The sequence below is a fragment of the Curvibacter cyanobacteriorum genome (genome assembly GCF_028649475.1).
Lineage (GTDB): Bacteria > Pseudomonadota > Gammaproteobacteria > Burkholderiales > Burkholderiaceae_C > Curvibacter > Curvibacter cyanobacteriorum.
Genome location: NZ_JAQSIP010000001.1, coordinates 225,580 through 282,433, shown reverse-complemented (window position 1 = coordinate 282,433; position 56,854 = coordinate 225,580). Strand labels below are relative to the sequence as shown.

47 protein-coding genes and 3 tRNA genes (2 of these 50 running past the window's edge) are annotated in these 56,854 nt (G+C 67.4%); 13 read left to right on the top strand and 37 right to left on the bottom strand.

Translation table 11 applies throughout. From position 1 onward, the window contains the following. Both kdsB and adk read left to right on the top strand, forming a co-directional pair. Positions 1–298, top strand: partial view of a 3-deoxy-manno-octulosonate cytidylyltransferase gene (kdsB, locus tag PSQ40_RS01200; protein ID WP_273948104.1) — the end only. Its footprint begins 482 nt before the window's first position; the window shows 298 of its 780 coding nt (coding positions 483–780); the start codon falls outside the window, past its left edge; the stop codon is at positions 296–298. Positions 299–479: 181 nt separating this feature from the next. Beyond that, positions 480–1,136, top strand: a complete 657-nt coding sequence (adk, locus tag PSQ40_RS01195; RefSeq protein ID WP_273948102.1) for an adenylate kinase — start codon at positions 480–482, stop codon at positions 1,134–1,136. Between the two features lie 125 nt (positions 1,137–1,261). Here adk and PSQ40_RS01190 read toward each other — a convergent pair whose 3' ends face one another. Then, positions 1,262–1,504, bottom strand: a complete 243-nt coding sequence (locus tag PSQ40_RS01190) for a TIGR04438 family Trp-rich protein (protein ID WP_273948816.1) — start codon at positions 1,502–1,504, stop codon at positions 1,262–1,264. Positions 1,505–1,608: 104 nt separating this feature from the next. Between PSQ40_RS01190 and PSQ40_RS01185 the strand changes: the two genes are divergently transcribed. Then, the gene (locus tag PSQ40_RS01185) at positions 1,609–1,914 is read left to right on the top strand and encodes a c-type cytochrome (RefSeq protein WP_273948100.1); all 306 of its coding nucleotides are present in this window, start codon (positions 1,609–1,611) and stop codon (positions 1,912–1,914) included. A 207-nt stretch (positions 1,915–2,121) separates the two neighbouring features. Here the strand turns inward: PSQ40_RS01185 and PSQ40_RS01180 are convergent, their stop codons facing one another. From PSQ40_RS01180 to PSQ40_RS01170, 3 genes are all read right to left on the bottom strand, one after another. Then, on the bottom strand, positions 2,122–3,006 hold the full coding sequence (locus PSQ40_RS01180) for a polysaccharide deacetylase family protein (RefSeq protein WP_273948098.1): 885 nt from the start codon (positions 3,004–3,006) through the stop codon (positions 2,122–2,124). After that, positions 3,003–4,298: a hypothetical protein gene (locus PSQ40_RS01175; protein WP_273948096.1), complete on the bottom strand. Its 1,296-nt coding sequence runs from the start codon at positions 4,296–4,298 to the stop codon at positions 3,003–3,005. The genes PSQ40_RS01180 and PSQ40_RS01175 overlap by 4 nt, the downstream gene beginning before the upstream one ends. 217 nt (positions 4,299–4,515) lie before the next feature. Further along, entirely contained in the window at positions 4,516–5,508 is a 993-nt protein-coding gene (locus tag PSQ40_RS01170) for a glycosyltransferase family 4 protein (RefSeq protein ID WP_273948094.1), read from the bottom strand. 268 nt (positions 5,509–5,776) lie between these two features. Between PSQ40_RS01170 and PSQ40_RS01165 the strand changes: the two genes are divergently transcribed. Both PSQ40_RS01165 and PSQ40_RS01160 read left to right on the top strand, forming a co-directional pair. Continuing rightward, on the top strand, positions 5,777–7,018 hold the full coding sequence (locus PSQ40_RS01165) for a hypothetical protein (protein WP_273948092.1): 1,242 nt from the start codon (positions 5,777–5,779) through the stop codon (positions 7,016–7,018). A gap of 48 nt (positions 7,019–7,066) precedes the next feature. Then, positions 7,067–8,560: an O-antigen ligase family protein gene (locus PSQ40_RS01160; protein WP_273948091.1), complete on the top strand. Its 1,494-nt coding sequence runs from the start codon at positions 7,067–7,069 to the stop codon at positions 8,558–8,560. Here PSQ40_RS01160 and PSQ40_RS01155 read toward each other — a convergent pair. The 17 genes from PSQ40_RS01155 to PSQ40_RS01075 form a co-directional block, all read right to left on the bottom strand. Continuing rightward, positions 8,517–9,422 carry a glycosyltransferase family 2 protein gene (locus PSQ40_RS01155; protein ID WP_273948089.1) on the bottom strand — a complete coding sequence of 302 codons (906 nt, stop codon included), beginning with the start codon at positions 9,420–9,422 and terminating at the stop codon, positions 8,517–8,519. The genes PSQ40_RS01160 and PSQ40_RS01155 overlap by 44 nt on opposite strands. Further along, entirely contained in the window at positions 9,415–10,686 is a 1,272-nt protein-coding gene (locus PSQ40_RS01150; protein ID WP_273948087.1) for an MATE family efflux transporter, read from the bottom strand. Before PSQ40_RS01150 ends, PSQ40_RS01155 begins: the two co-directional genes overlap by 8 nt. A gap of 12 nt (positions 10,687–10,698) precedes the next feature. Beyond that, a complete protein-coding gene (locus tag PSQ40_RS01145) occupies positions 10,699–11,676 on the bottom strand; it encodes a polysaccharide biosynthesis tyrosine autokinase (RefSeq protein ID WP_273948085.1) in 978 nt (325 codons plus the stop codon). A gap of 5 nt (positions 11,677–11,681) precedes the next feature. Beyond that, positions 11,682–13,037 carry a Wzz/FepE/Etk N-terminal domain-containing protein gene (locus tag PSQ40_RS01140; protein ID WP_273948083.1) on the bottom strand — a complete coding sequence of 452 codons (1,356 nt, stop codon included), beginning with the start codon at positions 13,035–13,037 and terminating at the stop codon, positions 11,682–11,684. A gap of 25 nt (positions 13,038–13,062) precedes the next feature. Beyond that, a complete protein-coding gene (locus PSQ40_RS01135; RefSeq protein ID WP_273948081.1) occupies positions 13,063–14,169 on the bottom strand; it encodes an SLBB domain-containing protein in 1,107 nt (368 codons plus the stop codon). A 328-nt stretch (positions 14,170–14,497) separates the two neighbouring features. Continuing rightward, complete coding sequence (locus PSQ40_RS01130) at positions 14,498–15,568, bottom strand: GNAT family N-acetyltransferase (RefSeq protein ID WP_273948079.1); 1,071 nt, start codon at positions 15,566–15,568, stop codon at positions 14,498–14,500. 23 nt (positions 15,569–15,591) lie between these two features. Further along, on the bottom strand, positions 15,592–16,293 hold the full coding sequence (locus PSQ40_RS01125; protein WP_273948077.1) for a WecB/TagA/CpsF family glycosyltransferase: 702 nt from the start codon (positions 16,291–16,293) through the stop codon (positions 15,592–15,594). 98 nt (positions 16,294–16,391) lie between these two features. Continuing rightward, positions 16,392–17,906, bottom strand: a complete 1,515-nt coding sequence (locus PSQ40_RS01120; RefSeq protein WP_273948075.1) for a tetratricopeptide repeat protein — start codon at positions 17,904–17,906, stop codon at positions 16,392–16,394. 337 nt (positions 17,907–18,243) lie between these two features. Further along, positions 18,244–18,317: transfer RNA gene (locus PSQ40_RS01115), tRNA-Cys, on the bottom strand. A gap of 49 nt (positions 18,318–18,366) precedes the next feature. Continuing rightward, positions 18,367–18,442, bottom strand: a tRNA-Gly gene (locus PSQ40_RS01110). 107 nt (positions 18,443–18,549) lie between these two features. Continuing rightward, on the bottom strand, positions 18,550–20,982 hold the full coding sequence (lon, locus tag PSQ40_RS01105) for an endopeptidase La (protein ID WP_273948073.1): 2,433 nt from the start codon (positions 20,980–20,982) through the stop codon (positions 18,550–18,552). 126 nt (positions 20,983–21,108) lie between these two features. After that, positions 21,109–22,374, bottom strand: a complete 1,266-nt coding sequence (gene clpX / locus PSQ40_RS01100) for an ATP-dependent Clp protease ATP-binding subunit ClpX (RefSeq protein WP_273948071.1) — start codon at positions 22,372–22,374, stop codon at positions 21,109–21,111. Between the two features lie 97 nt (positions 22,375–22,471). Then, positions 22,472–23,080 (bottom strand): ATP-dependent Clp endopeptidase proteolytic subunit ClpP, encoded by a 609-nt coding sequence (gene clpP, locus PSQ40_RS01095; RefSeq protein WP_273926490.1) that lies wholly within the window; start codon positions 23,078–23,080, stop codon positions 22,472–22,474. A gap of 106 nt (positions 23,081–23,186) precedes the next feature. After that, positions 23,187–24,497, bottom strand: coding sequence for a trigger factor (tig, locus tag PSQ40_RS01090; protein WP_273948069.1), 1,311 nt, complete (start codon positions 24,495–24,497; stop codon positions 23,187–23,189). A 73-nt stretch (positions 24,498–24,570) separates the two neighbouring features. Next, positions 24,571–24,657 (bottom strand) — tRNA-Leu (locus PSQ40_RS01085). A gap of 215 nt (positions 24,658–24,872) precedes the next feature. Then, on the bottom strand, positions 24,873–28,043 hold the full coding sequence (locus PSQ40_RS01080) for an efflux RND transporter permease subunit (protein WP_273948066.1): 3,171 nt from the start codon (positions 28,041–28,043) through the stop codon (positions 24,873–24,875). 8 nt (positions 28,044–28,051) lie between these two features. Further along, on the bottom strand, positions 28,052–29,260 hold the full coding sequence (locus PSQ40_RS01075; protein WP_273948064.1) for an efflux RND transporter periplasmic adaptor subunit: 1,209 nt from the start codon (positions 29,258–29,260) through the stop codon (positions 28,052–28,054). Between the two features lie 138 nt (positions 29,261–29,398). Between PSQ40_RS01075 and hpnC the strand changes: the two genes are divergently transcribed. The 3 genes from hpnC (at position 29,399) to hpnE (ending at position 32,617) form a co-directional block, all read left to right on the top strand. Continuing rightward, on the top strand, positions 29,399–30,319 hold the full coding sequence (gene hpnC / locus PSQ40_RS01070) for a squalene synthase HpnC (protein WP_409338530.1): 921 nt from the start codon (positions 29,399–29,401) through the stop codon (positions 30,317–30,319). Between the two features lie 92 nt (positions 30,320–30,411). After that, positions 30,412–31,251, top strand: a complete 840-nt coding sequence (gene hpnD, locus PSQ40_RS01065; protein WP_273948060.1) for a presqualene diphosphate synthase HpnD — start codon at positions 30,412–30,414, stop codon at positions 31,249–31,251. Further along, entirely contained in the window at positions 31,244–32,617 is a 1,374-nt protein-coding gene (gene hpnE, locus PSQ40_RS01060) for a hydroxysqualene dehydroxylase HpnE (protein ID WP_273948058.1), read from the top strand. Before hpnD ends, hpnE begins: the two co-directional genes overlap by 8 nt. A gap of 114 nt (positions 32,618–32,731) precedes the next feature. Here the strand turns inward: hpnE and PSQ40_RS01055 are convergent, their stop codons facing one another. Continuing rightward, entirely contained in the window at positions 32,732–33,442 is a 711-nt protein-coding gene (locus PSQ40_RS01055) for an HAD-IA family hydrolase (RefSeq protein WP_273948055.1), read from the bottom strand. A gap of 49 nt (positions 33,443–33,491) precedes the next feature. On the opposite strand from PSQ40_RS01055, the gene hemH reads away from it, so the two are divergent. Beyond that, the gene (gene hemH / locus PSQ40_RS01050) at positions 33,492–34,586 is read left to right on the top strand and encodes a ferrochelatase (protein ID WP_273948053.1); all 1,095 of its coding nucleotides are present in this window, start codon (positions 33,492–33,494) and stop codon (positions 34,584–34,586) included. A gap of 145 nt (positions 34,587–34,731) precedes the next feature. Further along, complete coding sequence (locus tag PSQ40_RS01045; protein WP_273948050.1) at positions 34,732–37,164, top strand: Lon protease family protein; 2,433 nt, start codon at positions 34,732–34,734, stop codon at positions 37,162–37,164. 133 nt (positions 37,165–37,297) lie between these two features. Here PSQ40_RS01045 and PSQ40_RS01040 read toward each other — a convergent pair whose 3' ends face one another. The 12 genes from PSQ40_RS01040 to PSQ40_RS00985 form a co-directional block, all read right to left on the bottom strand. Beyond that, positions 37,298–38,173, bottom strand: coding sequence for an alpha/beta fold hydrolase (locus tag PSQ40_RS01040; protein ID WP_273948047.1), 876 nt, complete (start codon positions 38,171–38,173; stop codon positions 37,298–37,300). 67 nt (positions 38,174–38,240) lie between these two features. After that, complete coding sequence (locus PSQ40_RS01035; protein ID WP_273948045.1) at positions 38,241–40,361, bottom strand: D-(-)-3-hydroxybutyrate oligomer hydrolase; 2,121 nt, start codon at positions 40,359–40,361, stop codon at positions 38,241–38,243. Between the two features lie 97 nt (positions 40,362–40,458). Next, the gene (locus PSQ40_RS01030) at positions 40,459–41,541 is read right to left on the bottom strand and encodes a branched-chain amino acid ABC transporter permease (RefSeq protein WP_273948044.1); all 1,083 of its coding nucleotides are present in this window, start codon (positions 41,539–41,541) and stop codon (positions 40,459–40,461) included. A 10-nt stretch (positions 41,542–41,551) separates the two neighbouring features. Beyond that, entirely contained in the window at positions 41,552–42,535 is a 984-nt protein-coding gene (locus PSQ40_RS01025) for a branched-chain amino acid ABC transporter permease (protein ID WP_273948042.1), read from the bottom strand. Beyond that, complete coding sequence (locus PSQ40_RS01020) at positions 42,532–43,275, bottom strand: ABC transporter ATP-binding protein (RefSeq protein WP_273948040.1); 744 nt, start codon at positions 43,273–43,275, stop codon at positions 42,532–42,534. Before PSQ40_RS01020 ends, PSQ40_RS01025 begins: the two co-directional genes overlap by 4 nt. Further along, on the bottom strand, positions 43,272–44,036 hold the full coding sequence (locus PSQ40_RS01015; RefSeq protein WP_273948037.1) for an ABC transporter ATP-binding protein: 765 nt from the start codon (positions 44,034–44,036) through the stop codon (positions 43,272–43,274). Before PSQ40_RS01015 ends, PSQ40_RS01020 begins: the two co-directional genes overlap by 4 nt. A gap of 139 nt (positions 44,037–44,175) precedes the next feature. Then, positions 44,176–45,375: a substrate-binding domain-containing protein gene (locus tag PSQ40_RS01010; RefSeq protein ID WP_273948034.1), complete on the bottom strand. Its 1,200-nt coding sequence runs from the start codon at positions 45,373–45,375 to the stop codon at positions 44,176–44,178. A gap of 226 nt (positions 45,376–45,601) precedes the next feature. After that, the gene (locus PSQ40_RS01005; protein WP_409338539.1) at positions 45,602–47,086 is read right to left on the bottom strand and encodes a sigma-54 interaction domain-containing protein; all 1,485 of its coding nucleotides are present in this window, start codon (positions 47,084–47,086) and stop codon (positions 45,602–45,604) included. A 320-nt stretch (positions 47,087–47,406) separates the two neighbouring features. Beyond that, complete coding sequence (locus PSQ40_RS01000) at positions 47,407–48,909, bottom strand: tripartite tricarboxylate transporter permease (protein ID WP_273948031.1); 1,503 nt, start codon at positions 48,907–48,909, stop codon at positions 47,407–47,409. 22 nt (positions 48,910–48,931) lie between these two features. Then, positions 48,932–49,447 (bottom strand): tripartite tricarboxylate transporter TctB family protein, encoded by a 516-nt coding sequence (locus PSQ40_RS00995; protein ID WP_273948030.1) that lies wholly within the window; start codon positions 49,445–49,447, stop codon positions 48,932–48,934. Positions 49,448–49,659: 212 nt separating this feature from the next. Further along, positions 49,660–50,622 carry a Bug family tripartite tricarboxylate transporter substrate binding protein gene (locus tag PSQ40_RS00990; protein ID WP_273948028.1) on the bottom strand — a complete coding sequence of 321 codons (963 nt, stop codon included), beginning with the start codon at positions 50,620–50,622 and terminating at the stop codon, positions 49,660–49,662. A gap of 122 nt (positions 50,623–50,744) precedes the next feature. Next, positions 50,745–51,809 (bottom strand): porin, encoded by a 1,065-nt coding sequence (locus tag PSQ40_RS00985; protein WP_273948027.1) that lies wholly within the window; start codon positions 51,807–51,809, stop codon positions 50,745–50,747. Between the two features lie 189 nt (positions 51,810–51,998). Between PSQ40_RS00985 and PSQ40_RS00980 the strand changes: the two genes are divergently transcribed. From PSQ40_RS00980 to PSQ40_RS00970, 3 genes are all read left to right on the top strand, one after another. Next, the gene (locus PSQ40_RS00980) at positions 51,999–52,679 is read left to right on the top strand and encodes a response regulator (RefSeq protein WP_273948025.1); all 681 of its coding nucleotides are present in this window, start codon (positions 51,999–52,001) and stop codon (positions 52,677–52,679) included. After that, entirely contained in the window at positions 52,676–54,103 is a 1,428-nt protein-coding gene (locus PSQ40_RS00975; protein WP_273948024.1) for a sensor histidine kinase, read from the top strand. The genes PSQ40_RS00980 and PSQ40_RS00975 overlap by 4 nt, the downstream gene beginning before the upstream one ends. 78 nt (positions 54,104–54,181) lie before the next feature. Next, positions 54,182–54,598: an RNA-binding S4 domain-containing protein gene (locus tag PSQ40_RS00970; protein ID WP_273948023.1), complete on the top strand. Its 417-nt coding sequence runs from the start codon at positions 54,182–54,184 to the stop codon at positions 54,596–54,598. A 186-nt stretch (positions 54,599–54,784) separates the two neighbouring features. Here the strand turns inward: PSQ40_RS00970 and PSQ40_RS00965 are convergent, their stop codons facing one another. From PSQ40_RS00965 to PSQ40_RS00955, 3 genes are all read right to left on the bottom strand, one after another. Beyond that, a complete protein-coding gene (locus tag PSQ40_RS00965; RefSeq protein WP_273948020.1) occupies positions 54,785–55,228 on the bottom strand; it encodes a C40 family peptidase in 444 nt (147 codons plus the stop codon). A gap of 323 nt (positions 55,229–55,551) precedes the next feature. Then, positions 55,552–56,601, bottom strand: coding sequence for a histone deacetylase family protein (locus PSQ40_RS00960; protein WP_273948019.1), 1,050 nt, complete (start codon positions 56,599–56,601; stop codon positions 55,552–55,554). A 150-nt stretch (positions 56,602–56,751) separates the two neighbouring features. Further along, positions 56,752–56,854, bottom strand: partial view of a DMT family transporter gene (locus PSQ40_RS00955; RefSeq protein WP_273948017.1) — the final stretch only. The gene runs 797 nt beyond the window's last position; 103 of the gene's 900 nt are visible here — the last part of the coding sequence; its start codon lies off the right edge, out of view; it ends in the stop codon at positions 56,752–56,754.

Genomic DNA, 56,854 nt, shown 5'->3' with positions numbered 1-56,854 from the left:
CCCCCACTCGCGCGACCAGGCCGGGCAGGCCTGGTGGGCCAGCACCGCAGGTGCCGCCGCGGGCCTGCAGCCGCTGCGCCACATCGGCATCTACGGCTACCGCGTGGGTTTCCTGCGGGCCTTCCCGCGGCTGCCCCAGGCGCCACTCGAGGTGCTCGAGTCCCTGGAGCAAATGCGTGCCGTCTGGCATGGCCACCGCATTGCCGTTCACGTCAGCGCCGAAGCACCAGGCCCCGGCGTGGACACGCCGGAAGACCTCGCCCGCGTGCGCAGCCTGCTGGCCCAGGCGCCCGCCTGAGACCGGTCGCGCTGCGCAGCGCCGCAGTCGTCATCGCTTTGTCACCTGCGTAAGGATGACGCAGGGCTTGCCATGCTATCCTCTGGATCAAATTGAGCACTGCGTCTACCCGGGCCTGCCACGGCCCCTTGCGCGTAGCCAGCGGTGCCGGCTGATTTGACACCATCCTCCGAGGACATCCATGAGACTCATTCTGCTGGGCGCGCCAGGCGCGGGTAAAGGCACGCAAGCCACGTTCATCTGCCAGAAATATGGCATTCCCCAGATCTCCACGGGCGACATGCTGCGCGCTGCGGTGAAGGCCGGCACCCCGCTGGGTCTGCAAGCCAAGGCCGTGATGGAGTCCGGCGGTCTGGTCAGCGACGAGCTGATCATCAACCTGGTCAAGGAACGCATCGCCCAAGCCGACTGCGCCTCGGGCTTCCTGTTCGACGGTTTCCCTCGCACCATTCCCCAAGCCGACGCCATGAAGGCGGCCGGCGTCAAGCTCGACTACGTGCTCGAAATCGATGTGCCCTTTGAAGCCATCATCGAGCGCATGAGCGGCCGCCGCTCGCACCCGGCATCGGGTCGCACCTACCACGTCAAGTTCAACCCGCCCAAGGTCGAAGGCGTGGACGACGTGACCGGCGAGGCCCTGATCCAGCGCGAAGACGACAAGGAAGAAACCGTCAAGAAACGCCTGGAGGTGTACAGCGCCCAAACCCGCCCGCTGGTGGACTACTACGGCAACTGGGCCAAGGCCGATCCGGCCGCGGCCCCCAAGTACCGCGCCATCAGTGGCATCGGCGGCGTCGACGCCATCACGGCCCGTGCCTTCGAGGCCCTGAGCAGCTGATCAGCCGCCCCGCCCCGCTCAAAAGCCGCTTCTCGAAGCGGCTTTTTTGTGCCCAAAGCAGCGACTTCACCCGACGACGGCACCCGCCCCGGCAGGCGGCGGCAGGGCGGCGTCGGACCCTGCGCTCAGCGGCGTTTGCGCACGCCCAGGCCCAGCGCGTCTTTTTGTTTCTCGATGCGGTCCTGCTTGCGCTTTTGCAGCTTCTCCATGGCCCGCCGCTTGGTGTAGCCCGACGAATCCGCCCAGGCCCACCACAGCGCGGCCAGGCCAAACGGGGCCAGCACCACGTACCAACTCCACAGTGCGACTGGCCCCAGTTCCAGGTATTTCAGCGTCAACAACAACAGGCCCAAACCCAAAAAAACCATCACGCGCCCCCATGTCAGGATTACCCTCAGGGCGTCAGCACGCCGTGCCGGAGCCCACTACAATTCCTGCAAGACAATGTAACTCAACCCCACCAGAGACCATGATGAAACGCACCCTCCTGACCCTCGCTCTGACGCTGTCGGCTGCCGCACCCGCCATGGCCGACCTGGCCCTGGCCACCTCCAAGAACTGCATGGCCTGCCATGCCGTGGACAAGAAAGTGGTGGGCCCGTCCTACAAAGAAGTGGCTGCCAAGTACGCCGGTCAAAAAGACGCGGCCGACAAGCTGGCCACCAAGATCATCAAGGGGGGATCGGGCGTGTGGGGTCCGGTGCCCATGCCCGCCAACGCCCAGGTGAATGAAGCCGAAGCCAAGAAGCTGGCGGCCTGGGTGCTGACCCAGAAGTGATCGACGGCGGAGGCGCCTCGGCGCCTCGCGTGTCACCGCCTCGGCCAGCCCCTGTGGGCGCTGGGCGGGGGCGCCTCAAGGAGCCTGACCTGTGTCAACGGGTCGGGCTTTTTTGTGCGCGGGTGACCGCCCTCGATCCTCCCCCGTCTTCACCCCCTCACCGCCCCGGGCGCCCCCGGTGGGCGGGCCCCGGAGGCCCGTCAAGGTTCAGGCCGACGGCGCTGCGCCTCGGGTCCGCAAATGGGCGATCGCCTGCCCGACCGACAGCAACAGGCAACCGGCCTGGCGCGCCAGCCGCAGAGCCTGCGCCAGCTGGGCCGGCGTGCAGCCCCAGGGCCCGGGCTGATCGGACACCGCATGGGTGTAGAGGATCAGCCAGCCGCCCGAGGCCGCCGTGGCCTCGATCTGGGCCTGCAACTCGGCGGCCGACAAGCCACCGTCGTACAGGGCCTGGGCGTGCAGGCCCGTGAGGTCGGCATGCCCCCGGTGGATCCCCGGCCGGGTCAGCCGCACCGACTCAAAGCCTGCGGCGGCCAGGGGCTTGCTCAGCAGACCATAGTCGCCGAGCGGAAACGAAAAATGGCGCGGCGCGGCCACGCCCACGGTGTCGGTGAAAAAGCGCGCATTGCGGGCCCACTCCTCGCGCAGGGCGGCCAGGCTCAGCCCGGTCACCGGCTGGTGCGAAAAGGTGTGGCAGCCCAACTCATGCCCCTGCGCCGCCAGGCGCTGCAGGTCCCGCACGGCGTGGCAACGGTGGCCCTGCTCCCACTGGTCGGTCAGCCCGCCAGCGATGTACCAGGTGCCCAGCGCCCCTTCATGGGCCAGGATGTCGCGCCCTTCACGGCAGGCACTGGCCGGCGCATCGTCAAAACTGAGGCTGACCACCCCGGGACCCGCCCCCCAGGCCAGGGGCCGCCGGGCCACCCGGCGCGCCAACCAGCGGTTGGCTGTGCCCAGCCAGGGCCCCAACCCGGCACGCGGCAGCCGTGCAGGCCCAGGCGCCGTCATCGGCTCGGGCCCTGCGTGCAGGGCGCAGGTCGCCAGGCGCTGGCCCTCGGGGCGGTGCCCGTCCCGTGGCGATGCGGGGCTCATGGCCGGCGCCCCAGGCGCCCACGCTCGGCGGTGCCAGCCAGGCTTTCGTAGGTGTACTCCAAGCCCAGGCGCACCACGTTCTGGGCGATGGCCGCCCCGCCGTTGACGCTGACAAAGCGGTCGCGTGAACCTTCGACGTAGGCGCGCCAGCCGCGCGCCAGGCTGTAGTCCAGGCTGGCCCCCAGGCGGGTGCGCAGGTTGTCGGGCTGGCTGGGCAGACCACCCAGCTGGCCGGGCTGGTTCTGCTGCCGCTCGTGGTTGGCCAGCAGGCGCAGGCGGGTCAGCTCCGTCCAGCGCCACCCCAGGCCCAGGCGCACCCCACTGGCCAGGTAGTACAGCGTGGACGGCGTGGCCGAGTCGTAGACCTGACGGAACCACTCCACATCGACGCGGCTCATCGGCGAGAACTGGTAACCCGCGCTGAGGTTGCCCACCATCAGGCTGAAGTTGTTGGGCCCCAGGTTCTGGTAGCTGCGCTGCAGGTGGCCCAGGCGGCCCCCCAGCCGGGTCAGCGGGCTGTAGACCCAGTCCACCTCGACAAAGCTCAGCTGATCGCGGTAGCGGTCGTCCAGCACCGCGACATCGGCCGGGCTGCGGTTGGGGTAGTCGACGGACAGGCGCCGCTGCCCCACGGTCAGCGTCGAGCCCAGCGGCGACTGGTGGCGCAGGGCCAACTGCACCGCGTTGTCATTGCGGTCCAGGTACTGGTTCTGCGCGGCGTCGTGGCGCACCGAGACGCGCTCCAGCGTCAGCGGCACTTCGAGCTCGGGCGTGGCCCGCAGTGCCACCTCGGAGCCGGTGGTCTGCTGGCGCACCAGGTCACGCACCACCTGCACCGAGTTCTGCGGCTGGTACAGGCGCTCATCGGTGGCGTAGCTCACGCGGCCGCGCAGCAGGGGCGTGGCCTCCCAGAGCAGGCGCGCCTCGAACTGCTGGGCCTGGTGGTTGAGCTGGCTTTGCTGGCGGTACTGGCGCCGGCCCTGGCTGGCGGTGATCTCGAGCCGTGTGCTGTCGGACAACAGCGGCGTGATCAAGGCCGCGCGCGCGTCCACCGACATCAGGCTGTCGCTTTGGCGCCCCTGCACCGGGTTGGCCGCCGGGTTGCTGTCGGCCAGGCGCAGCGGGTTGCTGTCACTGGCCCACGAGGAATCGAGCTGCACCGCCACCTCGACCACCGCCTGGGCCGGTGTCGCCACGCCCCAGGCCACGCCCCAGGCCACACCCAGCGCGCCCAGCGCGCCCAGGCGCAGCTTGGGGGAGCGGGCAGGAAGCAAGCGGGTCGTGAAGGGCATGGGCAATGTGTGCAGTGAATCAGCCTGGGTAGCGCTGGGAGGAAGCGCCCTCAGACGCCACGCCACGGCGCCCCATTATCGGGCCTCGGGGCCCCAAGACACCGTTCAAAAAACAAAAGCCACCGCCCATCGCACCGCGCGGCCGCCCACTGTGGCGCCCCCGCCGCAACCCAGGCCGGGCGATGCGGCGCGGTCCGACTCAAAGCCCCCGCCTCCCTCAAGCCCAGCGGTCCAGCACGGCTTGCATCTGCGCGCACTCGGCGGCCACCGACAGGTGGGTCTGCACATGGTCCCGTGCCGCGGCCCCCAACCGTGCCCGGCGGGGCGCGTCGTGCCACAGGGCCTGCAGTTGTTCCGCCAGCGCCCCGGGGTCGCCCGCCGGCACCAGGCAGCCGGTGTCGCCGTCGCGCACGATGTCCTCGGTGCCCGGGCAACGGGTGGCCACCACGGCCCGGCCCATCATCATGGCTTCGGTCAGGGCCACCTGGCCCGACGCGGTCTGCAGGTTGGCAATCGGCACCACATTGAGCGTGGCCCGCTGACACAAAACGCGGCACTCTTGCAGGCTCAGACCCGAGAGCAGCTCGACCTGAGGGGGCAGGTGCAGGCCTTTCAAGGTGCGCGGCGGGGTCACGATCACGGTGCGCAAGCCCAGGCGCTCCACCGCCTTGAGCAGGGTGGCCCAGTCGCGGTTGGCCGAGCCCATGGCCAGCACGAAGGGGCGCTCGCGGTCTTCGTCCAGCCAGGGGGCCTGCAGGTCACGGCCCAAAGGCACGTAATGAAATCGGTCCTCGGGCAGGCCCAGCCAGGCGCTGTACCGGGCCACCTCCTGGCGCGAGTGCACCACGAACACGTCGACGGCCCCCGCCACCTGGCGGGCCAGCGTTTGCTTCAAGCCCCCATACAGCTCGCCGAGGTTGAAGGTCCAGGCCACCAGGGGCCCCCGGCGGAACGTGACGCGCTTGAGGGCCGCCGAGGTCAGGGCCAACGGGGGGAAGGCGGTCAGCAGGCCCTCATGGCGGCGGGATTCGCGGTGGGCCCGGGCGGTCTGGCGCACAAAATCGGCCCAATGCCCCACGGTGGCCCGCGCCCGCAGCGGGTCGTGTTCGTAGTGGGCGGGCACGATGTTGAACTCGTGGCGCACCAGGCCCTCGGTCATCCAGGCTTCGTGGCGGGACTGCAAAAACGGGGTCAGGACATGCCACTTCATGGTGGTCTGGGAGGCGCTCACATCGGGCCTGAAACTGCGCGCGACCCATCAGACCCTCCCAGGCTGATTCGAGGTGCGACAGCCTGAATGATAAAACCTGAACGAATCGCTCAAAATTTCAAATCGGACCTATTTCACGGGCCAGGCCGGCGCCTGTCGCCCCCAGCGGCATAATTTGCAACCATTGAAAGTGGCGGTGTCCAGGGGACCTGCCACGCCACCGGCCCCGCCCATCGGCGCGGCCCCTCTCCTGATCGAGACACTTGCCATGGAACAAAGCAAACTGGCGGCCGGCTGGCGCGCAACCCGCAGCCTGGCGGGCCTGGGACTGTGTTGGCTGCTGGGCGCTCAGCTCGCCCTGGCCCAGGCGACGGGCCCCCAGGACAAAGCCAGCCGCACGGCGGACAAAGCCGGCGCCAGCAGCAAAAGCGCCAGTCCCGCGCTCAACCTGGACGCCCTGCCCCTGGCCCAGCGGCCCGGGGCCCTGGCCCAGGCCCTGGGGCGACCACGCCGCCTGCTGGTGGGGGTGGGCACCACCGACACCGGCACGGTGCTGGGGCAGAACCTGTCGCCCGACATCTACGACCAATACCTGAACGGGGTCGGCACCGACTCCTGGCTGAGCTGGAACAGCCCCTCGGGCGCCTACGTGGACATCGTGATCCAACACGCCGAGATGGTCGGCGCCGTGCCCATGTTCACGCTCTACCAGATGGCCGCCCGGGGCGACAGCAACCTCAGTGGCCTGACCGACCCGACCTTCATGACCCCGTACTGGAACCAGGTGCGGCTGCTGTTCCAGAAGCTGGGCCGCTATGGCCGACCGGTGCTGGTCAACCTGGAGCCCGACTTCTGGGGCTACACCCAGCGCGCCCAGGCCGACCCCCACCGCATGCCCGCCCTGGTCCACCCAAACCCGGACTGCGCAGGCCTGGCCGACACCGTGGCCGGCGTCGCCGCCTGCCTGATCCGCACGGCGCGCACCCATGCCCCGCGCACCCTGGTGGGGTTTCCGCCGTCGATGTTCGACGACCTCAAGGCCACCGACGTGGCCTACATGCAAAGGCTGGGCGCCGGCCAGGCGGACTTTGTCGTGATGCAGACCCAGGACCGTGACGCAGGCTGCATGGAGGCCCAGAACCGCGCCGCCGCCTGTGTGCGCAATGGCCGCCACTGGTACTGGGACGACAGCAATGCCAACCCCAGCAACAGCCAGACCTTCCACCAACATTTCGCCGAAGCCCGGCGCTACTTCGAGGGCCTGCAAAAACCCCTGCTCTGGTGGCAGACCCCGCTCGGGGTGCCCGCGGCCAAACCCAGCAGCAGTCCGCCATGGCGCGACAACCGGGTGCGCTATTTTCTGACCCACCCGCAGGAGCTGGTGGCCGCTGGCGGCGTGGGGGTGGTGTTCAGCCCGGGCGAGCGCAGCCAGACCACGCTGCGCACCGATGGGGGGCAGTTCAAGACCCTGTCCAAAGCCTATTTCGCGCAACCGGCGCCCTTGCCCTGAGCCGCCCCAGCGCTGCCCACCGCCTGACCGCCACGCCCTCTTTCTGACATGGCCGCCCTCTTCCCGGACCCCTCTGCGCCCCAGGCGCCCAACAGCGCGCGCCCCCTGGGGCCCGACTCGCTGGCGGAACGCGGGCTGGAGCACTGGCTGACCAGTCTGTTGATGGTGCTGAGCCTGTCCTGGGCTTTGCTGCCGGCCGGTCTGTCCTGGGACTTTGGCAACGAAGGCGAAGCCAACCTGCGTGACGGCAACTTCATCATCCAGTTGCAGTGGAGCAGCCTGTTCCTGATTGCGGGGGTGGTGTGCCTGCGCCGCTTCCTGCGCTTCCAGGCGGTGGTCAGCGGGCTCAACCCCTTTTTGCTTGCCCTGTTCGTCTACTGCCTGCTCAACATCAGCTGGTCACTGCTGCCGCTGGTGACGATGAAAAAGGTCATCCAGTTCGGCGGCCTGCTGATGATTGGCGTGGCCTTTCAGGTCAGCGAGATGAGCCACACCCGCTGGCTCAAGCTGACCGTGGGCACGCTGCTGCTGTTCCAGGTGGCGTCGCTGTTCGCGGTGGTGCTGATCCCGGACATCGCGATCGAATACACCGGCATCGCCAACGGGGCCTGGCAAGGCGGTGCCTGGCGCGGCGTGACCGACCAAAAGAACAACTACGGCATCCTGAACGCCTTTGCCGCGATGGCCTGGGTGGCCCTGTTCTGCACCCCCAAGACGCGGCTCAGCGCGCTGCTGTTCGTGCTGATGCTGGGCTTTTGTGGTGTCAACCTCGTGATGTCCAAGAGCACCACCAGCTTGTTGGTGACGGTGATGGGGATTGGCTTCTTTCTGCTGTTCCGCTGGAAGTACGTGGCCAGCGAGTTTGTCACCAGCCGGGTGCTGGTGGTGTTGGCCTGCCTGCTGGTGGTCTACCTGCATGCGCTCTATGTGGTGCAGGGCCGGCTGCCGACCTGGGACGAGTTCTTCAAGCCCGTCGCCGATCTGCTGGGCAAGAGCACCGACATCAGCGGTCGCTTCGAGATCTGGGACCTGGTGCTGCAGGAAATTGACCGCCACCGCTGGCAAGGCATCGGCTACGGTGCGTTCTGGCTCGGCAAGGGCAGTGCCTCACAGCCCATCATCGACCACATGTACTGGGTGCCGTTCCAGGCCCACAACGGCTACCTCGACGTGCTCAACGAGCTGGGGGGCATGGGCCTGCTGCTGTTCACGGGCTTCCTCGTCTACCACCTGCTGAGCCTGTACCGACTGTCCCGCTTTGACGCCAGCGAGGCCGCGTTCCATGGGGCGCTGATCGCGGTGATCCTGGTGCACAACGCCACCGAAAGCTCGTTCCTGCGCGGGGTCAACTTCCTCGCGATCCTGGTGATCTTCTCCTCGATCGCGGTCAACAGCTCGTTGCGCCGCCACCAACAGGCCGCCCTGCTGGGGCGCCCTGCCACGGCCCCGAGCCCAGGCCCAGGCCCCGCGCCAACCGCCTGGGCGGCGCAGAACGGCTTCAGGCCCGGTACTCCAAATAGCGAGCGCCCGCCAGGGCACTGAGCTTGCCGCACTGCGCACAGGCCGTGCGCAGCCAGAAAAACGCCCGCACCCGCGAGCGCGGCCAGTGCCCCAGCGCCAGCAACAAGGACACGCCCAATTGCACCAGGGCCCGGGCCCCCAGGCCCAGGGCGCGCAGGCCGCGGCGCAGGCCCGCCAGGGGGTAAAGCTCCACCCGCACAAAGGTCTGCGCACCGCGGTAGGCCCGGCGCAGGATCCAGCCCGGGCGGGCGCGGTCGGCGGGCACCTCTTCACTGACCGTGGCCTCATCGCACCAAACAAAACGGTGGCCCGCGCGGTGCAGCAGCGAAAAGAACAGGGTGTCTTCGCCGCCAGAGCGGCCAAAGTCCGGGTCAAACGGGCCCGCCAGCGAGCGCACCATCGACGCCCGCAGCAGCACGTTGCCGGTGCGCGAATCCTCGGTGTAGATCGGGGTGCCCGTGGCAAAGCGGCGGCGCTCGAAAAAACCGCCCTCGCGCATCCAGTCGGGCGTTGCCTCGGTGTAACGCGCGAGCACCGGCGCCATCACCCCATCGGCGCCGGTCGCCGCCTGGGTCTGGACCAGCAGGGCCAGCCAGTCGGGACCGGGCTCTTCGTCGTCGTCAATGAAGGCCAGCCACTCGCCACGGGCCTGGGCCACGGCGGCATTGCGGGCCTCGGCGATGTTGGGTTGCGGCACATGCACAGTGCGCAACGGCAGGCGCTGCGACCACGCTTGCAGCACCGGCCTGGCGCTGTGCGCCGGGTCGTTGTCGACCACCACGATCTCGCGGGGGGCGCACTGTTGCTGCGCCAAACGGTGCAGCAAGGCGTCCAGCATCTGGGGCCGGCGGAAGGTGCAAACGCAGACGCTGATGTCAGCCATGGACCGCCTCCCGGTTCAAACGCTGGCGTTGCAGGCGCAGCAAGACCAGCAGCAGCACGGTATCCACCGTCTCCATCACGATCAGGGCCAGCACCGCCCCCAAGGCCCCCCAGCGCGGGATCAACAGGCTGGCCACCGCGAGCATGACCACCACCACCACCGCGCCTTCGATGAACAACTGACGGAACGCCCCGATGCTGACCAGCCAGGTGGTGGCAATGGTGCGCGCCACACTGACCACAAAGTAGCCCCCCCAGGCCAGCACCAGGGTGTTGATGCCCTGGTACTTGGCCCCCAGCACATGGGTTTGCAGCCAGGGCAGGCCCAGCAACAGCACACCGATGTAGGCCAGGGAGAGCAGCTCAATGGCGCCCAGCGAACGCCAGCCCAGGCGGTTCAGCCCGGACCAGTCGCGCGCGTGGATCAAGCGCCCCGCCACCGGCCGGGCCACGCGTGACCAGGCCACCACCATCAGGCCCACCGGCACCAGCAAGAGGCGCGAGGCGCTGACCTCGGCCGCGGCCTCGACGCCGGACAGGGCCGACGCGAGGTACAGAAAGCTGTAGTTGCCCAGCCAGCCCACGGCCGTGCCCGGCACCGCCCAACGGCCCTTGTCCCAGATCTGGGCCAAGGTGTGGCGCCAGGGCTCGGGGGCGGTGTCCGGGGGCACCGGGGCTGGGGCGCGGCCCGCCCACCAGGCCAGGCCATGCGCCACGCTGAGGGTGAGCAGCACGTGGGCGGCATTGGCCTGATCGGTCAGGATCAACAGGCCGCCCCCGGCCAGCGCGGTGAGCACGTACACCCCGTCGCTGCGCAGCAGGCTGGGCAGGTCCGCCTGGATGAACCACACGGTGCGCCGGTACTCGCGCAAGGTGGTGGCGACAATGAACAGCGCAAAGGCCAGCCCCACCGGCCAGGCCGACACCTCGGGCACCTGGGTGGCCACCACCCAGGCCGAGCCGGCCCCCATGAGGCCCCCCAAGAGGGCACCGCCCAGGGCCTGGAAACGCAGCAGGCGCCGGATAGCCACCGCCTGCTGGGCCGCGCTCATCTGGGGCGCCAGCGTGGTCAACGGGCTGCCGATCAGGGCCTCGAGCACGCCGACCGCCAGCAAACCAGCGGCAAAAAGTTGCGAGTAAAGGCCGTAGTCGCTCTTGGTACCGAAGCGAATCAGGCACATGCCCACCGCGAAGTTCAGGCCACTGAGCAGCACCTGATCAACGATGGACAGCAGCGAATGGGTCCAGAAAGGCTTTCCCGACAAGCCGCCACCCTGCTAGCGCGGTGCGCGGCGAAACGGCCAGCGCCAGGCCGCAGGCCACCAACGCAGACCGCGGACCGTGGTGGTCCCGGCGGCATACCGCGCGTCGTAGCGGTTGTAGACCGTGCCAAACACCCGCACGCCCACCGACTGCAGGGCCTCCACCGTCTCGCGCAGTTCGGCGATGCGGGTGTGGTGCTCACGCCCCACCACCAGCGCGGCGCCCACCTGGCGCGCAATCACCTTGCCGTCCGACGAGTCCATCGAGGCGGGCGTGTCCACCACCACCACATCGAGGTCGTGGGACAGTTGCTGGATCAACTTCGACAGGTTGGGGTCCTGCAGGATTTCGAGCGGGTTCGGCGGCAGCGGCCCCGCGGGCAGCACGTACAGGTTGGGCAGCACCATGGTCATCACATCGAGGGTGATGGCACTGCGCCCGGACAGCACGCCCGACAGGCCCTTCTTGTTGTTCATGCTGAAGTAACCGTGCACCTTGGGCGAGCGGAAATCGGCATCGATCAGCAGGGTGCGCTTGCCCACCTGGGCAAATGAAAACGCCAGGTTGGCCGCCAGGTAGGTGCGTCCCTCCCCCGAGCCCGGGCTGACCACCGCCACCTGCAATGGGCTCAGATCACGCCCTTCCAGCAGCAGCTCGGAGCGGATGCGGCGGATCGCCTCGGCCTCGGGGCTGTAGGGCGCGTTGGCGATGGGCAGCGGGCAACCCGGGTCCTGGCCGAGGCGCAGATCGGACGCCGTGACGTAGTTGAACTGCTGGGCCAGTACGGCCTGGATCTCGCCTTCGCTGAGCAACTGCAGGCGAACGGCGGCCTCGCCAAAACGCAGCTGCGACTGGTCCTGCAACTGGATGATCTGATCCACCTGGGCCCGTGTCAGGCGGCCCGACTGGATGAACAGCTCGCCCATGCGGTCGCTGCTCATCACCGGGGGCACCGGGGCAGCCTGCGACTCGAGTAAAGGTTCAAATTTCATGGGATTCAGACCGTGGACTTGCCAATCTGGCCGAACAGGCGCAGGCCCAGGCCGCGCTCCATGTCTTCCAGGCAGCGCAGGCGCCGCACGGCGATTTCAAGCAGGAAGGACAAGCCCAGGCCCAGCACCAGGCCCACCAGGATCGACATCAGCACGCTCTTGGTGATCTGCGGCTTGGCGTGCTTGAGCGGGGCTTCGGCCTTGCGCAGCACCGACAGGCTGGTGCCGTTGACGGTGCCCAGCATCAGGATTTCGTCGTATTTGGCGACCGCGGTGTTGTAGACGCGCTGGGCGCTTTCGAGTTGGCGCTGGTAAGAGCTGATGACGTCGCGGTGGCGCTTGGCTTCGAGCACCGAGCGCTGTTGCTCGTCCATGCTGCGGCCCAGGGCGCGCTCCTGGTCGGCCAGCCGCATGCCCTCCAGGCGGATGCCCTGCAAAGCGGCCTTGGCCTCGCGCTTGAGGCGTTCGACCAGCACGGCGCGCTCGTCTTGCAGGGCCACCAGTTTGGGGTGCATCTTGCCGTAGGTGGCGGACAGGTCACCGATGCGACGCTCCAGGTCCGACAGGCGCAACTTGAGTTCGGCCACCCGCGGCTGCTGGGCGATTTCAGGCACCTCAGGCACCTCGTTGCCCGAGTTGATCATCACGTCGAGGGCCCGCATGCGGGCCTCGAACTCCTGGCGCTGGGTGCGCAGCAGCAGCTGCTTGGTAGACAGCTCGCCGAGCTGGCGCGAGCGGTTGTCCAGGCGCTCGTCGGTGTCGACGATCTGGGCCTTCTGCTGGTACTCGGTAAGCTTGTTCTGGATGCCGTCGATCTCTTCGCGCAGCAGCTTGAGCTGGGCGTTGTATTGCTCCAGCCGGGCCCGCGCCGGGGCCACGCTGATCTCGACGTTGATGTCCATGTAGGCTTTGATCAGCGCGTCGAGAAAGTCGCGCGCGCCCTCGGAGGACAGGTCGGAGTACTGCAGCTCGACAATGCGGCTCGAGCGGCGCAACTGGATCTCGATGTTCTTGCTCAGGCGCTCGCGCAGCAGCTGGCGGCTTTTCTCGGCGCCGGGTTTGTCCATCAGGCGCAGCGTGTCAATCACCCGGTCAATCACTTCGTTGCTGCGGATGATGTCCACCTGGGTCAGCAGGTAGCTTTCGTCGAGCATGGCCGGGAACTGACGCCCGCTGATGGGGTCGTTGACGCGGTACTCAATGAACAGCTCGGCCGACGAGGTGTAAGTCTTGGGGATCAGCAGCACCGCCGTGGCCGTGGCGAGCATGGTCACCAGGGTGACCAGGAAGATCGTCGGCAGACGAAACTTCAGCATGGCCCCCAGCTGGTTCAGGGTCAGTCCAACCGGAAAATGGTTCATCGCGTGTTCGGGTCAGGCCGGGGCATCAGAAGATGCGTTCTTTCACGTAAATCACATCGCCCTCCATCACGGCATCCGTGAGGCGTGGGGCCAGTTCACGCCCGTTCGGGGCGTCGGCCTGGCGGTGAATGTTGATGCGGTTCATCGAACCGCGCTCCGTCACGCCACCGCTGATCGACAGTGCGCGCATCACGTTGAGGTCGGGCTCCATGGGGTAGCTGCCGGGTCGGCGCACCTCGCCCAGGATGTAGAAAAACTTCTGCTGGCCCACATAGACCATGTCGTCGTTGCTCAGCACCAGGTCCAGCGAACTGCGGTCGGGTTGGTTGACGCGGTCCAGCCGGATCGGGATGCGCACACGCTGGGCTTCCGCGCCCGCGCCGGTACCGCCGCCCGAGGCGCGCTCGTCGCTCTTGCGCAGCAAAAACACCACCGCGTCGGCCTTGGGGGTCAGGCCACCGGCCGTGGCCAGCAGGTCCAGCACCGTGAAGCGCCCCTGAATCGGGTAACGCCCCGGCCGCACCACCTCGCCGAGCACCGACACCATCTGGCTGCGGTTTTGCCGCACCGTGACCGAGACCTCGGGGTTGAGCAGGAACTCGCGCTCGCGCAGGCGGCGCGCCACCAACTTCTCGACATCCGACGAGGACAAGCCCGCGAGGCGAATCAGGCCGATCAGGGGCAGGGTCACCTCACCGCTTTCGGTGACCGACACCTCGGCGGACATGTCGGGTTGGCCAAACACCGTGACCTGCAGCACATCGCCCGCTCCGATCGCGGCCGTGCCTGCCGCCAACGGGGCAGCGGCTTGGGCAGGCGCGGACCTGGCCAAGGCCTCGGGGGCCAGCACGGGCGCAGCGGCCGGGGCCGCAACGGCGGGCGGGGCCACCGGGGTGGCCACTGGAGCCACCATCGGGGCGGTGGTCGCGCCTGTGGCGGGCCCGGCCAACGGCGCCAGTGTGGGCGTGGGCGTGGCGGCGCTGGCCGCCAGCGGCTTGACCGGCTGGGCGACCCCAGCGCGCGGGGTGGGTGAGGCTGGTGCAGAAGGCACCGAAGCGACAGGCGATGCCGGGGCCGCAGGCGGGTTGGCCACCGTCGCAGCGGGGCGAGGGCGGACAGCGGGCGGGGACATCGGCGCAGGCTCAGGGGTCAGCACCGCGGGCGCACGCACCGGCCGAGGGACCGCCTCGCCGCTGGCGTTGGGGGTGTCCCAGGCCAGCTCAAAAGGCAGATTGGAAACCAGGGGCGCGGCCGAGACGAGCCCCTGCGCAAGGCCCCAGCACAGTGCCAACACGCTCCCTGATTTCACCAACCGACGAGACAACGAAAAATTCATTCAATGGCCACTCTGGATGGACGTTTGATTCTCAGCGGCGCTTTGAATGGAAGTCGACACTTCAAATGCACCGGGTTCAAAAAATCGACAAAAACACCGAGGTCAACAGGGCGGACAAGCGGGCTCAAGACGGACTTCGGTGGATCAGGCTTTTGCCCGATCGCCAGACCCGCCCCAAAATTGTAGTCTTCAACCAGCGTTTTTGGGCAGTCTTGGCCAGGGCCGCCTGGGCCAACCAAGCCGGCCGAGAAACAGCGCCTTCGCCCAGGGGAATGGCGCCGGTTTGAAAGCGCAATTTATAGGGCTGGGTACCACGCCCGAGGTCAAACAAAGTCAAACCCGCGCCTTGCGCCGCCTCGGCCATGCCCATCAACAACAGGAGTCCGGGCGAATACGCCGAGAACGCCGGGTCGTAGGTGATGAACCAGATGTGGCACTGCTCGGCCTGCCGCAAACCCAGGTGGCAAGCCACCAATTGGTCGCCGGCGTACAGCACCGACAACAGGCCCGCGAACGGGCCCTCATCGGTTTCAAACACCTGGTCCAAGCTGCCGCGCAACCAGGGCCAACTCATCGGGTCCAGGCCGGTGGTGCTGCGGAACTGCTGCGATTTCAACTCGATCAGGCGTTGGAACGCCCGGGGATCGCGGCTTTGCAATTCCAGCCGCAAGGGGCCATGGTCCCGTTCCAGGCGGCGCCGCGCATTGCCCACCGACTGAAAGATACCCGCGGAATTCTTGCCCGCCCGGGCGGCCAGGCGTCGGCGGTAGGCCTCGATGCCGCCCTCCAGGTGCATCACCGGAGAGTGGCTTTCAAAGCGCACATGGTCCGCAAAAGTGGCCTGGCTCAGCGGCAGGTGATCAAACGCAAAATAGCGCCCGCGGCAGGCGCGCAACAGCGCCTCGGCGTCCAGCGCCATGCCCTGCTCGAGCACCACCCCGTGGTAATCATTGAGCACCAAGCCCGCCGAAGACAGGCGCCCCCAGCGGTCGCGGTGGAACGGGAAGAAGCCCCGCTCGCGTCCGCCCTCTTCGATCACCGCCAGTTGCAGGTCGATGCCTTGCTGCGCGATGATGCGGGCAAAGCCGGGTTGGTAGAACGGGCTGCCCAGCTCAGGGCGGCTGGCGGCCACGGCCTGCCAGCGGCGGTACAGGTCGTCGCTCAGTTCCTGGGCTGGGAAGGTGGAGATCTTCAAGGTCAAAGGGGGCAATCAGGCGCTCAGCGCCCGGCGCGGAGCTGGCGTTGCACGCTGCGCTCTTGCCAGACCAACCACAAAAAGACCGGGGCCTGCAGCAGGTAGCGACGCCACAGGTGGATCGGGTCCGACGTCAGACGCCAGAACCATTCCAGGCCCGAGTCCTGCATCCAGCGCGGCGCACGGCGCTTGAGGCCGAGGGCAAACTCTTGTGCCGCCCCGACGCAGACGATGACCCCCGACTCGAGCTGGCGAACATGGCGCAGGGCCCAGCGCTCTTGCTTCTCGAAGCCCAGGCAGACAAAGATGAAAGTCGGTCGGCAGGCCCGGATGTCGGCCACGATCGCCGCCGCCTCGGGGCCACGCGGGTCAAAGTTCATCGGCGGGCAACGCACCACCACATCCAGCCCCGGGAAACGCTTGGCATAGCGATCGAGCAGCAATTGCTCCTGACCGGGACGCCCGCCCAGCACATAAACGCGCTGGCCGGTCTGGATGCTGTTCTGGCACAGGGCCACGAACAAATCGGCCCCCGTCACACGCGACGGCAGCGGCTTGCCAAACCAGCGGCTGGTCCAGACCACCGGCATGCCATCGGCAAAGGTGTAGTCCGCTGTGGCGTACAGGCCCTTCAACTCGGCATCACGGCTCAAGCGCACGACGTGGTCCACATTGGTGGTCACCACCACCTTGGGGCCTTTGGTGGCCGCCGCATGCAACAGCAAATCGGTCGACTGTTGAAAATTCAGCGGCAGTAAATCAAGCCCGAACAATCGCACGGGTGCAGGAACGTTATCTGAGGGCATGTCGCGATGAATGAATGCTAGGTTTCGTCTTTTTGTTCTGACGTGATTCGCCATTGACCTGCATCCATCAACAGCACGAAACGCTTTTTGGTTTGATCCCTGTATTTGGCCGAGCTGTAACGCTGCTCTGCCGAAATACTGAAACGATGCTCCCCGACCTTTTTGACACTGAGGAGTTTCAATGACACGTCAATGAAACCAGCCTCTTCGAAAACTCGTTTTTTATAGGCCAGCCATTGGCCCCGGGTTTTGAAACCCGGCGCCACATAACTGTTCGCGTAATGGGCGCCGTAGGCCTCGATCGAACGCTGACGCCAATCGTTGCGCCAAGCCTCGAGGGCGGCCAGGGCCTGCGCACAAGCGGCCCGGGACTGAACAGGACACAGGGCCTGCGCCTCGGATGGCACCGCAGCCCCGGGCAAGGGATCTGCGGGCAGCGCTTCTCGCGAACGGGTGGTGGCGATCTCCGACCACAAGGACGGTGCCGCAGGCGCCGCCCCCGCGCTGGCGGCTGCGGCCGCCGACGGCGCCGACTTGGCTGCTGGCGTGCCCGTGGCCGCGGCGGGCGCCACCTCGGGTGGCGGCGACGCGGGGGCCGGGGTCGGGGCTGGGGACGGTGAAGGCAGCGGCGACGGCGATGGGGCCGCGGCCACACGGGTGCCCACAGGCACCGAGCCCAGCAGGGTCACTTTGGTGGCAGTGAGCGGAGCGGGCGCGGCCAGAGCCGGCTTGCGGTCGGCCTCTGCGGCGGGCGGGCCGGCTGGGCTGGTTGGGTTGGCTGCAGGGACACTGGCCACCGGTGCGGGCATTGGGGCCAGCGGCGCAACCGTCACCGCCGATGTCGCCGCCGAGCGGCCCGCCACGGGCGTGGGGGTTGCCACCGCCGCAGGAACCGGGGCCGGAGCCGACGCTGCAGCGGGCGCAGGCGCCGCGGGCGTTGTCGGTGCCGGACTGGCGGCGGTGGTCGTGGCGGCGCGCGCGGCCACCGGCCCGTTGGCCGAGTCACGGATCAAGGCTTCGATGGCCTGGTTTTTGCGCAACAGCGCCTGGCGGTTCGGATCGAGTTCGGCCGCCAGCTTGAAGCTCTTCCAGGCCAGACCCAGGTGGATGCGCCCCAGGCTTTCGTGATGGCTGGCCTGCTGGGGCGCCACGGCCGTGGCGCGGGTCAGGGCCTCGCGGGCAGACTCCAGGTCGTCGTTGCGGGCATGGATGGCCGCCAGGTTGACATAGGGCGCGACCTGCTGGGGGTAGGCATCGCGCAGGCGTTCAAACACCTTGCGGGCCTCGTCGGTGTCGCCAAGCTGCATCAACACGATGCCGCGCTTGAGCTGCATGTCCGGCGGCAAGGCCCCTTGGCGCTCCACTTTCTCGATCAAGGCCAGGGCGTCGTTGTAACTGCCATCCGCGATCAGGGCGTCGAGCCGCCCCTTCAACTCCGGGGTCACCGCCACCGCGCTCGGGGACTGACCCGCCGCCGGAATGCCACAGGCAAGTGCCACCAAGGCGGCACCCAGCATCACAGGCATTCTCATGGGTTGGAACTCCGGATCGAAGATGAAACAACGCAGGTCGAAACGAACCCTGCGCACGGCAATCGGCTGCGTCACAGGGATCAACAGCAAACTGATTAAAAAGCGTCGGTGGACCGCAGCCCGAGAAGCTTAGCAGGACAATTTTTACACATTTTTTCAACTTCACCAGGGCGGCGAAAGTCAATAAATGTGAACGATTGGGCAGATGCCGTTTCGGGGCCCGTCGGGGGCCGGTGGCGTGGTCCCGCCCGCCGGGTGCCGCCACAAGAACCCCGCCGCCCGCCCCGGGCGGGACGAAAAAAAGCCCGGTCGAACCGGGCTGTGCGAGGTGTTGTTTTGGAGGCGCGATCCAGAGTCGAACTGGACTAACCGGATTTGCAATCCGGGGCATAACCGCTTTGCTATCGCGCCGTGTGGGGTTGCCACTGAAAGAGGCGCTGAGCGCCCTCTTCTGGAAATCTGGAGCGGGAAAAGAGTCTCGAACTCTCGACCTCAACCTTGGCAAGGTTGCGCTCTACCAACTGAGCTATTCCCGCATTCTCAACAACACCGTGCGATGTTGTCATGAGATTTAAATTATAGCGCCATTTTGGAGGCCCTCGGCCGTCCACCCGCAAAAAGTGAACGGCCCAGGCGCTCCACCTCAGTGCTTGAGGCCGTCGGATGGGCCAGCCTGCGTGGCCGCCACAGCCGGCGCCGCAGCGGCGGCGGCCACCTCTTCGTCGGTCAGCGGCACGGGTTGGCGCTCGAGCGCCACTTCCAGCACCTTGTCGATCCAGCGCACCGGCACGATCTCGAGACCGTTCTTGACGTTCTCGGGGATCTCCTGCAGGTCCTTGACGTTCTCTTCAGGGATCAGCACGGTCTTGATGCCACCGCGCAGGGCGGCGAGCAGCTTCTCCTTGAGCCCACCGATCGCCGTGACCTCGCCACGCAGGGTGATCTCACCGGTCATGGCCACATCGCCACGCACCGGGATGCCCGTCATGGCCGAGACGAAGGCAGTCGCCATCGCCGCCCCAGCGCTCGGGCCATCCTTGGGGGTGGCGCCGTCGGGGACGTGGATGTGGATGTCGTTCTTCTCGAACACTTCGTTCTTGATGCCCAGGGCCCGGGCACGGCTGCGCACCACGGTGCGGGCCGCCTCGACCGATTCCTTCATGACATCGCCCAGCGAACCGGTGCGGGTGATCACGCCCTTGCCCGGCATCATCGCGGCCTCGATGGTCAGCAGGTCACCGCCCACCTCGGTCCACGCCAGACCCACGACCTGGCCGACCTGGTTCTGCTGCTCGGCACGGCCATAGGTGTACTTGCGCACGCCCAGGAACTCATGCAGGTTCTCGCCGTTGACGACCACCTGCGGCGTCATCTTCTTGAGCAACAGGGCCTTGACCACCTTGCGGCAGATCTTGGAGAGCTCGCGCTCGAGCGAACGCACACCGGCCTCACGGGTGTAGTAACGCACCACATCGCGCACGGCCTCTTCGGTCACCAGCAGTTCGCTGTCCTTGACGCCGTTGTTGCTCATCTGCTTGGGCAGCAGGTACTTGAGTGCGATGCTGGTTTTTTCGTCCTCGGTGTAGCCCGACAGGCGGATGACTTCCATGCGGTCCAGCAGGGCCGGCGGGATGTTCATCGAATTCGAGGTGGCCACGAACATCACATCGCTGAGGTCGTAGTCGACTTCAACATAGTGGTCGCCAAAGGTGTGGTTCTGTTCCGGGTCCAACACCTCGAGCAGCGCGCTCGACGGGTCACCCCGGAAGTCCGTGCCCAGCTTGTCGATCTCGTCCAGCAGGAACAGCGGGTTGCGCGTGCCCACCTTGGTCAGGCTCTGCAGCACCTTGCCCGGCAAAGCGCCGATGTAGGTGCGGCGGTGCCCGCGGATCTCGGCCTCGTCACGCATGCCGCCCAGCGCCATGCGCACGTACTTGCGGCCTGTGGCTTTGGCGATCGACTGCCCCAGCGAGGTCTTGCCCACGCCCGGCGGGCCCACCAGGCACAGGATCGGCGCCTTGACCTTGTCCACACGCTGCTGCACCGCGAGGTACTCGAGGATGCGGTCCTTGACCTTTTCAAGGCCATGGTGGTCTTCGTTGAGCACGTTCTCGGCATTGCCCAGGTCGTGCTTGATCTTGGTCTTCTTGCTCCAGGGCAGACCGATCAGCACGTCGATGTAGTTGCGCACCACAGTGGCCTCGGCCGACATGGGCGACATGAGCTTGAGCTTCTTGAGCTCGCTCTCGGCCTTCTTCAGCGCCTCCTTGGGCATCTTGGCGAGCTTGATGCGCTTCTCGATTTCCTCGATGTCCGCGCCCTCTTCGCCTTCGCCCAGTTCCTTCTGGATCGCCTTGACCTGCTCGTTGAGGTAGAAGTCGCGCTGGTTCTTCTCCATCTGGCGCTTCACGCGGCCGCGGATCTTTTTGTCGACATTGAGGATGTCGACCTCGCGCTCGAGTTGCTCGTAGAGGTTCTCGAGGCGGTCCTTGATGCTGGCCAGATCCAGCACGGCTTGCTTGTTGTCCAGCTTCAGCGGCAGGTGCGCAGCGATGGTGTCGGCCAGGCGACCGGCGTCGTCGATGCTCGCGATCGAGGTCAGGATCTCGGGCGGGATCTTCTTGTTGAGTTTGACGTACTGGTCAAACTGCTGCATCACAGCGCGGCGCAGGGCCTCGATCTCGCTGGCCTTGGCGCCTTCGGCCTCGGCCGGGCTCAGGGGCAGCACGGTGGCCGTGAAGTGGGTCTCGGCGTCGTCGATCTTCTCGACGGTGGCGCGCTGCTGGCCTTCAACCAGCACCTTGACGGTGCCGTCGGGCAGCTTGAGCATTTGCAAGATGGTGGAGACGCAGCCGACCGAGAACATGTCGGCGACCGACGGCTCGTCTTTGGCCGCGGTGCGCTGGGCCACCAACATGATGCGGCGCTCGGCCTCCATCGCGAGTTCGAGGGCCTTGATGCTTTTCGGGCGACCCACGAACAGCGGTATCACCATGTGGGGAAACACCACCACATCGCGCAGCGGCAACAGCGGCAGGTCAAGGGGGCTGGCAGGCAGGGAAGCTTGTCCGGACATGAAAATCCTTTGGTTACCTGGTGAATATGGTCCGCAAACGGCAGATTTCAACCCGCCCCTCAGCACGAGGCTGAGCGGCGGGCGGCGTCCATCCGGGCGTCACGGCGGGGTGGCCAGGCAATGCGCTCAAGCCTTCTTCGCTGCTTCGTGGTAGACCAGCAGCGGGGGCTTGTTCTCATCGATGGTGGACTCGTCCACCACCACCTTCTCAACGTTCGAGACGTTGGGCAGTTCGTACATGGTGTCCAACAAGGCGTGTTCGAGGATGGAGCGCAGGCCACGGGCACCGGTCTTGCGGGCCAGCGCCTTTTTGGCGATGGCCTGCAGCGCAGCAGGCCGAACCTCGAGGTCCACGCCCTCCATGGCGAGCAGCTTGCTGTACTGCTTGATCAGCGCGTTCTTGGGCTCGGTCAGGATCTGCACCAAGGCGTCTTCGGTCAGCTCGGCCAGCGTGGTCACCACGGGCATGCGGCCCACCAGTTCGGGGATCAGGCCGAACTTGATCAGGTCTTCGGGCTCGATCTCGCCGAACATGTCGGTCAAGCTGCGCTGCTTCTTGCTCTTCACCGTGGCGCCGAAACCGATGCCCGAGGCTTCGGTGCGGTTCTCGATCACCTTCTCGATGCCCGCAAACGCACCACCACAGATGAACAAAATGTTCGTGGTGTCGATCTGCAAAAAGTCCTGGTTCGGGTGCTTGCGCCCGCCTTGCGGGGGCACGCTGGCCATGGTGCCTTCGATCAGCTTCAGCAAGGCCTGCTGCACGCCCTCACCCGACACGTCACGCGTGATCGAGGGGTTGTCGGACTTGCGCGAGATCTTGTCGATTTCGTCGATGTAGACGATGCCACGCTGGGCACGTTCGACCTCGTAGTTGCAGCTTTGCAGCAGCTTCTGCACGATGTTCTCGACGTCCTCACCCACATAACCGGCTTCGGTCAGCGTGGTGGCGTCGGCCATCACGAAGGGCACATCCAGCATGCGGGCCAGGGTCTGGGCCAACAGGGTCTTGCCCGACCCTGTGGGGCCGATCAGCAAGATGTTGCTCTTGGAGAGTTCGACCTCGTCCTTGACGCCCTTTTCCTTGTGGCGCAGGCGCTTGTAGTGGTTGTACACCGCGACCGCGAGGGTGCGCTTGGCAACTTCCTGGCCAATCACGTAGTTGTCGAGGTTGGCCTTGATCTCCACCGGCGTCGGCAGATCACCGCGGGCCTCGCGGCCCACTTCGGTCGCTGGCAATTCGTCGCGGATGATCTCGTTGCACAAATCAATGCATTCATCGCAGATGAAAACCGATGGTCCGGCGATCAGCTTCTTCACTTCGTGTTGGCTCTTGCCACAGAAGGAGCAGTAGAGGGTTTTTTCGCTGGAGGAGCCTTTTTTCTCGGCCATGTCGGAATGCCTTGTAACGCGTAGTGCTAGATGATAGCGAAATAAAAAACGGCGTATTCCCGACCCGGGAAACGCCGTTCAGCCTGCCGGGTTTCGATCAGGGACGCTTGGCAATGACCTGGTCAATCAGACCATAGTCCTTGGCTTCGTCAGCGGACAGGTAGTAGTCACGCTCGGTGTCGCGCTCGATCTTTTCGAGCGGCTGACCCGTGCGGTCGGCCAGGATCTTGTTGAGTTGCTCGCGGGTCTTGAGGATCTCGCGGGCATGGATCTCGATCTCGGTGGCCTGACCTTGAGCACCGCCCAGGGGCTGGTGGATCATGACCTTGGAGTTCGGCAGCGAGTAGCGCTTGCCCTTCTCACCGGCCGACAGCAGGAAGGCGCCCATGCTGGCCGCCATGCCGATGCACAGCGTGGACACCTGCGGCTTGATGAAGTTCATCGTGTCGTAGATGGCCATGCCCGCGCTGACCGAGCCGCCCGGCGAGTTGATGTAGAAGGAAATGTCCTTGTCCGGGTTCTCGCTCTCGAGGAAGAGCAACTGCGCCACCACGAGGTTGGCAGTCTGGTCGTTCACAGGGCCCACCAGGAAAACCACACGCTCCTTGAGGAGGCGGGAGTAAATGTCGTAGGACCGTTCGCCACGACCCGATTGCTCGATGACCATCGGGACCATGCCCAGGCCTTGAATGTCCAGTGCGCTCATGCTTATTTCACTCCAAGAGGAATCGATACTGTACCCAAAAATGACATGGGGCTTGCGCAGCAAAGCACAAGCCCCGACAGCTCACTTCAAGGTGAGGGGATCAGAATCAGGCCTGACCCATCAGCTCGTCAAAAGCGACTTGCTTTTCCGTGACCTTGGCACGCGCCAGCACGAATTCGGTGACGTTGTTTTCAATCACAACACCTTCGACTTCAGCCAGGCGGTTGTTGTCGCTGAAGTACCAGCGAACCACGTCAGCCGGCTTCTCGTAGCTGGCAGCCAGCTCTTCGACGTGGGCCTTCAGTTGTTCCGGCTTGGCTTGCAGTTCGTTGGCACGCACCAGCTCAGCCACCACCAGGCCCAGGCGCACGCGGCGCTCGGCTTGGGGACGGAAGACTTCTTCGGGGATCGGGGCCTTGTCAGCGTCCTTGATGCCACGTTGCTTCAGGTCAGCACGGGCGCCTTCGACCATGCGGGCCAGTTCAGCGTTGATGCTGGCGTTCGGCAGGTCGAGTTCAGCCTTGCTCACCAGCGCGTCCATCACGGCTTGCTTGTTGCGGGCCAGCAGGCGGAACTTGACTTCGCGCTCCAGGTTCTTCTTGATGTCAGCGCGCAGGGCGTCGACGGTGCCTTCGGCGATGCCCAGGGACTTGGCCAGCGCGTCGTTGACTTCGGGCAGGTTGGCGGCTTCGATCTTCTTGACGGTGACCAGGAAGTCGGCTTGCTTGCCGGCCACATCCTTGCCGTGGTAGTCGGCCGGGAAGGCCAGCGGGAAGGTCTTGCTTTCGCCAGCCTTCATGCCACGCACGGCGTCTTCGAATTCCTTCAGCATCTGACCGTCGGCGATCAGGAACTGGAAGTCTTCGGCCTTGCCGCCAGCGAAGGGTTCGCCGTCGATCTTGCCTTCGAAGTCAACCGTCACGCGGTCGCCGTCTTGGGCGGCCTGGTCTTGGGCGCGCTGGGCGAAGGTGCGACGTTGCTTGCGCAGGATTTCCAGCGTCTTGTCGATGGCGGCGTCGTCCACTTCAGCCGACAGCTTCTCGATTTCGGCGCTGCTCAGGTCGCCGATCTTGACTTCGGGGAACACTTCGAACACGGCGTCGAAGGTCAGCTCGCCCTCGGGCGCGCCTTCCTTTTCGGTGATGCGGGGCTGGCCAGCCACGCGCAGCTTGGCTTCGTTGGCGGCCAGGGCAAATGCCTCGCCCACCTTGTCGTTCATGACTTCGTACTGAACGGAGTAGCCATAACGCTGGGCCACCACCGACATCGGCACCTTGCCGGGACGGAAGCCGTCCATCTTGACGGTGCGGGCCATGCGCTTGAGGCGCGTGTCCACTTCAGCCTGGATCGCGGTGACGGGCAAGGTCAGCGTGATCTTGCGTTCGAGTTTCTCGAGGGTCTCAACGGTAACAGCCATCAAATTCTCCTGATATGGCATGGCAGGCTGCGTGATCAAGCACGTCGTCGCCTGGCGTGAATAAGTTTTTTGGTGGTGCGCGGGGGGGGACTCGAACCCCCACACCATTGCTGGCGTCAGGACCTAAACCTGGTGCGTCTACCAATTTCGCCACCCGCGCGCCCTGCAAAACAAAACAGGTGATCAGCTCACACTGACCACCCCAACGAAATCGGTCAACCTTCTATTTTAGCGGTTTGCAAAGCGCGTTTTGGCGAGACGCCCCGCTGAAACTGCTGGCAAACCCTTGAAAGGCCCAAAAAAGCCCCCTCAACAGGCGCCAACATCGCCCTGGAGGCGGCCAGCCCCGCAGGGCCAGCCGGCCTCCACCGGGGCTCAGGCCACTTCGATGGCCGGTCGCTTGATGCGGAACCAGGCCGCGTACATGGCCGGCAGGGCCAGCAAGGTCAGCAGCGTGGCCACGATCAGGCCGCCCATGATGGCCACGGCCATCGGGCCCCAGAACACGCTGCGCGACAGCGGGATCATGGCCAGCACAGCCGCGGCAGCGGTCAGCACGATGGGGCGCAGGCGCCGCACGGCGGACTCGACGATGGCGTCCCAGGCCGGCACACCACGCGCCCGGTCCTGCTCGATCTGGTCGATCAGGATCACCGAGTTGCGCTGGATCATGCCCATCAGGGCGATCACCCCCAGCAGGGCCACGAAGCCAAAGGGGCGGTTCAGCAGGAGCAGCGCCCCGGCCACCCCGGCGATGCCCAGCGGCCCGGTCAGGAACACCAGCATCGCGCGGCTGAAGCTTTGCAACTGCAGCATCAACAGCGTGAAGGTGATGAACAGCATCACGGGCAGGCCCGCGGCAATCGAGGCCGAGCCCTTGCTGCTTTCCTCCACCGCGCCCGCCACTTCGATGCGGATCGCCTGGCCCGCCTCTGCCCAGCGCGCCTCGAGTGCGCGCAAGGCCGGCAGCAGCTCGGCGGTCACGGTCGCGCCCTGCAGGCCTTCGACGATGTCGCCCTGCACGGTCACGGCGTAGTCCCGGTTCTCGCGCCACATCACACCCGGCTCCCAAGTGAACACCGGCTTGGCGATCTGGGTCAGCGGGATCGAGCGGCCCGAGGCCGTCGGCAGGTAGGCGCTGGCGATGTCGGTGATGGCATTGCGCTCGTCCAGGGGCTGGCGCAGCACGATGTCGATCAGCTTGTCGTTCTCCCGGAACTGACCCACCGACGCCCCGGTCAGGATGGCCGCAGCGGCCTGGGCAATCGCCTGACTGGTGACCCCGAGGGCACGCGCCTTGGCCTGATCGACCTCCAGGCGGATGACCTTCACGGACTCGTTCCAGTTGTCGTTCACGCCGCGCATGTTCTTGTTCTCACGCAACACCGCCTTGACCTCATCGGCGCGCTCGCGCACCAGGGCCGGGTTGGCCCCCATCACGCGGAACTGCACCGGGTAAGGCACGGGCGGGCCGTTGGGCAGCAGCTTGACGCGGCCACGCACCTCGGGGAACTCCTCGGCCAGCAGGGCGGGCAGCTTGATGCGCAGCGATTCACGCACCTTCAGGTCCACCGGCAGCACGATGAACTGCGACACGTTGGTCTGCGGGAACACCTGGTCCAGCGGCAGGTAGAAACGCGGCACCCCCGAACCCACCCAGGTGCTGACGCTCTGCACCCCGGTCTCTTCGCGCAGGCGGGCCTCGACGCGACGCGTCACGGCCTCGTTGGCCGCGAACGACGTGCCTTCAGGGAACCAGATGTCGACCAGGATCTCAGGCCGGCTGGAGTCCGGGAAGAACTGTTGCTGTACCTTGCCCATGCCCACAATGCCAAGCCCAAAAATCAGCAGCGTGGCCCCGATCGTGGTCCAGCGGTGCGCCACGCACCAGGTCACGGCACGGCGGAAGCTGTTGTAGAACGGGGTGTCGAACATCTCGTGCGGCCCATCGCTGTGCCCCTGCCCATCGGCCAGTGCCGCCACATGGGGCGGACGCTTGAGCAACAGCACGCCCAGGTAGGGCACAAAGTAAACCGACACGACCCAGCTCAGCACCAGGGCGATCACCGTCACCGCGAAGATGGCGAAGGTGTATTCACCGGTTTGCGACTTGGCCAGACCGATGGGCAAAAAGCCCGCGGCCGTGATCAAGGTGCCCGTCAACATGGGCATGGCGGTGATTTCGTAGGCGAAGGTGGCGGCACGCACCCGGTCGTAGCCCTCCTCCATCTTGGTCACCATCATCTCCACCGCGATGATCGCGTCGTCGACCAGCAGACCCAGCGCAATGATCAGCGAGCCCAGCGAGATCTTGTGCAGGCCAATGCCCCAGTACCACATGGCCAGGAAGGTCACGGCCAGCACCAGCGGGATGGTGATGCCCACCACCAGCCCCGGGCGGATGTCGACGTAATAGCGGCGCCAGATCGGGTTCTGCCCCGGGCGCTTGTGCAGGCCCAGGCTGACGAAGCTGACCGCCAGCACGATCACCACGGCCTCGATCAGCACCTGCACAAACTCGCCCACCGAGCGGCTCACCGACTTCGGCTGGTCCTGCACCTGCACCAGGTGCACGCCGGCCGGCAGGGTTTGCTCGATGCGTTGGGTGGCGGTCTTCAAGGCCTTGCCCAGCGCAATGATGTCACCGCCCTTGGCCATGGAGACCCCGAGCGCGATGACTTCCTGACCGTTGTGACGCACCTTGACCGAGGGCGGATCCACATAGCCCCGCGTGATGGTGCCGATGTCCCCCAGGCGGAACTGGTTGCCCGAACTGCCGCGGATCGGCATCGCACGCAACTGTTCGACGGCCACAAACTGCCCCTGTACCCGCACCTGCACCACGTCCAGCGGGGTCTGCACCGAGCCGGCGCTTTCGACCGCGTTCTGCGCGTTCAACTGCGCCAGCACGGCGTTCAGGTCCAGGCCCAGCTGGGCCAGGCGCTTTTGCGAGATCTCGATGAAGATCTTTTCGTCCTGCACGCCAAACATCTCGACCTTGGCCACATCGGGCACGCGCAGCAGCGACTGGCGCACGTCGTCGGCAAAGGTCTTGAGCTCGGCGTAGCTGAAGCCATCGGACTCCAGCGCGTAGATCACGCCGTAGACATCCCCGAACTCGTCGTTGAAAAACGGCCCCTGCACCCCACTGGGCAAGGTGTAGCGGATGTCGCCGATCTTCTTGCGCACCTGGTACCAGACATTGGCCACCTCGGCGGGCCGAGAGGAGTCCTTGATCTGGAAAATGATCTGCGACTCGCCGGGCTTGGAATAGCTGCGGATCTTGTCCGCATAAGGCACTTCCTGCAGCGTCTTTTCGAGCTTGTCGGTGACCTGTTCGGCCACCTGCTGGGCGGTTGCGCCCGGCCAGTAGGTCCGCACCACCATGGCGCGGAAGGTGAATGGCGGGTCTTCGTCCTGGCCCAGTTGAAAGTAGGCCGCGAAGCCCAGCAACATCAACACGACCAGCAGGTAACGCGTGAGCGCCGGGTGGTCCAGCGCCCACTTGGACAGGTTGAAACCGTCTTTGGGTTGCACTTGCGTCATGTCCGGCCTCACTTGCCCGAAGCTGCAAGCGCAGGAGCCACCGCCGCGGCGGCCGGGGCGGCTGCCGTCGGGGCGCTGGGTGCGGAGCCTGAACCCGCGGCGCCTGCCACGGCCTTGCGCGGTTGGTACACCGAGACCTTCTGGCCCGGCGACAACACATGGACACCTGCGGCCACCACCTGGTCGCCCGGCTTCAGGCCGGCAGCGATGACGGCTTCATTGCCGTCGGCGGTGGCAATCTCCACCACCTGGGCCCGCACGGTCATGCTGCTCGGGTCCAGCACCCAGACCGCGGATTGGCGGCCTTCCTGGCGCAGCGCGCTGGTGGGCAGCTTGATGACTGCCGGCTCAGCCCGGGCCAGTCCTTGGGGCAGCACGTTGACGGTGGCCCCCAGGGCCGGAGCCCCCTGCGTCGGCAAGGCGACCTTGACCTGGTAGGTGCGGGTCACGGGGTCGGCACTGGCCGCCACCTCGCGCACCTGGCCTTCGATCTGGCGGTTCTCCGACCAGACCTTGACGGTCACCGAAGCGCCGACCTTGACCCCGGCGACTTTGTCCTCGGGCACGGCGAACACCACGTCGCGCGGGCCGTCCTGCGCAATGCGCACCACGGGCGTGCCCGCCTGCACCACCTGGCCAGGTTCGGCCTCGATGGCGGTCACCACCCCGGCCACATCGGCCACCAAGGAGGTGTAGGCAATCTGGTTGCCCTGGCTGGACAGCTGGGCCTGCGCCTGGTCCAGCGTGGCCTGGGCCGACTTCAGCGTGGTCTCACGGCGTTGCAGTTCGGCGCTGCCGATGAAGCTCTTGTCGAACAGTTCCTTGTAGCGACGGTAGTCGGCGGCGGCCAGGTCGCGGTTGGTCTGGGCCGCGGCCACCTGAGCGCGCGAGGCTTCGGCGCTCAGTTGGTAGTCCTGCGGGTCCAACTGGGCCAGCACCTGCCCCACTTTGACGCGCTGCCCCAACTCGGCCTGGCGACGGATAATCTTGCCGCCCACGCGAAAGCCCAGGCGAGAATCGACCCGCGCCTTCACTTCACCGGAATACTCATAGACCGCGCCCAACGATGTGGGGCTGACGGTCAGCACCTTGACCGCCCGGATGGGCTCAGCGGCGGGCTCGGGTCGGGAACAGGCCGACAGCCAAAGTGCAGCCGAGAGGCCCAGAACCCCCGTCAAGAAGGTTTGAGCACGAGGAGAGATCGCAAAGACTGGCATGGGAAGACCTGCTGTACAAGGTGCGGAATGAAGGTTTGGGGCGGCGCTTCGCAGCGCCCAGGCTTCGTTAACACGGTGTCAAAGAAGCCTCAATTTGTATTAATGACTCACTGGTTAGTAATCTAAGGGATTGTTCTGATGCATGTCAAGCCGAGTCCGGCCGCGGTTTCCACGCCACCGGGCCCACCGCTCACCGAACCCGGTGAAGTGTTGCCTGTGACCCACTATGAGAACTTCCCGGTGGCCTCCTGGCTGTGCCCGGCCCACTTGCGCGCACCGATCGCAGCGCTCTACCACTTCGCGCGCACCGCCGACGACCTGGCCGATGAGGGGTCGGTCAGCCCCGAGCAGCGCCTGGCCGACCTGCGGGCCTACCGCAGCCACCTGCACAGGGCGCTGGCGGGCGACGGCTCCGGCCTGCCCGACAGCGTGCCCGCCGCCTGGCGCGGCGTGCTGCAGGCCCTGGCCCGGCAGCACGCGGTGTGGCAATGGCCGCTGTCGCTGCTGGACGATCTGCTCGACGCGTTCGAGCAGGACGTGGTCTGGACCCAGGCCCAGCGTCACTACCCGGACCGCCCCACCCTGCTCGACTACTGCCGGCGCTCGGCCAACCCGGTGGGCCGCCTGGTGCTGCACCTGCACGGTGTGCAGGATGCCCCCGCCTTGCAACAAAGTGATGACATTTGCACGGCCTTGCAGTTGATCAATTTCTGGCAGGACCTGCGCCAGGACATCCCGCGCGGCCGACACTACCTGACCGACGCCGACTGCCTGCAGCACGGGGTGAGCCGCGCCGAGCTGCAGGCGCTGCAAAGCGCCCCGGCCACCCAGGCCCTGATCCAGGCCCAGCTGGACTGGGCCGAAGCCCTGATGCGCCGCGGCGCGCCCCTGGTGCACCGGCTGCCGGGCCGCGCCGGTTGGGAGCTGCGCCTGGTGGTCCAGGGTGGCCTGCAGGTGATCCGCCGCCTGCGCCCCCCCCAGGCCGACCCACTGCAGCGCCGCCTCAAGCTGCGCCGCAGCGACTACGCCCGCATGCTGTGGCACAGCCTGTGGATGTGAGCCCGACGCCCTGCCCCGCCCCCTCAGGTCCAACCTGATGCCAGGCCCATTGACAAGATGGGACAATCGCCCGCGAACGCCAAGCCAGATTCATGACCCCAGAAGATTACGTCCAGCAAAAAGCAGCCGCCTCGGGCAGCAGCTTTTATTACGCCTTTTTGTTCCTGCCCAAGCCGCGGCGGGCCGCCATCACGGCCTTCTATGCTTTTTGCCGCGAGGTAGACGACGTGGTCGACGAGGTCAGCGACAGCGGTGTGGCCCACACCAAGCTGGCCTGGTGGCAAAACGAGGTGCGTCAATCCTTCGCCGGCCAGCCCACCCACCCGGTGATGAAGGCCCTGATGCCGCATGTGCCCGTCCATGGGCTGCGGCAGGAGCAGTTGCAGGCCGTCATCCAGGGCTGCCAGATGGACCTGGAACAAACCCGTTACCTCGACTACGCAGGCCTGCAGCGCTACTGCCACCTGGTGGCCGGCGTGGTGGGCGAGGTGTCGGCCCGCATCTTTGGCCAGCTCGACGAGCGCACCACCGACTACGCCCACACCTTGGGCCAGGCTTTTCAGCTCACCAACATCATCCGCGACGTGGGCGAAGACGCCATGCGCGGACGCATCTACCTGCCGGTCAATGAACTGCAGCAGTTCGACGTCAAGGCCCACGAGGTGCTGCAGCGCGTGCATTCGGAGCGCTTCGTCAAACTGATGCAGTTCCAGGCCGAGCGTGCGCACAGCCTGTACGACCGCGCCCTGACCCTGCTGCCCGCCCAGGACCTGCGGGCCCAGAAGCCCGGCCTGATGATGGCCAGCATCTACCGCACCCTGTTGCGGGAGATCGAGCACGAGAACTTCCAGGTGCTGCACCAGCGCATCAGCCTGACCCCGCTGCGCAAACTCTGGCTCGCGTGGAAGGTGCAGGCGCTTGGCCGTGTCTGAGGCCCGGCCGGCGCCAGCGCCGGCACGCCCGGTGGCCCGCAGCGTGGCCGTGGTCGGGGGCGGTTGGGCGGGCCTGGCCGCCGCCATCGCGTCCAGCCAGGGCGGGGCCCGGGTGCAGCTGTTTGAATCCGCCCCGCGGCTGGGTGGCCGCGCCCGCGCCCTGGGTGCCGCCGCCGGCGAGCCCGCGCTGGACAACGGCCAGCACATCCTGATCGGGGCCTATGCCGAATGCCTGCGCCTGATGCGCACCGTGGGCGTGTCGCCCGAGCAGGCGCTGCTGCGTCTGCCACTGAACCTGCAGTTCCCCGACGGCAGCGGCCTGCGCCTGCCGCGCTGGCCGGCGCCGCTGGACGCGGTGGCCGGCATCCTGCGAGCCGGGGGCTGGCAGTGGGCCGACCGCCTGTCCCTGCTGCAGGCCACGCTGCGCTGGCACTGGGCCGGTTTCGAGTGCCCGCCCGGGTCCAGCGTGCTGGATTTGTGCCAGGGCATCCGCCCCCGCGTCATGGCCGACCTGCTCGAACCGCTGTGCGTGTCAGCCCTCAACACCCCCATCGGCCAGGCCAGTGGCCAGGTGTTTTTGCGCGTGCTGCGCGATGCGCTGGCCGGTGGCTCGGGCAGCTCCCACCTGTTGCTGCCGCGCACCGACCTCAGCGCCCTGTGGCCCGAAGCGGCCGGCCGCTGGCTGCAATCGCAAGGCCAGAGCGTGCTGTGTGGGCGCCGGGTGCAGACCCTGCGCCGGCTCGACGATGGGCGCTGGCAAGTCGACCTCGGTGAGCCCGCGGGCTTCCAGTCCAGCACCGCCTTCGATCAACTCATCCTGGCCTGCCCACCGGGCGAGGCCAGCCGCCTGCTCGAACAGGCCCAAGGCCTGACCGAGGGTCACCAGCGACCGGTGCAGCGCTTTTGTCAGCACGCCCGCGCGCTGCGCTTTGAAGCCATTGCCACCGTCTACGCCCAGGCACCAGGCCTGCGGCTGCCCACACCGATGCTGGCCTTGCGCCCCAGCGCCGAGGCGCCCGCCCAGTTTGTGTTTGACCGCGGCCAGTTGGGTGGCCCCCGGGGCCTGCTGGCCTTCGTGGTCAGCGCCAGCGACACCGACCGCGACGCCTTGACCGCCCAGGTGCTGCGCCAAGGGGAGACCGCACTCGCCCCGCTGGGTCTGCGCCACCTGAACTGGCAACAGACGGTGGTCGAAAAGCGCGCCACGTTCGCCTGCACCCCGGGCCTGCAACGCCCCCAGCAGGCCATCCTGACCGGTTTGCAAGCCTGCGGCGACTACTGCGAAGGCCCCTACCCCGCCACCCTCGAGGGCGCAGTGCTCAGCGGCAGCGCCAGCGGGCGGGCCGCCGCGATGGGCTGGGTCTGAGCGCGGCCCCCAAGGCCACGCCACCGGTTCACCCTGGCTCACCCCCGGACCAGCGCCCTGGCGCGCGCCCCGATCCGACCCAGACCGCAACCACCACAGGGCGCAGGCGCCGGTTCAGGCCGGCGCCGGGCCAGGCGCCAGCCACTGGCACAGCTCGCTGAGCGAATGCACGGTCAGAGGAGCCGGGTGCTCGTGGGTCCAGGCTTGGCGCTCACGGTTCAACCACACCGCCTGCAGGCCCGACTGCAAGGCACCGACGGCGTCCAGCGCGGCGTCGTCACCCACATGCAGCACCTCGTGCGGGGCCACGCCCGCGGCCTCGGCGGCGGCATGAAAGATGCGCGGGTCGGGCTTGGCCACCCCGAAGTCGCGCGCATTGAGCGCCGCCTTGAAGTACCCGGCCAGTCCCACCTGCTGGATGTCGGCATTGCCGTTCGACACCGCCACCAAGGGGTAGCGCGCGGCCATGAACTGCAGGCTGGGGTGGGCGTCATCGAACATCGTCACGCGCTGGCGCTCGGCAAAGAAGACCTCGAAAGCCGGTTCGGCCAGGTCGGTGGGGTCGCCCGCTTGGCCCAGCGCCAGGCGGATCGACTCGCGCCGCAGGGCGCTGAGGTCGGCCTTCAGGTCGGGGCGCAGGTCCACCATGCGGTTGCGGATCTCGCGCAGCGCGCCGGGCTCGGCGAACAAGGCGGCGGTGCGCGGCGCATGCGCCCGCAGCCAGGCCGCCAGCACCTCTTCGGCGCGCGCGATGGTCGGCCAGATGGGCCACAAAGTGTCATCAAGATCGAGGGTGATGGCCCGGATGCGTGCGAGGTCGAGCATAGGTGGTCGAGAATACGGCATTCCGAACATCCCCAGGCCCTGCCCTCTTATGCGCTCCAAGTTTGCCCCTGAACCTGCTTTCCGCCACGGCCAGCCGGCCCGCACCGGTGTGCTGCTGTGCAACCTGGGCACCCCCGAAGCCCCCACCGCGCCCGCCTTGCGCCGCTACCTGGGCCAGTTCCTCAGCGACCACCGCGTGGTGGAGATCCCGGCCCTGCTCTGGAAACCCATCCTGCACGGCATCATCCTGCGCGTGCGCCCGGCCAAGTCAGCGGCCAAGTACGCCACCGTCTGGACGCCCGATGGCTCGCCGCTCAAGGTCTGGACCGACAAGCAGGCCAAGCTGCTGCAAGGCTGGCTTGGCGAGGCAGGCCACCAAGTGCGTGTGCGCTACGCCATGCGCTACGGCAACCCGTCGATCGCCAGCCAGCTCGACGCCCTGAAAGCCGAGGGCGTGACCCGCATCCTGATCCTCAGCGCCTACCCCCAGTACTCGGGCACCACCACCGCCAGCGTGTTCGACGACGTGGCCGACTGGGGCAAGCGCCAGCGCCACCTGCCCGAACTGCGCTTCGTCAACCACTACCACGACGACCCGGGCTACATCGAAGCCCTGGCCCGCCGGGTCGAAGCCCACTGGCGCGAACACGGCCAGCCCGACCAGTTGGTGATGAGCTTCCACGGGGTGCCGGCGCGCACCCTCCAACTCGGCGACCCCTACCACTGCGAGTGCTACAAGACGGGCCGCCTGCTGGCCGAGCGACTGGGCCTGCGGCCCGACCGCTACAAGATCACCTTCCAGTCGCGCTTTGGCAAGGCCAAGTGGCTGGAGCCCTACACCGAGCCCAGCCTGATTGCGCTGGCCCAGGCCGGCACCCGCCGCGTGGACGTGATCTGCCCCGGCTTCACCAGCGACTGCCTGGAGACCCTAGAAGAAATCAGCCAGGAAGCGCGTGAGGCCTTCCTGCACGCGGGCGGCCAGGACTTCCACTACATCGCCTGCCTGAACGACAGCCCGGCCTGGATCGATGCGCTCAGCCAGCTGACCCAGCGCCACCTCGGCGGCTGGCCGACCCAGATCGCCAGCGCCGAGCAACAGCAAGCCGACCGCGACCGCGCCCTGGCCCTGGGGGCGCCGAACTGAGCGCACGGCCCCTGGGTCGCTCCCGACCCGGGCCCCGCCGCGAGCCGTTATGCTTTTCGACATCCCCGGGCGGGCCCCCGCCCCCCGAACGGCCTGCGCCGGTCCCGCCTGAGCGGGCCTGGCCGGGTCTGCAACCCTTTTTTTCATGCCCGTCCAGCCTTCCCTGCCCCTGACGCCCCCGCCCGCTGCCACCGAACTGACGCCGGACCAACTGCGCCGCCAGATCCCCGCGGCCGAGCTGGGCTTTGCCAGCACCGCCGAACTGCGCCACCTGAGCCCCGGCTGGATCGGCCAACAGCGCGCCCGTGAGGCCACCGACTTCGGCCTGCACCTCGACGCCCCCGACTACCACCTGTTTGTGCTGGGCGAGCCCGGCAGCGGCCGCAGCTCGCTGCTGCGCCAGGCCCTGCAAGAAGCCGCCCTGCAGCGCCCGGTGCCGCCCGACCTGGCGTTCCTGCACCACTTTGAGCAGCCGCTGCGACCGCTGGCGCTGCGCCTGCCGCCCGGTCAAGGCCGGGTGCTGCGCCAGGCCTTGCAGCAACTGAGCCGGCAACTGCCCCAGGAAATCCCCGCGCAGCTCGAAAGCGCCGAGCTCATGCTGGCCGCCGAACTGATCGAGACCGCGTTCGAGCGCGAAGAAAAGCACGCCCTGGCCGCCCTCGAGGACCTGGCCACCCGGCATGGCTTCAAGCTCGGCCGCGCTGGCGAGGGCGACAGCGAACGGCTGCAACTGCTGGTGCGCGACGACCGCAAAAACGGCCCCGACAGCGGCCCCAGCGAGGCCGAGGTGCAGGTGCGCCGGGAAATGGCCCACACCCTGGCCCGCCTGCGTGAACGCGAACAAGCGCGCGACCAGGCGCTGTCGGCGCTGCAGGCCCAAACCCTGAAGCCCTGGCTGCACAGCGTGTTCGAACGCGCGCTGGCCAGCGTCAGCGGCCTGGCCCAGCCGGAGCAGGCCTGGCTGCAAAGCTGGTCACAAGCGGCCCAGCAAGAGGTGCTGGAGGAGATCGAGCTGTTCCTGCCGCGCGCGGGCGACGACGACGAAGCCGACCGCAAGGCCGACCTGGCCCACTGGCAGGCCTGCCTGAAACTCAACCTCGTGGTGGACCACGCCGAACAGCGCGGCGCCCCGGTGGTGATCGAGGACAACCCACAGATGCGCAGCCTGTTCGGCTGCATCGAGCACCCGGGCGGCGACGACGCTGGCCCGCCCGACCACACCGCCCTCCACGCCGGCGCGCTGCTGCGCGCCCACGGTGGCTACCTGATGCTGCACCTGGCTGACCTGGCCGACGACGAGGACCTGTGGGACCGGCTGCGCCGCTTCCTGCGCTCGCGCCAGTTGCAGATCGAGGACGGGGGCGGCAGTGCCGGCCCCGCGGGGGCCAGCCTGCAGCCCGATCCCCTGCCGCTGAACCTGCGCCTGGTGCTGATCGGCTCGCCCGACGCCTACTACAAGCTGCAAGACAGCGAGCCCGACATGGCGCGGCGTTTCCGCGTCAAGGTGGACTTTGCCGACCGCTTTGCCGACCACCCCGAGCACCGCCGCGCGATGGCCATCTGGGTCGCGCAACGCTGCGAGGCCCTGGGCCTGCCCCACGCCGATGCCAGCGGTGTGGCCGCACTGCTGGGCCAAAGCCACCGGCTGGCCGAGGACCAGCACTACCTCAGCGCACAACTGGGCTGGGTCGAGCGCGACCTGATTGAGAGCGCCGCCGCCTGCCGCCGCCGCGGCGGCGAGCACATCCAGGCCGCCGACGTGGCCCAGGCCTTGCAGGCCCGGGCGCGGCGCCACAACCTGCCCGAGCAGGAACTGATGGAGCGCATCCGCGATGGCGAGCACCTGCTGTCCACCGAAGGCTGGGCACTGGGCCAGGTCAACGCCATGAGCCAGATCGACACCGGCGACCACCGCTTTGGCGTGCCCATGCGCATCACGGCGCGCACCCTGGCGGGCCACGGCGGCGTGCTCAACATCGAGCGCGAGGTCAAGCTCTCGGGCCCCATCCACGACAAGGGTGTGCTGATCCTGCAGGGCTACCTGCAGCAGTTGCTGGCCGAGCAGGCCCCGCTGGCGCTCAGCGCCTCCCTGGTGTTTGAACAGGAATACGACGGCGTGGAGGGCGACTCGGCCTCGTGTGCCGAACTGTTCGCGCTGCTGTCCGCACTGTCCGGCCTGCCCCTGCGCCAGGGCATCGCGGTGACCGGGGCGCTGAACCAGCACGGTGAGGTGCTGCCGGTGGGGGGCTTGAACGAAAAGATCGAAGGCTGGTTCCAGGTCTGCCGGGACCGCGGTCTCACAGGTGAACAAGGTGTGCTGCTGCCGGCACGCAACCAGCGGCAGCTGATGCTGTCCGAGGAGGTGGTGGCCGCGGTGGCCGCCGGTCAGTTCAAGGTCTACACCATGTCGCATGTGGCCCAGGGTGTGGCCTTGCTCTGCGAGCGTCCCTTGCAAGGCCCCGCTGCGGGTGAGGCGACCCAGGCCAGCGTGCAAGCGCTGGCCCTGCAGACCCTGGCCGCCTACCGACGGGCCTGCCAGCGCGCCCAGGGCCTGCGCCGCGGTCGCGGCCGGGCTTGAGGGCCAGCGGCCCTGCAACCGCCCACAGCGGTGGCGCGCCAAGTGCTGCGCCCGGTGCAGCCCCCGTGCAGCGCCCCGTGCGGCCGTGGCAGGCCAGCCCAGGCCCAGGGCGGGCCCTCCGCAGGGGCCTGGCTCAGGCCGCGGCCTCGGCGCGGTCGATGAAGTCGCTGACCCAGTTCAGTTGCTCGGGCACATTGAGCGCGGGCGCATGGCCGCAGCCCGCGACCTCGATCACCGTGGTCAGGCCGCGCCGGCCCGGGCCCCGGCGCAGCATCTCGGCGGTGGTCTCGGGCAACACCAGATCGGACTCGGCGCCACGCAGGCACAGCACGGGCAGGTCCAGGGCGTCGTAGTGGTCCCAGATCAGGTAGTCATTGGGGTGGTGGGTGAACTGCATCACCATCGCGGGGTCGTAATGCGGCGTCACCCGACCATCGGGCAGGCGCCGGGTCGAGGTCTCGGTCAGCCGCCGCCACTGGGCGTCGCTGAGCCAGCCATAGGGCTTGTAGACCTGGCGGAAAAAAGCCTCGAGCGCCAGCACCGAATCAAACACCGGCGGCTGGCCCGCGTAGGCGCGGATGCGCTCGATGGCGGCCTGCGCCAACTGAGGCGCGTTGTCGTTGAGCACCAGGCTCTTGAGGCGCCCCTTGAGCGCCGGCTGCGCCAGACCGGCCGCGCACACCGTGCCGATGGCCCCGCCCATCGAGGTGCCGACCCAGTGCACACGCTGCAGGCCCAGGCCGTCGAGCAGGCCCAGCGCCAGCTCGGCATAGAAGGCCAGGGTGTACTCCCGTTCGGGCGCAGGGCTCCACTGGCTCAGGCCCCGGCCCAGGGTGTCCGGGCAGATCACGCGGTAGCGCGGGCTCAGGTGCTGGGCCAGTTCGTCCATGTCACGGCCGGTGCGCGCCAGGCCATGCCAGGCGATCACCGCCGGGGCCGTCGGGTCGCCCCACTCGGTGAAGTGGATTTCACGGCCAGCGCAGTTCAGGTAGTGGGAGGACGGGGACATGGGCAAGGTTCCGGTTCGGGCGAAGGCCCGCAGGCCTTCGCTTCGGTCAATGACAAGGCGACGCGACTCAGTCGGGGATGGTCACCGTGTTGCCGCTCAGTACGATGCGGTCGGCCTCGGCCGGTGAGGCCGACGGCGCCGGCACGTTGGCCGCGGTCAGCGCCGGCGCCTGGCCCGCGGTGCCGCCACGCGGGGTGGTGCGCACCACCTGGGACGGCGGCAGGGCGGTGCCGTTCTTCAGCTTGGCGTAGACCGAGTCCAGCGCGCGGTTCAGGTAGACGTGCAGCGGCACAAAGCGGCTGTCGTAACCCGGCAGCACCGCTGGCAGGCCGATGAAGCCGTCAAAGTGCTGTGCGTTGGTCACTTCGAGGTAGCTCAGCTGGCTGTTGGCGCCCTCCACCGCCTTGTTGAGCGCCAGGTAGGGACGCGAGGTGTGGTTGACCGGCAGCAAGGGGTCAGAGCGGCCATGCACGATGACGGCCGGCTTGCCGCGCAGGTTGCCGTTGCGGCGGGTTTCGTCGATGCCCGCGTTGACGCGCTGGGCCGCGGCGTCCACCCCGGTGACCAGGTTGCGCAGGCAGTTGGCACCGTCGAGGTTCATGTCCGGCAGGCCGGTGCTGGGCGAGGTGGAGAACAGGTCGCGCGTCGGGCCCTTGGGCGATTGGTTGTTCACCAACTGCACCCCGGCCGACGGCGGCACCCCATTGCCGTTGGCGTACATCTGGGCCAGCGCGTTGGGGCTCATCACCGTGGGCTCCCAGGTGGGGGCGGTGGCGGCAAAGCTGTAGCCACAGAGGTGGTCCTGCACCCCGAAGCGCCCCAGGGCGTTGGCAAAGGTCACGGCCACCGCCGGGGCGACTTCAAAGCTGGCCAGGGTGGCCAGCTGGCTGCCGGCCTCGGGCTCCCAGCCGTAGTCACGCAGGCGCTGCCAGGACTCGCTGGCCTGGGCGCTCGTGGTGGTGGCGTTGAGCAGGCCACGGGTCTTGAGCGAGTTGCAGCGGTAGGCGGCAATCGTCCCGTAGACCGTCGGCAAGGCATAGGTCGTCTGCAGCGGGCTGCCGGCCAGTTCCGGCGCCAGCGCGGCGCAGGCCGCATAGAGGTGGGCGTAGGTGGTGAAGTCGAGCAGGGTGCGCGAGTTCACGCCTTGCACCGTGCTGCCGCGCTTGACCACCACGTTGGGGTTGCGCGGCATTTCGATGGCGGGTTCGGCCACCGCCAGACCGTCGATCAGGCCATTGCTGTCCTGCTCGAGCGCGGCAATCGCAGCGCCACCGCCGTTCGACACACTGGACGCGATGACCAAGGTGTTGTCCGGGTCGAACACGCGGCTGCGCTGGCCCCCGCCCAGGTCGGTCCCCAGGCGCTGGTTCAGCACATAAAAAGCAAATTCGACCGCTTGCAGGGTGTACTTGCCCCAGTCTTTTTCAGGGTTGCGCTGCGAGTGCGCGTGCTTGAAAGCCAGTCGATTGGGGGTGCTGGCGTTCAAGGCCTGCAAGTCGCTGGCCGACAGCGGCGCCTTGAACTGTGCGCCCGTGCCGGCCGCGCTGACCGTGGCGCGGGTGCCGTCGATCAGGGGCACGGTGTTGGTGGCGAGGTCGTGGCCTGCGCTGCCCGTGCCCTTGTCGGTGTAGGCCACGGCACAGCCCTTCTTGAGGCCCCACTCACCGGTGCTGATGGCCCCGTAGACGCCGCGCGAGCCCGAGGAGGTGGCCGTCACGATGCAGGGGTTGGCGCGGTCGAAGGTGCTGGGCACCTGCACCACCAGGGTGACGTTCTGCAGGCCACTGCCGTCGTCACTGTAGGCGGTGTACTCGCCCCCGGCAATCAGCCCTTCGCCCGTGGTCACGGTGCCGGCGGCGGTGACGTTGGGTCCATAGAGCGTGCCATAGCCGCCGGCCGCGGTGGTGTCGATCAGGCCGCGGTAGCTGTTGTAGATGGCGGCCCGGCGCAGTTCGGCCGCGGTGGGCTGGAGCGCATTGGCGTAGCTCGGCGGCACCGCGCTTTGCAAACCGGTCTTGCCCAGGCCGGCACTCAGCAAGTCGTTGCTGACACCGTCGTACTCGACGCTGCTGACCACGCCCAGAAAGCGGGGCTTCTCATTGACCGGGCCGTTGCCGTCGCTGCCGCAGGCGGTGAGCCCGAGGCCCAAGGCCAGGGCCGATGCCAGCGCGGTGAGGGGAAATCGCATGGTTTTGTCTCCTTGAGGTTGTTGTCTCATCACACACATCACGGTCCGGGCCGACAGGCCCTGGTCCCTTGACACCGATGCCGCGGAGGCCCCTGGCTCAATGGCCCGCCGCCTGCTGGTTCTCACGGGCGGCGCGCAAGCGCCCCACCACCCCGGTCGGGAAGTAGTACACCGACAGCACAAACAGCAGGCCCAGCCACAGCAGCCAGCGGTCGGGCGACAGCAGCGCCGACAACCACGGCCAAGCGGCGCTGGCCTCGCTGCCCCAACGCAACAGGTCTTGCAGGTAGCTCTGCGCCACCAGGAACAGGGCCGAGCCGACGGCTGCGCCATAGATCGTGCCCATGCCGCCGATCACCACGATCAGCAGCACGTCCAGCATCAACTCGAACGACAGCGAGGTGTCCGGTCCGTTGTAGCGCAGCCAGAGCGCCAGCATGGCGCCCGCGAGGCAGGCGAACAGCGCCGACAAAATGCTCGACACGGTGCGGTAGACCACCACGCGGTAGCCGATGGCCTCGGCGCGGAACTCGTTCTCGCGGATCGCTTGCAGCACGCGGCCAAACGGCGAGTTGACGATGCGCAGCAAGGCCAGCAGCAGCGTCACCGCGAGCACGAACAAGAGGTAGTAGCAGATCAGCCGGCCGTCCAGCGAGACGCCCATGAAGGGCTCTTCGGCCCATTCGAAACTCGGCGACAGCAGCTCAGGCACCTTGAAGGTCAGGCCGTCCTCGCCCCCGGTCAGCTCGGACAGCTGCGAGGCCAGGGTCTGGAAGGCCGAGGCCACGGCCAGCGTGATCATGGCGAAGAAGATGGCGCGCACGCGCAGCGAGAACAGGCCCACCGCCAGCGCCAGCAGCAACGACAGCAGCAGCGACGCCCCCAAGCCCACCGCAAGCGCCTCCCAGGTCGGCCCCAGGCGCGTGGTGGCGATGGCGATGCCATAGGCACCGATGCCAAAGAACATGGTGTGGGCAAAGCTGACGATGCCGGTGTAGCCCAGCAGCAAGTCAAAGCTGGCCACCAGCACCACGAACACCAGCACCTTGGCCGCCACATTGAGCGCCTTGACGCCCGGGAAAACGAAGGGCGCAAACGCCAGCGCCAGCAGCAGGCCCAGCAACAGGGCCGCGAGCAGCTTGCTGCGCGGCAGGTCGTGTGAAATCAGTCGGGTCAACATGGTCGGGGCCTCAACGGTTGGTCACCGGGTAGACGCCCTGGGGGCGCCACAGCAGCACCGCCACCATCAGGGCGATGTTGGAGAACAGGGCCAGCTTGGGCAGCAGGAACCCGGTGTAGTTGGCCATCAGGCCGACCAGCAGCGCGCCAATCAAGGCCCCGCCGGTGGAGCCCAGGCCGCCGATGATGATCACGATGAAGATCAGCACATTGACCTGTGCGCCCATCTGGGGCACGACGTTTTGCTGGTACAGGCCCCACATCACCCCGCCCAGGCCGGCCAGTGCGCTGCCGACCACGAAGACGCCGACAAACAGGCGCCGGATGCGGTAGCCCAGCGACTCGACCATCTCGCGGTCCTGCACGCCGGCCCGGATCAGCAGACCGATCTTGGTGCGGTTCAGGGTGTAGGCCAGCAGGCCGAACACCAGCAGCCCCACCACCACCGCCACCACGCGGTAGCGCTCGATGGCGGCGTCACCCCACAGCCAGGCACCGCGCATGCCCTCGGGCAGGGGCAGCGGGATCTGTTGCGGGCCCCAGATCACCTTGATCAGCTCCTCACCGATGATCATGCCGCCCATGGTGATCAGGATCTGCTTGAGGTGCTGGCCGTAGACCGGTCGCACGATGTAGCGCTCGAACGCCAGGCCCAGGGCGCCCGACACCGCCATGGCGATCAGCATGGCCGGGAACACCGCCACCAGGTTGCGCCACAGTTCGGCCGACTGGGTCCAGTCGCTCATGGCGCCCAGCACGCTGGTGGCGACAAAAGCGCCCAGCGCAATGAACACGCCATGGCCGAAGTTCAGCACATCCATCAGGCCGAACACCAGGGTCAGGCCCGACGCGATGATGAACACGATCATGCCCATCGCCAGGCCCGCCACGGTCAGCGTCAGCCAGGTCGAGCCCGACCCCACCAGGGGCAAGGCCAGCAGGGCCAGCAGCGGCACCAGGGCCAACGGCTTCCAGTCCAGTTCTTTGAAGTTCATAGTGCCAACCCCAGCAGCGAGCGCTGCAATGCCTCGTCCGCGGCCAGCTCGGCCATGCGCCCGGCATGGACCACGCGGCCGTTGTCCATCACCGCCACGCTGTCACCCAGGCGTTTGGCGAAGTGGATGTTTTGTTCGACCAGCAAAATGGTCACGCCGCTGGCCTTGAGCTGGGCGAAGGCGTCGATCATGTTGTTGATCATCACGGGCGCCAGGCCCTTGCTGGGCTCGTCGATGATCAGCAGCTGGCGCGGCTCGACGATGGCGCGCGACACCGCCAGCATCTGCTTTTGCCCGCCCGACAGCTTGCCCGCCGGGTGGTTCCAGAACTTCTGCACCGCCGGGAACAGGCCGAAGATCCACTGCAGTCGGGCCTCGTCGATCTGGGCCACGGTGCGCGCCTGGCGGGCCGCCAGCAGCATGTTCTCCTTGACCGTGAGGTCGGCGAAGATGCCCATGTTCTCGGGCACGTAGGCGATGTTCAGGCCGGCGATCTGCGGCGTGTGCAAGCGGCTGATGTCGCGGCCGTCAAAGCGCAGGCTGCCTTGCGAGGCCTGCCACAGGCCCATGATGGTGCGCAGCGTGGTGGTCTTGCCCGCGCCGTTGCGCCCCAGCAGCAGGGTCAGTTCGCCGCGCGGCACCACCAGGTCCACCCCGTGCAGGATGTGGTAGGCCCCGATGTGGGTGTGCACACCTTGCAGCTCGAGCAGGTGCTTGGAAGGGGATGTGGTGGTGCTCATGCCGCCTCCTTGGCCACGCCGAGGTAGGCCTCTTGCACCACCGGCAAGGCAATCACGGTGGCGGGGTCGCCGTCGGCCACCAGCGTGCCGTTGTGCAGCACGATGATGCGGTCGGCCAGTTCACGCACCACGTCCATCTTGTGCTCGACCAGCAGGATGGTCTTGCTTTTGTCTTTTTTGAGTTCGCGGATCAGGTTCAGGATCACCGGGGCCTCGTCGTGGCTCATGCCGGCCGTGGGCTCGTCGAACATGAACACCTGCGGCTCCAGGGCCATCAACAGGGCCACCTCGAGCTTGCGCTGGTCGCCGTGCGGCAGGCTGGACACCAGCACCGCCTGCTGGTGCTGCATGGCCACGGTGTGCAGGATCTCCAACGCGCGTTCGGTCAGGGCGCGGTGGTCGCTCCAGATGCTCCACAGGTTCAAGCCGTGCCAATGCGCCCCGGGCCGGGTGGCCTGCACGGCCAGGCGCACGTTCTCCAGCACGCTGAGGTGCGGGAACAGGTTGGTCAATTGAAACGCCCGCCCGAGCCCGGCGCGCGTGCGCGCCGACACGGTGGCCTGGCTCAGGTCCACCCCATTGAGGTGGACCGTGCCACTGCTGGCCGGGATCTGGCCCGACACCAGGTTGAAAAACGTGGTCTTGCCCGCCCCGTTGGGGCCGACGATGGCGGTCAAAGTGCCGGGTGCAAAACTGCACGAGACGGCATTCACCGCCACGTGTCCGCCGAAGCGGACCGTGAGGTCTTGGGTTTGCAGCATGGCGTGGGGTTCCTGAACCCGCCCAGGCGCAGGGCGGTGTTGCGGGACGGTGGGGGCGCGGGCAGCAAGGCCAGACGCGCCGGGGGCTTCACACCGACCCCACCAGCGCCTCAGGCCCCGGTGGGTCGGCACAACAGGCTCAGCGCTTGTTGCGGATGGGCACGTTCATTTCTTCGGGCTTGATCTCGCGCACCAGCTCCGGCACGCCCCAGGCAAAGGCCGGATCGGCCTTGATCTTGAAGTGGTACATGCTCTGCAGGGCCTGGTGGTCCTCGGCGCGGAAGGTCATCTTGCCCTTGGGCGTGTCAAAGCTCATGCCTTCCATGGCCTTGATCAGCTTGTTGGTGCTGGTCTCGCCATTGGTCTTCTTGAGCGCGGTCACCACCGCCATGGCCGACGAGAAACCACCGGCCGTGAAGAAGTCCGGCGGCGCCTTGAACTGCTTGTAGTGCTGGGCCACCAGGGCCTCGTTGACCGGGTTCTTCGGGATGCCGAAGTAGTAGTAGGTCGCGCCTTCCATGCCGGGGAAGTTCTTGTAGGCGGCCATGGCGGGCAGGATGTTGCCGCCGGTGGCGATCTCGATGTTGTAGCGCTTGAGGTCGAGGTCGGCGATCTTGAACGGGTTGCCGGCACCGGCCCAGATGACAAAAATCACCTTGCGGCCGGGCTGGTCCTTGAGCTTGTCGATCAAGCGCTGGGCGCCGGCGGTGAAGTCGGTGGTGCTGGTCGGCAGGTATTCCTCATGGACCAGCTTGGCGTTCTTCAAGGCGTCCTTGAAGGCCTTCACGCCATCGCGGCCAAAGGCGTAGTCCTGCGCCAGGGTGGCGATGGTGACGCCGGGCTTGTCGAGGGCCACGGCGTTGGAGATGGCGTCTTGCGAGCTGTTGCGGCCGGTGCGGAAGATGTATTTGTTCCACTTGTCACCGGTGATGCTGTCGGCCACCGCGGGTTCGACGATCAGGATCTTTTTGTACTCCTCGGCCACCGGCAGCAGGGCCAAGGCCACGCCCGACGAGGTCGGGCCCACGGCCAGGTCGGCCTTGTCGTCCGAATAGGCCGAAGCCAGCAGCGACTTGCCCAGGTCAGGCTTGCCCTGGTCGTCCTTCTCCAGCACCACGATCTTGCGGCCGTTGACCGCCATGGTGCCGCCCGTGGCGTACTCCAGACCCATCATGAAGCCGGTCTGGGTCTGCTTGCCATAGGCTTCGAGCGGACCGGTCTTGCTGTAGATGTGGGCGATGCGGATGTCACCCGTCTGGCTGAAAGCCGGGCTGACGCCGAAAGCGCTGCAAACCAGGGCGGCGAGCGCGGGCAGGCCGATGAGAGCACGTCGATGCATGGAAGTCTCCTGTTGTGTTGGCGGTCAGGCACCACGATTGCACAGGGCGTGCCAGGTCAAAAGGCCTTGATTTCAAACGAATTTTTCACCCAACCGGATCAATTGATTGAATTTCAGACACATTGAATGCCTGAATTTCAGTCATATGGATGATTTTCAGACAGTCGGCAAGCCCTCAAGCGGCTCGCCCCCAACGAGCCCGAGATCGCAAGCCGAGGCCCCACCCTCAGCGTGCCTCACCCAGCCGTTCGTACAGGGTCGCGCGCGAGATGCCCAGCAGGCGCGCAGCCGCCACCTTGTTGCCACCGGTGTGGCGCAGCGCCCGGGCGATGGCTTGCCGCTCCAGCGCGGCCACTTGCTCGGCCAAGGGTGGCATCGCGGCGCCCTCCTCCGCGTCCGCCGTGTCGACAGGGACCGTGTGGTGGGGCGCTGGCGCCGCGGTCAAAGCCGGGGCCGGACCAGCCGCGGGCGGAGGCCTGACCGCCAGCACCGGGTCCAGCCCCGAGTCCTGCAACACGCCTTGCAGCAGCCCGACGTCAATCTGGCCCGATTCACTGCGCAACGCGGCCTGCTCCAGCACATTGCGCAACTCCCGGATGTTGCCGCGCCAGGGCTGCGCCTGCAGCAGCGCGATGGCCGGGGGCGACAGTTCGGGCGGGGCGCTGTTGTTGCGCAGCGCCATGTCCTCACCCAGCACCTCGACCAGGGCCACGATGTCGCTGACCCGTTCGCGCAGCGGGGGCACACGGATGGGCAGCACCCCCAGGCGGTAGTACAGGTCCTCGCGAAAGCGCCCCTCGCGCACCAGGGCCGAGAGGTCGCGCGAGGTGGCCGCGATGACCCGCGCGTCAAAGGGCAGCAGTCGGTTGCTGCCCAGCGGCTCAATCTCCCCTTCCTGCAAGGCGCGCAAGAGCTTGGCTTGCAGGTTCAACGGCATGTCGCCGATCTCATCGAGGAACAGGGTGCCGCCATCGGCCAGGCGGAACTTGCCCTCACGCCCCTTGCGGTCGGCGCCGGTGTAGGCCCCCGGCGCCACGCCAAAGAACTCGGCCTCCAGCAGGGTGTCGGGCACGGCCGCGATGTTGACGCTGACAAAGGGGCCGTCGGCACGCGACGAGGCCGTGTGCAGTGCGTGCGCCAGCAGTTCTTTGCCGGTGCCCGTCTCGCCCAGCAGCAGCACCGGGCTGGCCGACTGGGCCGCGCGGCGCGCCTGGCGCTTGACCTCGACGGCGGCCGGGCTGGTGCCGACAAAGCTGGCAAAGGTGTACTTGGCGCGGCGCTGGCCATCGGGCGCGCTGAGGCCTCGTTTGCGTTGCACCGCCAGCTCGCGGCGCGCGTCGTCCAGGTCCTGCTGCAGGCGCGCAAACTTGCTGATCAGGGGCTTGAGCGTGGTCTCGGGGTGGTCAAAGAGCACGATGCCGATGGCCCCAATGACCGCCCCGCCCTCGTCACGCAAAGGCAGGCGGCTGACCACAAAGGTGCCGGCCTTGTTGGTCAGCAGGTCGATCAGGATCGGCTCGCCGGTCTCCAGCACCCGGCGCATCTGGGTGTTCTGGATCACCTCCTCGACCAGATGGCCCTGAAACTGCTCGATCGACGAGAAACCCAGCGCGGGCAGAAAGCGGCGGTACCCCTCGTTGACCCAGACGATGCGCCCGGTGTGATCGACCAGGAACATGCCCTGGCTGATGCTGGAAAACAACTGGAACATCGACCGCGCCGCCAGCGCCAGGATGCTGTCGCCGTCCAGCGGCAGCGCCTCGTGGGACGCTGCGGCCGCCGAAGCCGCCAGTGGGGCCCCGCGCGCAGGCTCGGGGCGGGGCTGGGTGGAGGGCACGTCAGGGGCAGAAGGCGCGGGCATGGGCGCGATGGTAGCGTGCCCGCGGGTCCCCGGTGCCGAGCGGTGACCGTGATTTCTGCGACCCGGCCACCTCAGCGGGTGGCCGCGGGCGGGGCGCCCGCCTCGAAGCGGGCTGGCCAGCCGCACCGAACCAGCGTCGGCCCGCCCAACTGTTCAGCCGCGTGGCCCGCTCAAAGCCGCGCCAGGGCGCGCCGATCAGCCCAGCGCTTGATCAGGCGCGGCAGCACCAGCACCGACACCACCAGCACCAACAGGGTCAGCGACATCGGGCGTTGCAGGAAAATGTCCCAGCGCCCTTCGCCGATCGACAGCGCGTTGCGCATCTGGGCTTCGGCCAAGGGGCCCAGGATCATGCCCACCACCACAGGAGCGGTCGGGAAATCAAAGCGCCGCATCAACACGCCCAACAGACCGATGCCATACAGCAGCACCAGGTCGAACGCCGACTGGCGCATGCCATACACCCCCAGCGTCGCGAACACCAGGATGCCCGAGTACAGGTAGGCCTTGGGGATGCGCAGCAGCTTGACCCACAGGCCCACCAGGGGCAGGTTCAGCACCAGCAGCATGACGTTGCCGATGTACATCGACGCGATCAGCGCCCACACCAGGCCTGCGTTGGTGTCGAACAACTGCGGCCCCGGCTGGATGCCGTAGTTCTGGAACGCGCCCAGCAGGATGGCCGTGGTGTTGGAGGTCGGGATGCCCAGGGTCAACAGCGGGATCAGGGTCGCGGTGATGGCCGAGTTGTTGGCCGCCTCGGGGCCGGCCACGCCTTCGATGGCGCCCGTGGTGCCGAATTCCTCGGGGTGGCGCGACAGCTTCTTTTCAGTCGCATAGCTCAGGAAGGTCGGGATCTCGCTGCCACCGGCCGGGATGGTGCCGAAGGGGAAGCCAATGAAGGTGGCCCGCAGCCAAGCCGGCCACGAGCGCGCCCACTCGGCCCGTGTCATGTGGGTACTGGTCAGCGGGTTGCGGGTTTCCTTGACCCGGCCCTCGTAGAGCACGTTGTACAAGGCCTCGCCCACCGCGAACAAACCGACCGCAATCAACACCACTTCCACGCCGTCCATCAACTCGGGCACGCCCGCGGTGTAGCGCGCCTGGGCGGTGATCTGGTCGATGCCGACCAGGCCCAAAGCCAGGCCAACGAACAAGGCCGTCAGACCGCGCAAGGTGCTTTTGCCCAGCACCGCGCTGACGGTGGTGAAGGCCAGCACCATCAGCAAGAAGTACTCCGGCGGGCCCAGCAGCACGGCATAGCGCGCCAGCAGCGGGGCGAAGAACGTGACCAGCACGGTGGCAATGGTGCCAGCCACAAACGAGCCAATGGCGGCGGTGGCCAGCGCGGCCCCGGCACGGCCGTGCTTGGCCATGCGGTTGCCTTCCATGGCGGTGACCATCGAGCCCGCCTCACCCGGGGTGTTGAGCAGGATCGAGGTGGTCGAGCCGCCGTACATGGCACCGTAGTAGATGCCGGCGAAGAAGATCATCGAGGCCGTCGGCTCGACCTGGGTGGTGATGGGCAGCAGCATGGCCACCGCCACCGCCGGGCCGATGCCAGGCAACACGCCCACCGCGGTGCCGATCAGGCAGCCCACGAAGGCCCACAACAGGTTGATCGGGGTGGCCGCCGTGGCGAACCCGTTCAGCAATTGGTTCCAGATGTCCATGTTCACTCTCCAAAGGACCGGCTCACAGCCAGCCAGTGCCGGTCAGACCCGGCAGGTTGATGGCCAGCAGCTTGGTGAACATCCAGTACACCGGGGCTGAGATCGCCAGGCCGATCAACGTGTCTTGCAACAGGGCGCGCAGGCTCAGATCCAGGCGGTCCTCCGCGCTGCGGAAGCCCCGCACGGCCAGCACAAAGCACAGCGTGCAACTCAGCACAAAGCCCAGGGTGGTGATCAACAGGGCGTTCATCAGCAAGGCTGCGCTGACCCAGGCAAAACCGCCCCAGTGACCGCGCTCGGCGCCTGACGCTTCCTCAAGGTGGCGAAAACCACCACTGAGGCTCTGCACCAACAGCGCCACGGCACACAGGGCCATCGCACCGGTGACGATCCAGGGCAGGAAATTGGGGCCGACGCCGGCGTAACCCGCCTCGGCCGAAATGCCCATCGCGCCCCAGGCCAGCAAGGCGGACAACAGCAGCGCGGCCAGCCCGACAGCGGTTTGCCAGCGTGGAGAGCTTGAGGAGTGAGTGGACATGGGGAGAAGCTCCAACAAGGCCCGGCACTGCCACGGCAGCAGCAAAAAGCCGCTCCGGTGCAGCCCCAAGGGCTCGGATCAGAAGAAAATCATTCAGTGAAACGGGCCCCCGACGGGGGCCCCCCCAGCACCGGCCGGGGACGGGGGCGGCCGGCCATCGGGGCCGGCCCGGCAGCCACAAGCCCCCGTGGGCCGCGCTGCCTGGCCTGGGCTCAGACCATGCCGGACTTGACCATCGTGGCGCGCAGGCTGGCGAACTCGTCGTCGACGAAGTTGCCGAACGCATCGCCGGTCAACAGGGCCGGGGTCCAGCCGTTCTTTTCGAGCAGTTCTTGCCAGGTGCGGTGCTTGGTGGCGTTGACGATCAAGTCAATCAGCGCCTGACGCTGCGCCGGGGTGATGCCCGGGGCCCCGTACACACCGCGCCAGTTGCCGATCTCGACCGGGATGCCCTGCTCCTTGAGGGTGGGCACATCGATGCCCTTGATGCGGCTGCCCGAGGTCACGGCCAAGGGGCGCATCTTGCCGGCCTTGATGTACTCGGCGAATTCGCTGTAACCGCTGCCGCCCACGGTGACGTTGCCACCCAGCACCGCCGCGGTGGCCTCGCCACCCCCGCGGAAGGCCACGTAGTTGATGCGGGCCGGGTCGACACCCACGGCACGCGCAATCATGGCCGCGGCGATATGCTCGGTGGAGCCGCGCGAACCGCCGCCCCACTTGATGCTGCCCGGGTCTTTCTGCAACTGGGCCACCAGGTCCTTCATCGAGTTGAAGGGCGAGTTGGCCGGCAGCACAAACACGTTGTATTCGGTCGTCAGTCGGGCCAGCGGCGTGGCTTGCGACAACGACACGGGCGGCTTGCCGGTGATGATGCCGCCCAGCATGACCGCACCCATCACCATCAGGGCATTGGGATCGCCCTTGCTGGCGTTGACGAACTGGGCCAGGCCGATGGCACCGGCCGCACCGCCCTTGTTGTCGTAGCTGACCGCACTGGCGCCGCCGCTGTCCTGCAAGGCCTTGCCAAGGGCTCGGCCAGTGGTGTCCCAGCCACCACCGGGGTTGGCTGGCACCATCATCTTGAGGTTGTTGGCCGCATGGGCGGCGTTCTGGCTGAGGCCGCCCACCAAGGCCAGGCCCAGCAAGGATTGGAGAAATTCGCTTCGACGCATGGTGTTGTCTCTTGTCTCGTTATGGATGGATTTGCGCCGGGGCCAGGCTCGGCGTCTTGATGCTAACGGCTTCAAGCGCCTGGCCCCGTTCGCGCAGCCCGCCGGGCTGCGCGAGCCGACACTCAGAACGAATGGCGGATACCGAACTCGTAACCGGTACTGCTGCCACCCGGGCGGGTCACGCCCAGGCCCAGGTCAAAAGCGGTGCCGTTGTTCTTGTTGCTGATGCGCGCATAGTGACCATAGACCGCGGTGCGCTTGGACAGGGTGTGCACATAGCCCAGGGCCAGGTGGTTGGCGTCGTTGGCCACGCCCTTGGCGCTCAGGGTCGAGTAAGCCAGGCGAACTTGGCCGGTCTGGCCGACCGGCACATGGGCACCAATCAGCTTGGTGGTGGTCTTCTGCACGCCCGTGATGTTCTCACCCCACAGCGCCATGGCCTTGACCACACCGAAGTTGTAGCTGGCGCCGATGTTGCGCTGGGTGTAGTTGCCCAGGGTCACGTTCTGGGTGCGGTTGGTCGCTGCAGCGATGTTGAACGGACCTTGTTCGTAACCCAGGCGGATGCCGGTCACATTGCCGTCGTCGCTCTTGGCGCCAGCGGTCGAGGGGTTGTTGCCGAAGGCCATCATGGCCTGGCCATAGAAACCACCGAGCTTGGGCAGGAAGTAACCCACCGAGTTGGACGCACGCACATGCGTGATGCGCGCGCCGCTGGGCACGGGGTAGAACAGGAAGCTCGACGAACCAATGCCGTTGGTGCCGAAGGGGCTGAAGTGCGACAGGTTCCAGAAACCCGGCACGTAGTCACGGCCCACGCGCAGCTCACCATACTGGCTGCTCAGGCTGACAGTGGAACGGCGACCAAAGGTGAAGCCGCCGCTGCCGGCGGAGCCGCCAGGCTGGTTGGTGGTGCTGGTGGTGCCACCAGAGCCGTCTTGCGGGTTCAGGGCGCCTTCAAGCCAGAAGCCAGCCTTCAGACCGCCACCGAGGTCTTCGGTGCCACGGAAACCGAGGCGGCTGGACAGGTTGCCGTCGCTGCCGATCTTGTTGATGGAACCATTGCCATCGCTGTTCACATGCAGGTAGTTGAGGTCAAGCAGGCCGAAGATCTCGACCGATTGCGCTTGGGCTGCCGAAGCGGCCAACAGGCTGGCGGCCGCCAGGGCCAAAGAAGTCTTTTTCACGTAGGTGTCTCCTTATGGGTTGATGCGTCTTGGAGGACTGCAGCGCGATGCTATGTAAACGACCTGTCAATCTGCTGTCGAGACGTGACAGTGCGCTGTTTATGATGATTCTGTCGCCGCCTCGCCACAGTGCCAGGGGGCCCCCACCCCCATTTTTCAGGGTTAACCCTAGATTTTTAACGCCCTCCCATGAAGCTCCTGCTGATCGAAGATGACCGCTCGATGCAAACCGCCCTGCAGCGAGCCCTGTCGCGGCGGCAGATCGAGGTCAGCCTCTGTGAGGACGGTTCACTGGCCCTGGCCTGCTGGCAAGAGCGTCAACCTGATGTGGTGGTGCTGGACCTCAGCCTGCCCGGGCTGGACGGCCTGCATGTGCTGGACCAGGCACGCCGGGCGGGGCTGCGCACGCCGGTGCTGATCCTGACCGCGCGCGGCACCGTGGGCGACCGGGTCATCGGCCTCAACAGCGGGGCCGACGACTACCTGGCCAAGCCCTTTGACCTCGACGAACTCGAGGCCCGCTTGCGCGCACTGCACCGGCGCCATCAGCCGCCGGCAGTCCCTGCGCCCGAGCAACGCCAGCAGCTGGGTGACCTCGAGTTCGACAATGAGAACGGCGCCTTCTACCTGCGCGGCGAGGTGCTGGACCTCAGCCCGCGCGAGCAAACCCTGCTGCAGGTCCTGATCAGCCGCCCCGGTCACGCGGTGAGCAAAGAGCGCCTGTTTGCGCTGGTGTTCCCCGACGACGAGACCGTGCAGCTGGAAGCCATTGAGGTGGTGGTCTACCGCCTGCGCAAGAAACTGACCCAAGCCCAGGTCAGCCTGATGACCCTGCGCGGGCTGGGCTACCTGCTCAAGGCCGAAACATGAACGCGCCACGCCGCCTCTCGCTGCGCCGCTACCTGCTGCTGGGCCTGCTGGTGCCGATCGGCGTCTATGTGCTGATCAACAGCTGGACGCTCTACACCGACACCCAGAAAGCCGTGCAGTCGGCCTACGACCGCACCCTGCTGGCCTCGGCCAAATCGATCGGAGAACTGCTCACCGTGGAGGGCTATGACGAGCTGGCCCGCCTGCAGGTGAGGGTGCCGCACGCGGCGCTGGAGGCCTTCGAGACCGACATCCAAAGCCGCATGTATTACCGCGTCTCGGACGTCAACGGCCAGTGGGTCAGCGGCTTCGAAGCCCTGCCCGCCTGGCCACGCCAGGCACTGCCCCCCAGCCGCTACTCGGCGCTGGTGCATTTCTACGACGACCACTACCTCGACGACCGGGTGCGGGTGGCGGTGCTGCTGCAACCGGTGGTGAGCGAAAACGGGCGGGGCATGGCGATGGTGCAGGTGGCCGAAACCGTGGGCCTGCGCGACACCATGGTGCGCGACATCATGCTGGCGTCCCTGCTGCGCCAGGGCGTGCTGGTGGCGGTCATCATCGTCATCGTGACCACCGTGGTGCAGCGCGCCACCCGACCGGTGCGGCGCATCAGCGCCGAGCTGCAACAGCGCCAGGAGGGCGAGCTCAACCGCATCAGCGCCCCCGACGCGCCACGCGAGCTGCTGCCCCTGATCGACGCCACCAACCAGTTGATGGTGCGCCTGCAAAGCCTGCTGGACCACCAGAAGCGCTTCGTGCGCGACACCTCGCACCAGCTGCGCACGCCGCTGGCAGTGCTCAAGGTTCAGGTGCAGTCTGCGCTGCGCGGCGATGTCGAGCCCCACACCGCGCTGCTGGAGATCAACGACACCGTGGAGCGCGCCACCCAACTGGCCAACCAGATGCTGGCCCTGGCCAAGGTGGAGCAGTTGCGCCAGCAAAGCGATGCACCGCAAGTCGACCTGGCCGAGGTGTTGCGGGATGTGGCCCTGGACCTGTCGCCCCTGGTGGCCGAGCGCAGCCTGGACTTTGAGCTGCACGCGTCGGCGCTGACGGTGCCCGCTCACGACTGGATGCTACGTGAACTGGTGCGCAACCTGCTGCACAACGCCATCCGCCACAGCCCACCTGGAGGGCGCTTGGGCATTCATTTGACGACGGACGCGGAGCACGCCGTGCTGACCGTCAGCGACCAGGGCCCCGGCCTCAGCCCCCAGCAACGAGAGCGCCTGTTCCAGCCGTTCTGGACCGGCGATGTGCCCGGCGGCACGGGCCTGGGGCTGACCATCTGCCACGACATCGTGCAGGCCTTGCACGGCCGCATCACCCTGAAGAACCGCGAGCACGGGGGCCGCGTGCAGGGCCTGGACGCCTGTGTGCGCCTGCCGCTGCAGCGCCTCGCCGACGCTGCGGCGCCTTGAGGCAGCCCGGCCACGCCGCCCTGCGGGCACAAAACCCCCGCCGCGCAGCGGGCGGCCCGTGCAGGGCACAATTCAGGCATGAGCGAACTTGCCTCCTTGCGGCTGGACAAATGGCTTTGGTCCGCCCGCTTCTACAAAACCCGCAGCCTCGCGGTGGAAGAAATCAGCAAAGGCCGGGTGTCGGTGAACGGTGCCGCCGTCAAGCCGGCGCGTGAAGTGCGTCCGGGCGACCAGGTTCAGCTGCGCCAGGGCCCGGTCGAGCGCACCGTGCAGGTGCTGGGCCTGAGCGCCCAACGGGGCCCCGCCCCCGCGGCCCAGAAGCTGTACGAAGAAACCGCCGCCAGCGTGGCCGCGCGCGAACAGGCCGCCGAGCAACGGCGCCTGGCCCCCGAACCCGCCCTGAGCCTGTCGGAAGGCCGCCCCACTAAACGCGACCGCCGCCACATCGAACGCAACCGCGACTGGAACGAACGCTGGAGCGCGTCCATCGATTGAGGGGGCGCCCTGCCCTGGCCTGCCCCGCCAGCACATCGGGTCCGCCAGCCGCCAGCCTGGAGCCCCCGAGGCGGGTCGGTCCGCTCATCAGTGACCCCGTCATGAGCCGTCAGGCGCCTGACCCTGGTCCAGCCCTGGCCCCACGGGCCCTCAGGCGGAGGCCGCACGGCCCAGGCAGATGGGCCCTCAGGGCCGCCGGTAGGCCACCTGCTGTCGCGCCCAGTGGGCGGCGTTCAAGGCGTCCAGGCGCACCTGGCCGCCGGTGGAGGGCGCATGCACAAAACGCCCCTGCCCCACGTAAATGCCCGCGTGCGAGGTCTGCCCCCCGCGCGTGAACAACACCAGGTCCCCGGTGCGGCGTGCCGCGGGCGGCACCGGTCGGCCCCAGCCCTGCAACTGCGCCACCGTGCGCGGCGCCGGCAAGCCGGCCTGGGTGCGGTACACATGGCGGATCAGACCGCTGCAATCAAAGCCCGACTCGGGGGTGTTGCCGCCGTAACGGTAGGGCGTGCCCACCAGGCCCAGGGCGTAAAGGGTCACGGCCTGGCTGTCGGCCTCGCTGAGGGTGGCGGGCACTTCGGCCGCGGCTTCGGGCGAATCCACAGGCGGGCTGGGCGCAGGGGGCGTCACGGGTGGTGGCGCAGCACAACCAGCCAGCCAGGCGGCCGCACTGGTAACCAAAGCGCCCCCCAGCCAGCGCCGACGAGCTGCGGGGTCGACCACGGAGGCGGGCGCTGCTTGCTCTGCCGCTGCCGCGCCGGCAGCCCCTGGGGGGGCAGAAACGGACTCAGGCTCGGAGCGCCAAAGACTCAGGCGGATCATGCGTGTCATCTCAGGGTCAGTGGGGTCACCACCCCGCGGGCCGAGGCGGCGGAAGGCATCTTAACGGCCTCGCGGCGACCGTGCATCCCCCGGCCCCAAGCCCCCAACCCAGCGCTGCCCCGGCTGGGGGCTCAGAGCGGTTGGGCCCCCGCCGCACCGGCCTCAAACCCCTGCAGCACGTTGACCACGTTGCGACCGATGTCGTCCACCATATAGCCGCCCTCCATCACGAACAAGGTGGGCAAGCCCCAGCCCGCCAGGGCCTCGCCCAGGCGCACAAAGTCAGCGCTGGCGAGCCGGAAGTGGCTGATCGGGTCGTGCTCGAAGGTGTCCACGCCCAGCGACACCACCAACAGCTCCGGGGCAAAGGATCGCACCCGCTGCGCGGCCACGCCCAAGGCGTCGCGGAAGGCCAGCCAGGCCGTGCCCTTGGGCAGGGGCAGGTTCAGGTTGAACCCCTGTCCGGCGCCCGCCCCGGTTTCGTCGGCGTGGCCCGAGAAGTACGGGTAGCAGTGCACCGGGTCGCCATGCAGAGAGACAACCAGCACGTCGCCACGGCCATAGAAAATGCTCTGCGTGCCATTGCCGTGGTGGAAGTCCACATCCAGCACCACGACCCGCTGCACGCCCTGGCGGCGCGCGTGGTGGGCGGCGATGGCGGCGTTGTTGAGGTAGCAATAGCCCCCCATCATCTCGGGGCCCGCATGGTGACCCGGCGGGCGACACAGCGCAAAGGCCGAGGGGGCGCCGTCGAGCACGGTCTGCACGCCCGTCAGCGCCAGGTCGGCGCTGGCACTGACCGCCGCCCAGGTGCCCGCGGTGATGGGGCTGCCCGCGTCCATCGAGTAAAAACCCAACCGGCCGTCAATGGTGGCGGGCTCCAGGTCGCTGCGCAGGTCACGCACCGGCCAGATCAGGGGCAAGGCATCATGGGTCTGGCCAGTGGCCGTCCAGTCGGCCCAGGCCTGCTGCAAGAAGCGCACATAGCGCTCGCTGTGCGCCCCCACATACAGCGCGCTGTCATGGGCCCGGCCCGGCTGGATGTCGCCCAGCGCGGCCTGCCGCACCTGTTGCAGGATGGTGTCGGCACGGCCGGGGTTTTCGAACGACGGCTTGATGGCCGCGTCCTTGAGTTCGACGCCATGGTGGCGCTGGTGTTCGGTGCTGAAGAAAGTGATCATGGTCAGACTGGAGAGACGCGCGGGCCAGCCGGCGGTGACGGGACGCCACGCGGGCCGGCAGCACAGCCCTCCAGTCTATGCAATGTGTGCGCGGCCTGGCACGGCGCGCCCCTCAAGGCCGGCCAGTGGCCTGCCCCCTGACCAGGCCCCTCAGCCCCGCCGCACGCTGCTGCCCAGCACCGCCAGGGCAATCAAGGCACAGCCCCCCCACTGCAGTGGCCGCAATTGCTCTTGCCACAGGGCCACGGCCCAC

Bases quoted from the DNA above. Each gene is read 5' to 3' on its own strand.
- PSQ40_RS01080 (WP_273948066.1), bottom strand. From the start codon at position 28,043: ATGACGCAAGTGCAACCCAAAGACGGTTTCAACCTGTCCAAGTGGGCG.
- hemH (WP_273948053.1), top strand. From the start codon at position 33,492: ATGCGCTCCAAGTTTGCCCCTGAACCTGCTTTCCGCCACGGCCAGCCG.
- PSQ40_RS01000 (WP_273948031.1), bottom strand. From the start codon at position 48,909: ATGGACATCTGGAACCAATTGCTGAACGGGTTCGCCACGGCGGCCACC.
- PSQ40_RS00980 (WP_273948025.1), top strand. From the start codon at position 51,999: ATGAAGCTCCTGCTGATCGAAGATGACCGCTCGATGCAAACCGCCCTG.
- PSQ40_RS01180 (WP_273948098.1), bottom strand. From the start codon at position 3,006: ATGAGCCCCGCATCGCCACGGGACGGGCACCGCCCCGAGGGCCAGCGC.
- clpX (WP_273948071.1), bottom strand. From the start codon at position 22,374: ATGGCCGAGAAAAAAGGCTCCTCCAGCGAAAAAACCCTCTACTGCTCC.
- PSQ40_RS01185 (WP_273948100.1), top strand. From the start codon at position 1,609: ATGAAACGCACCCTCCTGACCCTCGCTCTGACGCTGTCGGCTGCCGCA.
- PSQ40_RS01140 (WP_273948083.1), bottom strand. From the start codon at position 13,037: ATGAACCATTTTCCGGTTGGACTGACCCTGAACCAGCTGGGGGCCATG.
- PSQ40_RS01045 (WP_273948050.1), top strand. From the start codon at position 34,732: ATGCCCGTCCAGCCTTCCCTGCCCCTGACGCCCCCGCCCGCTGCCACC.
- hpnD (WP_273948060.1), top strand. From the start codon at position 30,412: ATGACCCCAGAAGATTACGTCCAGCAAAAAGCAGCCGCCTCGGGCAGC.
- PSQ40_RS01160 (WP_273948091.1), top strand. From the start codon at position 7,067: ATGGCCGCCCTCTTCCCGGACCCCTCTGCGCCCCAGGCGCCCAACAGC.
- lon (WP_273948073.1), bottom strand. From the start codon at position 20,982: ATGTCCGGACAAGCTTCCCTGCCTGCCAGCCCCCTTGACCTGCCGCTG.
- PSQ40_RS01015 (WP_273948037.1), bottom strand. From the start codon at position 44,036: ATGCTGCAAACCCAAGACCTCACGGTCCGCTTCGGCGGACACGTGGCG.
- PSQ40_RS00970 (WP_273948023.1), top strand. From the start codon at position 54,182: ATGAGCGAACTTGCCTCCTTGCGGCTGGACAAATGGCTTTGGTCCGCC.
- PSQ40_RS01040 (WP_273948047.1), bottom strand. From the start codon at position 38,173: ATGTCCCCGTCCTCCCACTACCTGAACTGCGCTGGCCGTGAAATCCAC.
- PSQ40_RS01135 (WP_273948081.1), bottom strand. From the start codon at position 14,169: ATGTCCCCGCCCGCTGTCCGCCCTCGCCCCGCTGCGACGGTGGCCAAC.
- PSQ40_RS01170 (WP_273948094.1), bottom strand. From the start codon at position 5,508: ATGAAGTGGCATGTCCTGACCCCGTTTTTGCAGTCCCGCCACGAAGCC.
- PSQ40_RS01075 (WP_273948064.1), bottom strand. From the start codon at position 29,260: ATGCCAGTCTTTGCGATCTCTCCTCGTGCTCAAACCTTCTTGACGGGG.
- PSQ40_RS00990 (WP_273948028.1), bottom strand. From the start codon at position 50,622: ATGCGTCGAAGCGAATTTCTCCAATCCTTGCTGGGCCTGGCCTTGGTG.
- PSQ40_RS01020 (WP_273948040.1), bottom strand. From the start codon at position 43,275: ATGAGCACCACCACATCCCCTTCCAAGCACCTGCTCGAGCTGCAAGGT.
- hpnC (WP_409338530.1), top strand. From the start codon at position 29,399: ATGCATGTCAAGCCGAGTCCGGCCGCGGTTTCCACGCCACCGGGCCCA.
- PSQ40_RS00960 (WP_273948019.1), bottom strand. From the start codon at position 56,601: ATGATCACTTTCTTCAGCACCGAACACCAGCGCCACCATGGCGTCGAA.
- PSQ40_RS01035 (WP_273948045.1), bottom strand. From the start codon at position 40,361: ATGCGATTTCCCCTCACCGCGCTGGCATCGGCCCTGGCCTTGGGCCTC.
- PSQ40_RS01145 (WP_273948085.1), bottom strand. From the start codon at position 11,676: ATGAAATTTGAACCTTTACTCGAGTCGCAGGCTGCCCCGGTGCCCCCG.
- PSQ40_RS01190 (WP_273948816.1), bottom strand. From the start codon at position 1,504: ATGGTTTTTTTGGGTTTGGGCCTGTTGTTGTTGACGCTGAAATACCTG.
- PSQ40_RS01010 (WP_273948034.1), bottom strand. From the start codon at position 45,375: ATGCATCGACGTGCTCTCATCGGCCTGCCCGCGCTCGCCGCCCTGGTT.
- clpP (WP_273926490.1), bottom strand. From the start codon at position 23,080: ATGAGCGCACTGGACATTCAAGGCCTGGGCATGGTCCCGATGGTCATC.
- PSQ40_RS01025 (WP_273948042.1), bottom strand. From the start codon at position 42,535: ATGAACTTCAAAGAACTGGACTGGAAGCCGTTGGCCCTGGTGCCGCTG.
- PSQ40_RS01120 (WP_273948075.1), bottom strand. From the start codon at position 17,906: ATGAGAATGCCTGTGATGCTGGGTGCCGCCTTGGTGGCACTTGCCTGT.
- PSQ40_RS01175 (WP_273948096.1), bottom strand. From the start codon at position 4,298: ATGCCCTTCACGACCCGCTTGCTTCCTGCCCGCTCCCCCAAGCTGCGC.
- PSQ40_RS00995 (WP_273948030.1), bottom strand. From the start codon at position 49,447: ATGTCCACTCACTCCTCAAGCTCTCCACGCTGGCAAACCGCTGTCGGG.
- PSQ40_RS01155 (WP_273948089.1), bottom strand. From the start codon at position 9,422: ATGGCTGACATCAGCGTCTGCGTTTGCACCTTCCGCCGGCCCCAGATG.
- PSQ40_RS01005 (WP_409338539.1), bottom strand. From the start codon at position 47,086: ATGTTCCAGTTGTTTTCCAGCATCAGCCAGGGCATGTTCCTGGTCGAT.
- PSQ40_RS00975 (WP_273948024.1), top strand. From the start codon at position 52,676: ATGAACGCGCCACGCCGCCTCTCGCTGCGCCGCTACCTGCTGCTGGGC.
- tig (WP_273948069.1), bottom strand. From the start codon at position 24,497: ATGGCTGTTACCGTTGAGACCCTCGAGAAACTCGAACGCAAGATCACG.
- PSQ40_RS01055 (WP_273948055.1), bottom strand. From the start codon at position 33,442: ATGCTCGACCTCGCACGCATCCGGGCCATCACCCTCGATCTTGATGAC.
- PSQ40_RS01165 (WP_273948092.1), top strand. From the start codon at position 5,777: ATGGAACAAAGCAAACTGGCGGCCGGCTGGCGCGCAACCCGCAGCCTG.
- PSQ40_RS01030 (WP_273948044.1), bottom strand. From the start codon at position 41,541: ATGTTGACCCGACTGATTTCACACGACCTGCCGCGCAGCAAGCTGCTC.
- adk (WP_273948102.1), top strand. From the start codon at position 480: ATGAGACTCATTCTGCTGGGCGCGCCAGGCGCGGGTAAAGGCACGCAA.